The organism is Salmonella enterica subsp. diarizonae (assembly GCF_008692785.1).
GTDB lineage: Bacteria > Pseudomonadota > Gammaproteobacteria > Enterobacterales > Enterobacteriaceae > Salmonella > Salmonella diarizonae.
In genome coordinates, this window is record NZ_VXJV01000016.1 from 1 (window position 1) to 57,671 (window position 57,671).

The 57,671-nt window shown below is 52.1% G+C and carries 54 protein-coding genes (1 of these 54 running past the window's edge); 34 read left to right on the forward strand and 20 right to left on the reverse strand.

Annotated features, from left to right (window positions below; all coding sequences use genetic code 11):
- Positions 1-417 precede the first annotated feature (417 nt).
- Positions 418-1,122, forward strand: coding sequence for a FadR/GntR family transcriptional regulator (locus F4V72_RS22620; protein WP_114049238.1), 705 nt, complete (start codon positions 418-420; stop codon positions 1,120-1,122).
- An 11-nt stretch (positions 1,123-1,133) separates the two neighbouring features.
- The gene (gene mdtD / locus F4V72_RS22625; protein ID WP_136058586.1) at positions 1,134-2,561 is read left to right on the forward strand and encodes a multidrug transporter subunit MdtD; all 1,428 of its coding nucleotides are present in this window, start codon (positions 1,134-1,136) and stop codon (positions 2,559-2,561) included.
- Here the strand turns inward: mdtD and rbsR are convergent.
- From rbsR to kup, 7 genes are all read right to left on the reverse strand, one after another.
- Positions 2,527-3,525, reverse strand: coding sequence for a ribose operon transcriptional repressor RbsR (gene rbsR / locus F4V72_RS22630; protein WP_000224487.1), 999 nt, complete (start codon positions 3,523-3,525; stop codon positions 2,527-2,529). The genes mdtD and rbsR overlap by 35 nt on opposite strands.
- A 3-nt stretch (positions 3,526-3,528) precedes the next feature.
- Positions 3,529-4,458, reverse strand: coding sequence for a ribokinase (rbsK, locus tag F4V72_RS22635; protein WP_063389941.1), 930 nt, complete (start codon positions 4,456-4,458; stop codon positions 3,529-3,531).
- Positions 4,459-4,589: 131 nt separating this feature from the next.
- A complete protein-coding gene (gene rbsB, locus F4V72_RS22640) occupies positions 4,590-5,480 on the reverse strand; it encodes a ribose ABC transporter substrate-binding protein RbsB (RefSeq protein WP_001056260.1) in 891 nt (296 codons plus the stop codon).
- Positions 5,481-5,504: 24 nt separating this feature from the next.
- Positions 5,505-6,470, reverse strand: coding sequence for a ribose ABC transporter permease (gene rbsC, locus F4V72_RS22645; protein WP_023247177.1), 966 nt, complete (start codon positions 6,468-6,470; stop codon positions 5,505-5,507).
- 5 nt (positions 6,471-6,475) lie between these two features.
- Entirely contained in the window at positions 6,476-7,981 is a 1,506-nt protein-coding gene (gene rbsA / locus F4V72_RS22650) for a ribose ABC transporter ATP-binding protein RbsA (RefSeq protein ID WP_001664794.1), read from the reverse strand.
- A 7-nt stretch (positions 7,982-7,988) separates the two neighbouring features.
- Positions 7,989-8,408 carry a D-ribose pyranase gene (gene rbsD / locus F4V72_RS22655; RefSeq protein ID WP_053511065.1) on the reverse strand — a complete coding sequence of 140 codons (420 nt, stop codon included), beginning with the start codon at positions 8,406-8,408 and terminating at the stop codon, positions 7,989-7,991.
- A 216-nt stretch (positions 8,409-8,624) separates the two neighbouring features.
- The gene (kup, locus tag F4V72_RS22660; RefSeq protein ID WP_000102340.1) at positions 8,625-10,493 is read right to left on the reverse strand and encodes a low affinity potassium transporter Kup; all 1,869 of its coding nucleotides are present in this window, start codon (positions 10,491-10,493) and stop codon (positions 8,625-8,627) included.
- A 348-nt stretch (positions 10,494-10,841) separates the two neighbouring features.
- On the opposite strand from kup, the gene ravA reads away from it, so the two are divergent.
- Positions 10,842-12,338 (forward strand): ATPase RavA, encoded by a 1,497-nt coding sequence (gene ravA, locus F4V72_RS22665; protein WP_023247179.1) that lies wholly within the window; start codon positions 10,842-10,844, stop codon positions 12,336-12,338.
- Positions 12,332-13,783, forward strand: a complete 1,452-nt coding sequence (gene viaA / locus F4V72_RS22670) for an ATPase RavA stimulator ViaA (protein WP_023247180.1) — start codon at positions 12,332-12,334, stop codon at positions 13,781-13,783. The genes ravA and viaA overlap by 7 nt, the downstream gene beginning before the upstream one ends.
- A 4-nt stretch (positions 13,784-13,787) precedes the next feature.
- On the opposite strand, the gene asnA is transcribed toward viaA, so the two are convergent.
- Positions 13,788-14,780, reverse strand: a complete 993-nt coding sequence (asnA, locus tag F4V72_RS22675; RefSeq protein ID WP_121767594.1) for an aspartate--ammonia ligase — start codon at positions 14,778-14,780, stop codon at positions 13,788-13,790.
- A 150-nt stretch (positions 14,781-14,930) separates the two neighbouring features.
- On the opposite strand from asnA, the gene asnC reads away from it, so the two are divergent.
- The 20 genes from asnC to phoU all read left to right on the forward strand — a co-directional run bounded on the left by asnC (position 14,931) and on the right by phoU (position 35,090).
- On the forward strand, positions 14,931-15,389 hold the full coding sequence (asnC, locus tag F4V72_RS22680; RefSeq protein ID WP_053529120.1) for a transcriptional regulator AsnC: 459 nt from the start codon (positions 14,931-14,933) through the stop codon (positions 15,387-15,389).
- An 89-nt stretch (positions 15,390-15,478) separates the two neighbouring features.
- Positions 15,479-15,922: an FMN-binding protein MioC gene (mioC, locus tag F4V72_RS22685; protein WP_023247183.1), complete on the forward strand. Its 444-nt coding sequence runs from the start codon at positions 15,479-15,481 to the stop codon at positions 15,920-15,922.
- Between the two features lie 378 nt (positions 15,923-16,300).
- Complete coding sequence (gene mnmG / locus F4V72_RS22690; protein ID WP_053529119.1) at positions 16,301-18,190, forward strand: tRNA uridine-5-carboxymethylaminomethyl(34) synthesis enzyme MnmG; 1,890 nt, start codon at positions 16,301-16,303, stop codon at positions 18,188-18,190.
- Positions 18,191-18,288: 98 nt separating this feature from the next.
- Positions 18,289-18,912, forward strand: a complete 624-nt coding sequence (rsmG, locus tag F4V72_RS22695; RefSeq protein WP_023247185.1) for a 16S rRNA (guanine(527)-N(7))-methyltransferase RsmG — start codon at positions 18,289-18,291, stop codon at positions 18,910-18,912.
- 615 nt (positions 18,913-19,527) lie between these two features.
- Positions 19,528-19,908, forward strand: a complete 381-nt coding sequence (gene atpI, locus F4V72_RS22700; RefSeq protein ID WP_023247186.1) for a F0F1 ATP synthase subunit I — start codon at positions 19,528-19,530, stop codon at positions 19,906-19,908.
- 8 nt (positions 19,909-19,916) lie between these two features.
- The gene (atpB, locus tag F4V72_RS22705; protein ID WP_000135628.1) at positions 19,917-20,732 is read left to right on the forward strand and encodes a F0F1 ATP synthase subunit A; all 816 of its coding nucleotides are present in this window, start codon (positions 19,917-19,919) and stop codon (positions 20,730-20,732) included.
- Positions 20,733-20,778: 46 nt separating this feature from the next.
- Entirely contained in the window at positions 20,779-21,018 is a 240-nt protein-coding gene (gene atpE / locus F4V72_RS22710) for a F0F1 ATP synthase subunit C (RefSeq protein WP_000429386.1), read from the forward strand.
- 59 nt (positions 21,019-21,077) lie between these two features.
- Positions 21,078-21,548, forward strand: a complete 471-nt coding sequence (atpF, locus tag F4V72_RS22715; RefSeq protein WP_001052212.1) for a F0F1 ATP synthase subunit B — start codon at positions 21,078-21,080, stop codon at positions 21,546-21,548.
- A 14-nt stretch (positions 21,549-21,562) separates the two neighbouring features.
- Entirely contained in the window at positions 21,563-22,096 is a 534-nt protein-coding gene (gene atpH, locus F4V72_RS22720) for a F0F1 ATP synthase subunit delta (protein ID WP_001288957.1), read from the forward strand.
- A gap of 12 nt (positions 22,097-22,108) precedes the next feature.
- Positions 22,109-23,650 carry a F0F1 ATP synthase subunit alpha gene (gene atpA / locus F4V72_RS22725; RefSeq protein ID WP_001176751.1) on the forward strand — a complete coding sequence of 514 codons (1,542 nt, stop codon included), beginning with the start codon at positions 22,109-22,111 and terminating at the stop codon, positions 23,648-23,650.
- A gap of 50 nt (positions 23,651-23,700) precedes the next feature.
- The gene (gene atpG, locus F4V72_RS22730; protein WP_000896506.1) at positions 23,701-24,564 is read left to right on the forward strand and encodes a F0F1 ATP synthase subunit gamma; all 864 of its coding nucleotides are present in this window, start codon (positions 23,701-23,703) and stop codon (positions 24,562-24,564) included.
- A gap of 26 nt (positions 24,565-24,590) precedes the next feature.
- Positions 24,591-25,973 carry a F0F1 ATP synthase subunit beta gene (atpD, locus tag F4V72_RS22735; protein WP_000190499.1) on the forward strand — a complete coding sequence of 461 codons (1,383 nt, stop codon included), beginning with the start codon at positions 24,591-24,593 and terminating at the stop codon, positions 25,971-25,973.
- Between the two features lie 20 nt (positions 25,974-25,993).
- The gene (locus F4V72_RS22740; RefSeq protein ID WP_001251972.1) at positions 25,994-26,413 is read left to right on the forward strand and encodes a F0F1 ATP synthase subunit epsilon; all 420 of its coding nucleotides are present in this window, start codon (positions 25,994-25,996) and stop codon (positions 26,411-26,413) included.
- A 310-nt stretch (positions 26,414-26,723) separates the two neighbouring features.
- Positions 26,724-28,094 (forward strand): bifunctional UDP-N-acetylglucosamine diphosphorylase/glucosamine-1-phosphate N-acetyltransferase GlmU, encoded by a 1,371-nt coding sequence (glmU, locus tag F4V72_RS22745; protein ID WP_136058587.1) that lies wholly within the window; start codon positions 26,724-26,726, stop codon positions 28,092-28,094.
- Between the two features lie 239 nt (positions 28,095-28,333).
- Positions 28,334-30,163 (forward strand): glutamine--fructose-6-phosphate transaminase (isomerizing), encoded by a 1,830-nt coding sequence (gene glmS, locus F4V72_RS22750; protein ID WP_053511059.1) that lies wholly within the window; start codon positions 28,334-28,336, stop codon positions 30,161-30,163.
- A gap of 290 nt (positions 30,164-30,453) precedes the next feature.
- Positions 30,454-31,494, forward strand: coding sequence for a phosphate ABC transporter substrate-binding protein PstS (gene pstS / locus F4V72_RS22755; RefSeq protein WP_023247190.1), 1,041 nt, complete (start codon positions 30,454-30,456; stop codon positions 31,492-31,494).
- 126 nt (positions 31,495-31,620) lie between these two features.
- Positions 31,621-32,580 (forward strand): phosphate ABC transporter permease PstC, encoded by a 960-nt coding sequence (pstC, locus tag F4V72_RS22760; protein WP_000741630.1) that lies wholly within the window; start codon positions 31,621-31,623, stop codon positions 32,578-32,580.
- Entirely contained in the window at positions 32,580-33,470 is an 891-nt protein-coding gene (gene pstA, locus F4V72_RS22765; RefSeq protein WP_023247191.1) for a phosphate ABC transporter permease PstA, read from the forward strand. The genes pstC and pstA overlap by 1 nt, the downstream gene beginning before the upstream one ends.
- Before the next feature lie 106 nt (positions 33,471-33,576).
- Complete coding sequence (gene pstB, locus F4V72_RS22770) at positions 33,577-34,350, forward strand: phosphate ABC transporter ATP-binding protein PstB (protein WP_000063118.1); 774 nt, start codon at positions 33,577-33,579, stop codon at positions 34,348-34,350.
- A 14-nt stretch (positions 34,351-34,364) separates the two neighbouring features.
- A complete protein-coding gene (gene phoU, locus F4V72_RS22775) occupies positions 34,365-35,090 on the forward strand; it encodes a phosphate signaling complex protein PhoU (RefSeq protein WP_000377800.1) in 726 nt (241 codons plus the stop codon).
- Between the two features lie 131 nt (positions 35,091-35,221).
- On the opposite strand, the gene yieH is transcribed toward phoU, so the two are convergent.
- Positions 35,222-35,887 (reverse strand): 6-phosphogluconate phosphatase, encoded by a 666-nt coding sequence (gene yieH / locus F4V72_RS22780; protein ID WP_023247192.1) that lies wholly within the window; start codon positions 35,885-35,887, stop codon positions 35,222-35,224.
- A gap of 168 nt (positions 35,888-36,055) precedes the next feature.
- On the opposite strand from yieH, the gene adeP reads away from it, so the two are divergent.
- Positions 36,056-37,393: an adenine permease AdeP gene (gene adeP, locus F4V72_RS22785; RefSeq protein WP_053511052.1), complete on the forward strand. Its 1,338-nt coding sequence runs from the start codon at positions 36,056-36,058 to the stop codon at positions 37,391-37,393.
- An 82-nt stretch (positions 37,394-37,475) separates the two neighbouring features.
- Here the strand turns inward: adeP and F4V72_RS22790 are convergent, their stop codons facing one another.
- From F4V72_RS22790 to mnmE, 5 genes are all read right to left on the reverse strand, one after another.
- Complete coding sequence (locus F4V72_RS22790) at positions 37,476-38,060, reverse strand: NADPH-dependent FMN reductase (RefSeq protein ID WP_077918443.1); 585 nt, start codon at positions 38,058-38,060, stop codon at positions 37,476-37,478.
- A complete protein-coding gene (locus F4V72_RS22795; protein ID WP_136058588.1) occupies positions 38,060-38,815 on the reverse strand; it encodes a 4'-phosphopantetheinyl transferase family protein in 756 nt (251 codons plus the stop codon). The genes F4V72_RS22790 and F4V72_RS22795 overlap by 1 nt, the downstream gene beginning before the upstream one ends.
- 157 nt (positions 38,816-38,972) lie before the next feature.
- On the reverse strand, positions 38,973-39,932 hold the full coding sequence (yidZ, locus tag F4V72_RS22800; RefSeq protein ID WP_023247196.1) for an HTH-type transcriptional regulator YidZ: 960 nt from the start codon (positions 39,930-39,932) through the stop codon (positions 38,973-38,975).
- On the reverse strand, positions 39,901-41,088 hold the full coding sequence (locus tag F4V72_RS22805; RefSeq protein ID WP_136058589.1) for an MFS transporter: 1,188 nt from the start codon (positions 41,086-41,088) through the stop codon (positions 39,901-39,903). Before F4V72_RS22805 ends, yidZ begins: the two co-directional genes overlap by 32 nt.
- Positions 41,089-41,247: 159 nt before the next feature.
- The gene (gene mnmE, locus F4V72_RS22810) at positions 41,248-42,612 is read right to left on the reverse strand and encodes a tRNA uridine-5-carboxymethylaminomethyl(34) synthesis GTPase MnmE (RefSeq protein WP_053511050.1); all 1,365 of its coding nucleotides are present in this window, start codon (positions 42,610-42,612) and stop codon (positions 41,248-41,250) included.
- Positions 42,613-42,787: 175 nt separating this feature from the next.
- On the opposite strand from mnmE, the gene F4V72_RS22815 reads away from it, so the two are divergent.
- On the forward strand, positions 42,788-43,846 hold the full coding sequence (locus F4V72_RS22815; RefSeq protein WP_070803057.1) for a hypothetical protein: 1,059 nt from the start codon (positions 42,788-42,790) through the stop codon (positions 43,844-43,846).
- A gap of 295 nt (positions 43,847-44,141) precedes the next feature.
- On the opposite strand, the gene yidC is transcribed toward F4V72_RS22815, so the two are convergent.
- The 5 genes from yidC to F4V72_RS24890 all read right to left on the reverse strand — a co-directional run bounded on the left by yidC (position 44,142) and on the right by F4V72_RS24890 (position 46,849).
- On the reverse strand, positions 44,142-45,788 hold the full coding sequence (gene yidC, locus F4V72_RS22820; RefSeq protein ID WP_023247200.1) for a membrane protein insertase YidC: 1,647 nt from the start codon (positions 45,786-45,788) through the stop codon (positions 44,142-44,144).
- 2 nt (positions 45,789-45,790) lie between these two features.
- Positions 45,791-46,048, reverse strand: coding sequence for a membrane protein insertion efficiency factor YidD (yidD, locus tag F4V72_RS22825; protein ID WP_001307474.1), 258 nt, complete (start codon positions 46,046-46,048; stop codon positions 45,791-45,793).
- Positions 46,012-46,371, reverse strand: a complete 360-nt coding sequence (gene rnpA, locus F4V72_RS22830) for a ribonuclease P protein component (RefSeq protein ID WP_000239725.1) — start codon at positions 46,369-46,371, stop codon at positions 46,012-46,014. The genes yidD and rnpA overlap by 37 nt, the downstream gene beginning before the upstream one ends.
- A gap of 16 nt (positions 46,372-46,387) precedes the next feature.
- Positions 46,388-46,528: a 50S ribosomal protein L34 gene (gene rpmH, locus F4V72_RS22835; protein WP_000831330.1), complete on the reverse strand. Its 141-nt coding sequence runs from the start codon at positions 46,526-46,528 to the stop codon at positions 46,388-46,390.
- Positions 46,529-46,756: 228 nt separating this feature from the next.
- Positions 46,757-46,849, reverse strand: coding sequence for a hypothetical protein (locus tag F4V72_RS24890; RefSeq protein ID WP_418895921.1), 93 nt, complete (start codon positions 46,847-46,849; stop codon positions 46,757-46,759).
- A 340-nt stretch (positions 46,850-47,189) separates the two neighbouring features.
- Here F4V72_RS24890 and dnaA point away from each other — a divergent pair, with 340 nt between their 5' ends.
- The 4 genes from dnaA (at position 47,190) to gyrB (ending at position 53,409) form a co-directional block, all read left to right on the forward strand.
- Complete coding sequence (gene dnaA, locus F4V72_RS22840) at positions 47,190-48,590, forward strand: chromosomal replication initiator protein DnaA (protein WP_023247201.1); 1,401 nt, start codon at positions 47,190-47,192, stop codon at positions 48,588-48,590.
- Positions 48,591-48,594: 4 nt separating this feature from the next.
- Positions 48,595-49,695 carry a DNA polymerase III subunit beta gene (gene dnaN / locus F4V72_RS22845; RefSeq protein WP_053511042.1) on the forward strand — a complete coding sequence of 367 codons (1,101 nt, stop codon included), beginning with the start codon at positions 48,595-48,597 and terminating at the stop codon, positions 49,693-49,695.
- A 197-nt stretch (positions 49,696-49,892) separates the two neighbouring features.
- Positions 49,893-50,966 (forward strand): DNA replication/repair protein RecF, encoded by a 1,074-nt coding sequence (gene recF / locus F4V72_RS22850; protein ID WP_023247203.1) that lies wholly within the window; start codon positions 49,893-49,895, stop codon positions 50,964-50,966.
- A gap of 28 nt (positions 50,967-50,994) precedes the next feature.
- Positions 50,995-53,409, forward strand: a complete 2,415-nt coding sequence (gene gyrB / locus F4V72_RS22855) for a DNA topoisomerase (ATP-hydrolyzing) subunit B (protein WP_023247204.1) — start codon at positions 50,995-50,997, stop codon at positions 53,407-53,409.
- A gap of 355 nt (positions 53,410-53,764) precedes the next feature.
- Here gyrB and F4V72_RS22860 read toward each other — a convergent pair whose 3' ends face one another.
- Positions 53,765-54,457 carry a hypothetical protein gene (locus F4V72_RS22860; RefSeq protein ID WP_070803059.1) on the reverse strand — a complete coding sequence of 231 codons (693 nt, stop codon included), beginning with the start codon at positions 54,455-54,457 and terminating at the stop codon, positions 53,765-53,767.
- Positions 54,458-54,896: 439 nt separating this feature from the next.
- On the opposite strand from F4V72_RS22860, the gene yidA reads away from it, so the two are divergent.
- The 4 genes from yidA to F4V72_RS22880 form a co-directional block, all read left to right on the forward strand.
- The gene (gene yidA, locus F4V72_RS22865; RefSeq protein WP_070803061.1) at positions 54,897-55,742 is read left to right on the forward strand and encodes a sugar-phosphatase; all 846 of its coding nucleotides are present in this window, start codon (positions 54,897-54,899) and stop codon (positions 55,740-55,742) included.
- A gap of 260 nt (positions 55,743-56,002) precedes the next feature.
- Positions 56,003-56,692 (forward strand): D-galactonate utilization transcriptional regulator DgoR, encoded by a 690-nt coding sequence (gene dgoR / locus F4V72_RS22870; RefSeq protein ID WP_000174317.1) that lies wholly within the window; start codon positions 56,003-56,005, stop codon positions 56,690-56,692.
- Entirely contained in the window at positions 56,689-57,567 is an 879-nt protein-coding gene (locus tag F4V72_RS22875; protein ID WP_070803063.1) for a 2-dehydro-3-deoxygalactonokinase, read from the forward strand. The genes dgoR and F4V72_RS22875 overlap by 4 nt, the downstream gene beginning before the upstream one ends.
- Positions 57,551-57,671 carry the beginning of a 2-dehydro-3-deoxy-6-phosphogalactonate aldolase gene (locus F4V72_RS22880; protein WP_136057875.1) on the forward strand. 497 nt of this gene lie beyond the right edge of the window, so 121 of the gene's 618 nt are visible here — the first part of the coding sequence; its start codon is at positions 57,551-57,553; its stop codon lies beyond the right edge, outside the window. Before F4V72_RS22875 ends, F4V72_RS22880 begins: the two co-directional genes overlap by 17 nt.

Below are 57,671 nucleotides of genomic sequence, written 5' to 3' on the forward strand. Positions count from 1 at the left end.
GTATTCATTTTTCGTCCGGGGACGTTAAGAATCCGTATCTTCGAGTGCCCACACAGATTGTCTGATAAATTGTTAAAGAGCAGTGCCGCTGCGCTTTTCTCAGCGGCGCGGGGTGTGCATATTACGCCTTCCCGCTTCAGAGTCAAGCGTTTATTTTCGCTTTTCTCCGTGAGGTTCTGGTCTGAACCCCGCTGACCCGGCGGCCTGTGTGCCGTTGTTCCGTGTCAGTGGTGGCGCATTATAGGGAGTTATTTCTGCCTGACAAGAGGAAATTTAAAATAATTTTCTGAGTGTTTCTTTTTTCACCAACAGCAAGCTTAACGTGCCATAAAATAAGCAAATTGCCGTTATTGCAACCGCAATCACACTTCCTGGTGGCATACTAATAACCAAACGAAAGAGAAAGGAAGAACATTCATGCCTTTAAGCGCACAACAATTAGCCGCACAGAAAAATCTATCCTATGTTCTGGCTGAAAAGCTGGCGCAGCGGATATTAAAGGGTGACTACGCCCCTGGTACGATTCTTCCCGGCGAAATAGAACTGGGCGAGCAATACGGCGTAAGTCGAACGGCAGTTCGCGAAGCGGTGAAAACGTTGACGGCTAAAGGTATGGTGCTACCCCGTCCGCGCATTGGAACGCGGGTGATGCCGCAGGGAAACTGGAACTTTCTGGATCAAGAGTTGCTAACCTGGTGGATGACGGAAGAAAACTTCCATCAGGTAGTGGACCATTTCCTGGTAATGCGAATCAGTCTGGAACCGCAAGCCTGCCGACTGGCGGCGATTATCGGCACACCTGAGCAGAAAGCGCGGCTGAATACCTTAATGGAAGAGATGGTTGCGCTGAAAAAGTATTTTAAGCGTGAACGCTGGATTGAAGTAGATATGACGTGGCACGGGCATATCTACGAAATGAGCGCCAATCCCTTTTTGATCTCTTTTGCTACGCTATTTCATTCGGTTTACCGCACTTACTTTACCTCAATCACCTATAACGAGGTGGTAAAGCTGGATTTGCACCAGGCCATTGTTGATGCCATCGCTGATGGCGACGGCGAACGCGCTTTCCAGGCCTGTCAGGCGTTGTTAATAGCGCCCAATGAGAGACCAGATAATTAACAGGATATTGAATGACCAGCAAAAAAGCGCGCAGTATGGCTGGCCTGCCGTGGATCGCGGCGATGGCCTTCTTTATGCAGGCGCTAGACGCCACCATTTTGAATACCGCTTTACCGGCTATTGCGCATAGCCTTAACCGTTCACCACTCGCCATGCAGTCCGCTATTATCAGTTATACCCTGACAGTAGCTATGTTAATTCCGGTAAGCGGCTGGCTGGCTGACCGCTTCGGTACGCGTCGCGTCTTTATGGTTGCCGTAAGTCTGTTTACGTTAGGCTCGCTGGCCTGCGCGCTCTCCAGTTCACTATCTGAATTGGTTATTTTTCGCGTCGTACAAGGCGTCGGCGGAGCGATGATGATGCCAGTGGCGCGACTGGCGTTATTGCGAGCCTATCCGCGTAGTGAGCTGCTGCCCGTTCTTAACTTTGTCACTATGCCGGGGCTGGTAGGTCCGATTCTGGGGCCGGTATTAGGCGGCGTGCTGGTGACCTGGGCAAGCTGGCACTGGATCTTCCTGATTAATATTCCCATTGGCGTTATAGGCATTCTGTATGCTCGCAAATATATGCCCAACTTCACCACGCCGCGTCGCAAGTTTGACATGACCGGCTTCTTTCTCTTTGGGTTAAGTCTGGTATTGTTTTCCAGCGGAATGGAACTGTTTGGCGAGAAAATTGTGGCGACATGGATCGCATCCGCCATTATTTTTTGCAGTATCGTTCTGCTATTGGCCTATATCCGCCACGCCCGCCGTCATCCGACACCGTTAATATCACTATCGCTGTTTAAGACACGCACATTTTCCGTCGGTATTGCCGGCAACCTCGCTACGCGTCTGGGCACAGGCTGCGTACCTTTTTTGATGCCGTTAATGCTACAGGTTGGTTTTGGCTACCCGGCACTGATTGCCGGCTGCATGATGGCGCCAACAGCCTTGGGTTCTATTATCGCGAAATCGACCGTAACGCAGGTTTTACGACGTTTGGGATACAGGAAGACGCTGGTCGGCATTACGGTATTTATCGGCCTGATGATTGCCCAGTTTTCATTTCAATCTCCCGCCATGTCGATCTGGATGCTAGTACTGCCGCTATTCATTCTTGGAATGGCGATGTCCACTCAATTTACGGCAATGAATACGATTACTCTTGCGGATCTGACGGACGATAATGCCAGCAGCGGCAACAGCGTGCTGGCCGTCACGCAGCAATTGTCTATCAGCTTAGGCGTGGCGATCAGCGCGGCGGTGTTACGTATCTATGAAGGTTTTGCGGGCACCAGTACCGTAGAACAGTTCCACTATACCTTTATCACAATGGGAGCGATCACTATCGTGTCCGCGCTGATGTTCATGCTGCTAAGAGCCAAAGACGGCAACAATCTGATTAAAGAACGGCATAAATCTAAACCGACCCACGCACCGTCAAAACCGGAGTAAGCTGAAGTCGCTGTTGTTGCAAGGCGGGCTGCGCCATCCGATGAATCAACACATCAATAGCCAGCTCGCCCAATTCATCTTTCGGCTGATGGATAGTCGTCAGCGGCGGCGTCATATAGCGCGCCAGCTCAATATCATCATATCCAATTACTGCCATATCCTGCGGGATACGAAGCCCCGCCTGATATAGCGCCTGATAGGCGCCGACAGCCATCGCATCGTTTCCAGTAAAAACCGCTTGTGGTCGCTGTTGATGGGCAAGTAACGCTTGCATGGCGTCAAAGCCGCCGCCAAATTCAAAATCGCCAGTGATCTCATAGCCTTGCGGAATAGCCAGCCCTGCTCGTTTCATCGCCGCCCGATACCCTTCCAGCCGCAAACGCGCAGGCGTTTTGTCCAGCGGGCCGGTAATACAGGCAATTCGGGTAAATCCTTTATCGATAAGGTGTTGCGTCGCAAGATCGCCGCCTAACAACGAATTATCCTGAATAAGATCGCTATCGCCCTCACCATCAAACGGCGACCAGTCCATCATGACGGTAGGAATAGACGGATAACGTTCCATTATTTCACGAGAAGGCTGATGCGTTTCGGTACAAAGCAGCAGTAAACCGTCTACCCGTTTTTGCATCAGCGTCTCCAGGTTGCGGTTCATCCGTTGCTCGTCGCCTTCGGTATTGCACAGCACCAGACTATAGCCGCGCTCAAAACAGCTTCGCTCAACGCCGCGCACCAGTTCGGAATAAAAAGGGTTGGTACTGGCGGTAATCAGCATTCCAATCGTGCGGGTCTGGTTTAATTTGAGGCTTCGCGCCAGCGCGGAAGGCGCATAGTTAAGCGATTTAATCGCCGCTTCAACTTTTTCGGTAATCGTCTCACTCACAAAGCGATCTTTGTTAATAACGTGAGAGACTGTCGATGTAGAGACTCCCGCCAGGCGGGCAACATCTTTCATAGTAGCCAAGCGTTACCCCTGCTGATGTAAAAACGCTTCTATCTCTTCGCGCCACGGAACGGAAGGTTGCGCGCCTTTACGCGTGACGGCAATCGCCGCGGCGGCATGAGCAAAGCGAATCGCTTCCGGCAGCGGCGTCTCCTCCAGTATTGCGGTGATAAAGGCGCCGTTAAACGTATCTCCGGCGGCAATGGTATCGACAGCCTCAACGCTAAATCCAGGAACGCGGCGGCCCTCGCCGTTTACGCTGGCCCAGACGCCACGACTTCCTAAGGTAATTAATACGGTTCGAATGCCTTTATCATGCAAAACCTGCGCAGCTTTCGCGGCATCGTCGTCATTATCCACACGCACGCCCGTCAGCTTTTCAGCTTCCGTTTCATTTGGCGTGATGATATCCACCAGCGCCAGCAGTTCATCCGGTAACTCACGGGCAGGCGCCGGGTTAAGCGCAACAGTAGTATGATGTTGATGGGCGATTTTCGCCGCCGCCAGTACGCTTTCCAGCGGCGATTCCAGTTGCATCAGTAACGCATCCGCCTGCGCGATACGTTCACGTTGCGCATCAACCAACGCCGGCGATAACGCGGCATTCGCCCCGGCATGAATACCGATGACGTTCTCGCCTTCGCCATTAACGAAAATCAGCGCCACCCCGGTAGACTCGCCTTTAATGACGCTAACTGGCTCAATATCAATACGATCGCGGACTAATTGTTTACGAATACTGTCGCCAATATCGTCATCGCCCGTGCAGGCGATAAACGCAATATTTGCCCCGCTACGTCCCGCAGCAACCGCCTGATTCGCGCCTTTCCCGCCAAACGCGACCTGATAATGGCTACCGGTTACCGTTTCACCCGGGGTAGGGAAGGACTCAAGATTAAGGATATGATCGGCATTAATACTGCCAAGGACGATGAGATTACCTGCGGTTTTCATATTCGGGGTTCCAAGTCAAAGTGCGCCACCGGTTAGGGTGGCGCGTGCCCTGCTTTTCTTTTTTACGTTCACCTCAGCGGAGGCTCGCGTATTTATGTCGCCATCAGGCCATAGTTGACCCGTGTCGTTTATTACTGCTTGATGACCAGTTTCAGGTCAACCGGATATTTGGCCTGAACTTTTTCGCCTTTCAGCACCTTATCCGCCACTTCAACGCCTTTGGCGCCGATTTGATCCGGTAACTGAGCGATAGTCGCTGCCAGTTTGCCATCTTTTACAGCCTTTTCGCCATCCGGCGTACCGTCAAATCCAACCACCATCACATCTGCTTTACCGGCAGTTTGCAGTGCGCGCAATGCGCCCAGCGCCATTTCGTCGTTCTGGGCGAAGACAGCCTGAACATCCGGATGCGCGGTCAGCAGGTTCTGCATGACGTTCAGACCTTTAGTACGGTCGAAATCGGCTGGCTGGCTGGCCAGGACATTAAATTTGTGTGCGGCTACCGCTTGCTGGAAACCTTCGCCACGCTCACGCGCTGCGGATGTTCCGGCAATGCCTTGCAACTCAATCACTTTTGCGCCTTCACCAGCTTTTTTAGCGATATAGTCGCCAGCGATCTTGCCGCCCAGCACGTTATCAGACGCGATATGGCTGACGACATCGCCTTTGGTTGCCTGGCGGTCAAGCGTGATAACCGGAATCTTCGCCTGATTCGCCATCTTCACCGCGTTACCCACCGCATCGGAGTCAGTCGGGTTGATCAGCAGGATTTTGGTCCCGCGGACGGTTAAATCCTGCACGTTCGCCAGCTCTTTGGCAGGATTGTTCTGGGAGTCCAGCACCACCAGGTTATAACCCAGTTTATCTGCCTCTTTTTGCGCCCCGTCTTTTAACGAAACGAAGAAGGGATTATTGAGGGTAGAGATCACCAGCGCAATGGTGTCTTTCGCCATTGCATTCGCGCTCACGGTGGCGCTCAGCGCAACAGCAGATACCAGGGTAGCCAGTTTTTTCATGTTCATATTTAAGATGTCCTGTAGTCGTTGTTACTGCTTTTTGTTGTCTACCAGCACCGCCAGCAAAATCACCACCGCTTTGACGATCATCTGGTAATAGGAGGAAACACCTAACAAATTCAAACCATTATTAAGGAAACCGAGAATCAATGCGCCGATCAATGTCCCAACAATGCGTCCTTTACCGCCTGCAAGGCTGGTGCCGCCCAGCACCACGGCGGCAATAGCATCCAGCTCATAGCCGGTACCCGCCGTCGGCTGCGCGGAAGAGAGGCGCGCCACTTCAATGATGCCCGCCAGCGACGCTGTCAGGCCGCAAAGTGAATAGACGATAATTTTCACTTTGCTCACGCTAATGCCAGACAGCCGCGTCGCCGCTTCGTTACCGCCCAGCGCGTAGATATAGCGTCCCAGACGGGTGTGATGCAGCATATACCAGGCGGCGATAAAGACGATAGCCATGATCCAGACCGGCGTAGGAACGCCCAGCGGACGGCCGATACCGAACCAGCCAAACAGATCGGCGTTATCGGTAAAGCCGGTGTTGACCGGACTACCATTGGTGTAAACCATTGTCACGCCGCGCAGTAGCAGCATCATCACCAGCGTAGCGATAAATGCCTGTACGCGGCCTTTCGCGACGATAACGCCAGTGACGGCACCAATCGCAGCGCCCAGCGCCAGCGCGGCGGCAACCGCCACCAGCGCATTCACTTCAACGCCGACGATTGAAGCGGCAACTGCGCCGGTGAGCGCCAGCAGGGAACCGACGGACAGATCGATCCCTGATGTCAGAATCACCAACGTCATCCCCACCGCCATAATGGCGTTAACGGAGGTCTGTTGAAGAATGTTGAACAGATTATTAACGGTAAAAAAGTTGGGGCTCAACGTCGAAACAATCGCAATCAGCACCAACAGGGCAATGAGCGATTTCTGCTCCATCAACCATGCTTTAGTGAAATAACGGCGACCAGAAACAGCCTGAGTTGTCATCTTTTTTACTCCTGATTCACGCGATTAAGCTTGCCCACTGCGGCAGCCATTAACACTTCCTGGGTGGCCTGCTCGCGAGTAAATTCACCGCTGAGATGCCCTTCATGCATGACAATGATACGATCGCTCATGCCTAATACTTCTGGCATCTCAGATGAGACCAGAATGATGCTCAGGCCGTCGGCCTTAAACTGGTTGATAAGCTGGTAAATCTCTTTCTTCGCGCCGACGTCCACGCCGCGGGTCGGCTCGTCGAGAATGAGTACTTTCGGGCGCGTCATCAACCCGCGGGCAATCGCCACCTTTTGCTGATTACCGCCGGAAAGCAGGCCTATCGCCTGTTCCATTGACGGCGTTTTGACGTTGAACAGACGGATAAAATCCCCCACCGCCTGCTGCTCGTCTTTGTGCTTCAGGCTTCCGCCAGCGCGGCTGAAATAACCCAGCGCAGTCAGCGACATATTCTCTTTAACTGACATGCCCAGTACCAGCCCATCGCGCTTACGGTCTTCAGAGATATAAACGATGCCATTGGCCAGCCCGTCCTGCGGAGAATGCGTCACCACTTCGTGTCCATCGAGCGTCACGTAACCGCTGGTACGCGGCATCGCGCCGTACAATACTTTCATCAACTCGGTGCGCCCGGCTCCCATCAGGCCGGAAATACCAAGAATCTCGCCTTTTCGCAGCACAAAGGAGACATCATTCACGCCCGGCCCGCAAAGATTATCAACCTTCAGGCGAATCTCACCCGGCGCGTTATCCAGATGCGGGTACTGATCTTCCAGCTTACGTCCCACCATCATTTCGATAAGAGAATCTTCGGTCAACGTGGCCACTTCACGCTCGGCGATAAACTGCCCATCACGGAAGACCGTCACGTCATCGCAAATTTCGAAAATCTCTTTCATACGGTGAGATATATAGACAATACCGCGCCCCTGCGATTTTAATTCGCGGATCACGCGGAACAGAGATTCGGTTTCAGTGTCGGTCAGCGCATCGGTCGGTTCATCCATAATGATGACTTTGGATTCGAAGCTCAGCACTTTGGCGATTTCCACCATTTGCTGATCGCCGATAGAGAGTTCGCCCACCAGCTTATCGCTCTTAAAGCGCAGATTGAGTTTGGCTAAGAGTTGGTCGGCTTCGGCATACATCTTTTTCCAGTCGATTTTGCCAAAGCGATTTACAAACTCACGGCCCAGGAAGATGTTTTCCGCAATGGTCAACTGCGGGATCAGATTCAGTTCCTGATGAATAATGCCGATCCCGGCTTCCTGAGACGATTTAGGCCCATTAAAGGTGGTCTCTTTACCCAGCCATAACAACGATCCCGCATCTCGCGTATAGATGCCGGTTAATACTTTCATCATGGTGGATTTTCCGGCGCCATTTTCCCCCACCAGCGCCATAACGCGGCCAGGATAAACATTTAACGCGGCGCCAGAGAGAGCCTTCACGCCGGGGAACGCTTTATCGATCCCCTTGAGTTGCAGTAATGCGTCCATAGCGGCCTCAGAAAGTGACGCCAGCGCAAAGAATAACGTTCGCATACGGGGAACATTCCCCGCTGCGAATCACCGCCTGACTGTCTGCAGTCAATTTTTTGAATTGTTCGTGTGTCGTATAACTAATTTTTATGGTGTTTCCCTGGTGTTGTTGCAGTTGCTCAAGGTGAGTGAGCAACGTTTCGTGGAGCTGCGGATTCTGTTGTTTGATTTCCGTTGCAAGAATCGCCGCCTCAACCTGCATTTCCTGTGTCACGACATTCACCACCTGCATAAAAGAAGGTACGCCCTGGGTGAGTGCCATATCGATACGCGCGGCGCTATTCGGGATGGGTAAACCCGCATCACAGACCACCAGAGTATCAGTATGCCCCAGACGGGAAATGACCGACGAGATTTCAGAGTTGAGTACGGTGCCTTTCTTCATTTTTCTGCTCCACTAGCGAAACGTTTCGCTGGCCGCAGTGTAAACCCAGAAGTGTTCATTAAACCATCATGACGTAACAGAATTGTGATCGCCGTCGAAACGTTTCGCTACCGGGTATGACGTGAAGATAATCACCCAATGGCGATTATCTTGCGAGAGCCTACGGATTGGCCAGGCCGGGTAAGCCAACGCGGCCCCCGGCATGTTGATAAGGGATTAAATCTCGACCTGCGTTCCTAACTCAATCACGCGGTTAGGCGGGATCTCGAACTGATCCGGCGCACGCAGGGCGTTGCGTTGCAACAATAAATACAGTTTACCGCGCAAACGCAAATACCACGGGCGTTTGCCGACAATCAACGACTCGTGCGACATAAAGAATGACGTTTCCATCATCCGGCAGCTAAGTCCTTCCAGACCGCAGCGGTGGAACACCTCTTCTACGTTTGGCGTTTCGCGCCAGCCGTAGCTCGCCACCACGCGCCAGAATGTCGGAGACAACTGCTCAATCTGCACCCGGCGAACGTTATGCACATAAGGCGCATCTTCCGTACGCAACGTCAGTAAGATTACGCGCTCATGCAACACTTTGTTGTGCTTCAGGTTATGCAGTAAAGCAAAAGGGATCACATTGAGCGCGCGCGACATGTATACGGCAGTACCCGGCACCCGAACCGGCGGTGACTTCTCCAGTGAAGCAATCATCGCTTCCAGCGAATTACCGTGTTCATGCATACGACGCAACAGACGGAAACGCTCGCTCTTCCAGGTGGTCATGATTGTGAACATGATCAGGCCCAGGCTCAGCGGTAGCCAACCACCGGACAACAATTTGTCGAGGTTAGCCGAGAACAGCGGGATATCCACGCACAGGAACGCCACGAGGATCAGCGCGACAAAGTATTTGTTCCAGTGCCAGTTCTTACGCGCCACGGTCGTAGAAAGAATAGACGTCAGCACCATCGTACCAGTCACGGCGATACCATAGGCCGCCGCCAGGTTGCTGGAGTGCTCAAAGCTAACAATAACAACCACGACCGCAAAATAAAGCAACCAGTTAACGAAAGGGATATAGATCTGACCGGACTCCATCTCGGAGGTATGAATAATACGCATCGGCGACAAATAGCCAAGACGCACGGCCTGACGCGTCAGCGAAAAGACGCCGGAAATTACCGCCTGGGAGGCGATAACCGTCGCCAGCGCGGCCAGAATCAGCAGAGGAATTAACGCCCAGTCCGGCGCCAGCAGAAAAAAGGGGTTTTTAATCGCTTCCGGATGCTTTAATAGCAATGCGCCCTGACCAAAGTAGTTCAGCACTAACGACGGCAATACCACGGTAAACCACGCCAGGCGAATCGGGAACTTACCGAAGTGTCCCATATCGGCGTACAACGCCTCTACGCCGGTAATCGACAGCACCACCGCGCCCAATGCAATAAACGATACGGTTTTATATTCAAGGAAAAAACGTACCGCCCAGACAGGATTCAGCGCATGTAACACTTCGGGATTGGCAATAATACTGCGCAGGCCAAGTACCGCCAGGATTAAAAACCAGGTCAGCATGATCGGCGCGAAGAGTTTCCCTACCATTCCCGTACCGTGCTTCTGAATCATAAACAACAGAGTCAGCACAATAATGGAGAGCGGGACAATCCAGGTATCCAGCTGCGGCGCGACAATCTCCAGGCCTTCAATAGCCGACATCACCGAAATCGCCGGCGTAATCACCACTTCGCCATAGAAAAAGCTGCCGCCTATCAGTCCCATGATAACTAACATGGATGTGGTGCGCGCCGAGGTATTACGTCCGGCAAGCGACATCAGCGTCAAAATCCCGCCTTCACCCGCGTTATCGGCGCGCATCACGAAGGTGAGATATTTGATGGAAACCACAAAGATGAGTAGCCAGAAGATCAGCGACAGAAAACCAAACACGGCATCTCGTTCAACGCCAAAACCAAACTGACCGGACAAACATTCACGAAGCGTATAAAGCGGGCTGGTACCAATATCACCGTAGACAACCCCAATAGCTGCGAGGGTAATCGCAGGCAACGATTGCTTATTATCAGTGCTCATAGACTCATCTTTCGTTTATACACGTCACCCTCCACGCTACCTCCTTGTCGGCTGCATTCGCTTATCCCAGTCACACGTTTAATGTCAGTGCCAGGGGATTCACTCCTTTGCCGCCTTGATGTAGTTTGAATGAATGAGTGTATAGATATGAAATGTGTGCTTAGTCCCTTGGCCCACAAAAAAGCGCACAGTATGCACGATTAATCATAAAATCGTACCCCTAAATGAAGCCAGATTAACCTGGCTCAAAGAAAAATAAACAGCGCATCAGACGATTACAGCCCCGGTGGTGAAACGTCTATACTCGCAATTAGCATGATCCATTTGACGAAAGGACGCCTCTTTATTATGGCTCACCCACATTTATTAGCGGAAAGAATTTCCCGTCTGAGCAGCGCCCTTGAGAAGGGGCTGTATGAACGTAGTCACGCCATACGCCTTTGTCTACTGGCAGCGCTAAGCGGTGAGAGCGTCTTTTTGTTGGGCCCGCCCGGTATCGCCAAGAGTCTGATTGCCCGCCGTCTGAAGTTTGCTTTCCAGCGCGCCCGCGCTTTTGAATATCTGATGACTCGCTTTTCCACGCCGGAAGAGGTTTTTGGCCCGCTCTCTATTCAGGCGCTGAAAGATGAAGGTCGCTATGAACGCTTAACGACCGGCTATCTTCCCGAAGCCGAAATCGTTTTTCTTGATGAAATCTGGAAAGCAGGGCCCGCTATCCTTAACACATTGCTGACCGCCATTAACGAACGCCATTTCCGCAACGGCGCGTTTGAGGAAAAAATCCCGATGCGGCTGCTGGTGGCGGCCTCTAACGAACTGCCCGAAGCGGACAGCAGCCTGGAAGCGTTGTACGACCGAATGTTGATTCGCCTGTGGCTGGATAAAGTTCAGGATAAAGCCAATTTCCGCTCTATGCTGGTTAGTCAGCAGGATGAGAGCGATAACCCGGTTCCCGCCTCGTTACAGGTTAGCGATGAAGAATATCAACAGTGGCAAAAAGATATCGGCGCGATTTCACTCCCTGATCCGGTCTTTGAGCTGATATTTACTCTGCGCCAACAGTTGGATAAATTGCCAAATGCGCCTTATGTCTCCGACCGTCGCTGGAAGAAAGCCATCCGCCTGTTACAGGCCAGCGCCTTCTTTAGCGGACGCGACGCGGTTGCGCCGATTGACCTTATCCTGCTAAAAGATTGCTTGTGGTATGACGCGCAGAGTCTGAATCTCATGCAACAGCAACTGGAAATATTGATGACCGGACACGCCTGGCAGCAGCAGGCCATGTTGACTCGCCTCGGCGGTATCGTCCAGCGCCGCCTCCAGTTGCAACAACAACAAAGCGATAAAACCGCATTCACCGTCATTAAACAAGGTGGTATGTTCAGTCGTCGCCCATATTACACTTTACCGCCGGAGGCCAGCGCTTCAACTCTGACGTTACTGCTACAAAAACCGTTAAAACTGCATGATATGGAAGTGATCCATATTACATTTGACCGCAGCGCGTTGGAAATGTGGCTGACCAAAGGCGGCGAGATCCGCGGCAAACTGAACGGAATCGGCTTTGCCCAAACGCTGAATATGGAAGTCGATAACACCCAACATCTGGTGGTGCGCGACATCAGTCTACAAGGTACCCGTCTGGCGTTGCCAGGAGCGGCTGAAGACAGTATGCCTGCGGAGATCAAACAGCACCTGGAAGCGTTAGAAAACGACTGGCGCCAGCAGCATACCCGCTTCAGCGAGCAGCAACATTGCTTGTTTATTCACAGAGACTGGTTAGGGCGCATTGAAGCCAGCCTGCAAGATGTAGGAGAACAGATCCGCCAGGCGCAACAATGCTGACGCTGGATACGCTAAACGTCATGCTGGCCGTCAGCGAAGAGGGAATGGTCGAAGAGATGATCCTCGCGTTACTGGCCTCTCCGCAACTGGTCATTTTCTTTGAAAAGTTTCCGCGTTTAAAAAACGCCGTGACCGCCGATCTCCCGCGCTGGCGGGAGGCGCTACGCAGTCGGCTAAAAGACGCACGCGTTCCGCCGGAACTCACGGAAGAGGTTATGTGTTATCAGCAAAGCCAGCTTCTCTCTACACCACAGTTCATCGTGCGACTGCCGCAAATACTGGCGTTGCTTCATCGTCTACATTCACCATATGCCGCACAAGCGAAGCAGTTGACGGAGAGCAACAGTACCTTTACCCCTGCGCTACACACGCTTTTTTTGCAACGCTGGCGGTTAAGTCTGATCGTGCAGACCACCACGTTAAACCAGCAACTACTGGAAGAAGAGCGCGAGCAGTTGCTGAGTGACGTTCAGGAACGGATGACGCTGAGCGGGCAACTGGAACCGACGCTGGCGGAAAATGATAATGCCGCAGGCCGCCTGTGGGATATGAGCGCGGGCCAGCTTAAACGCGGTGATTATCAACTGATCGTAAAATACGGCGAATTTCTCGCCGCCCAGCCGGAACTAAAGCAACTGGCGGAACAACTGGGACGTTCGCGGGAAGCCAAATCGGTACCGAAAAAAGACGCGCCGATGGAAAGCTTTCGTACACTGGTACGCGAGCCCGCTACGGTGCCGGAGCAGGTTGACGGTATTCAGCAAGGCGATGATATCCTGCGCCTGTTGCCGCCAGAGCTGGCGACGCTCGGCATCACCGAGCTGGAATATGAATTCTACCGCCGGTTGGTGGAAAAACAGCTCCTCACCTATCGCCTGCATGGCGAAGCATGGCGTGAGAAAGTGACCGAACGGCCGGTAGTACACCAGGATGTCGACGAGCAGCCGCGCGGGCCGTTTATTGTCTGCGTCGATACTTCAGGCTCGATGGGAGGATTTAACGAGCAGTGCGCAAAAGCGTTCTGCCTGGCGTTGATGCGCGTTGCGCTGGCGGATAACCGCCGCTGTTTTATTATGCTGTTTTCCACTGACGTTGTGCGTTATGAACTCTCCGGCCCGGAAGGTATCGAGCAGGCCATCCGCTTTTTAAGCCAACGTTTTCGCGGCGGCACGGATATCGCTAGCTGTTTTCGCGTCATTATTGAACGGATGCAGGGACGGGAATGGTTTGATGCCGATGCGGTGGTCATTTCAGATTTTATCGCCCAACGCTTGCCGGATGACGTGGTGAGCAAAGTGGGAGAGTTGCAGCGCCGTCACCAGCACCGATTCCACGCGGTGGCGATGTCGGCACACGGCAAACCCGGCATCATGCGCATTTTTGATCATATCTGGCGCTTTGACACCGGGATGCGAAGCCGCCTGTTGCGACGCTGGCGGCGCTAACGGCTTATAAAATGGCAGGAATGCTTTCGCGAACCTGCGCGGGCCATACGCCGCACTGCACCTGACCAATATGCGGTAATTGCAGCAACAACATCGTCAGACGCGACTGTCCAATCCCACCGCCGATGGTCTGCGGCATTTCGCCGCGCAGCAGCGCCTGATGCCACTCCAGTTGCAGGCGATCTTCATCACCGGTTAACGCCAACTGGCGCATCAGCGTATCGGCATCTACGCGAATACCCATAGAGGAAAGCTCAAACGCATCTTCCAGCACCGGGTTCCACACCAGGATATCGCCGTTCAGACCAGCGTGACCCAGCTCAGATGCAGAGCTCCAGTCGTCATAGTCCGGCGCGCGAACATCATGACGTTGACCATCGCTAAGCGTGCCGCCGATCCCAACTAAAAATAGCGCGCCTAACGCTTTCGCGATCGCACGTTCACGACCTTTGGCATCGAGATCAGGATAGCGTGACAACAGATCCTGACTGTGAACAAAGTGGATCTGATCCGGCAGGAACGGCGCCAGACCAAACTGTTTATGCACTTCCATTTCCGTCGCCTTAATTCCCGCCCATATAGCCTCTACAGTGCTTTTCAGGGTGGAAAATTGGCGCTCGCCGTCGCCCATGACACGCTCCCAGTCCCACTGATCCACATAGACCGAATGAAGCGGAGAGAGTCGGTCTTCATCGGGGCGAAGGGCTTTCATGTGCGTGTAAAGCCCTTCGCCCGCGCTGAAGTCATGTTGCCCCAGGGTTTGACGTTTCCACTTCGCCAGTGAATGCACCACTTCGAACTGGGCGTCAGGCAATGCTTTCACTTTTACCTGCACCGCTTTTTCACAGCCGGACAAATTATCCTGCGTGCCATCCCCTACGCGGCTCAGGATCGGCGCCTGGACCTCAATCAGACCCAGACGCTCCTCCAACTGGCGAGAGAAATGTGATTTCACGAAGCTAATTTGACGTTGTTTGGCAATGTAAGCGGTTTTCATTTTTTTACTCCTGCGTCCTGTTGCCTATGATTAAGCAACAAAACGAGGCCACTATTCAATAATCAACAAACAAAAAGCCAACTTCAATTTTGATTCGTTAAAAATAACAGCTAAAATAAAGAGAATCATTAATCTTCATAAGAAAAAGCGATGGAAAATTATCAGATCGACAATCTGGACCGCGGCATCCTTGACGCCTTAATGGAAAATGCCCGTACCGCCTACGCCGAACTTGCCAAACAATTTGGCGTTAGCCCTGGAACCATTCATGTTCGCGTAGAGAAAATGAAGCAGGCCGGGATTATTACCGGCGCACGTATTGACGTCAGCCCTAAACAATTGGGCTACGATGTGGGCTGCTTTATTGGCATCATTCTAAAAAGCGCCAAAGACTATCCCTCCGCGCTGGCCCGGCTGAAAAGCCTGGATGAGGTGACGGAAGCGTATTACACCACCGGTCACTACAGCATCTTTATAAAAGTGATGTGTAAATCAATCGACGCACTCCAGCACGTACTTATCAACAAGATTCAAACAATTGATGAAATTCAGTCCACTGAGACACTGATCGTCTTGCAGAACCCGATCATGCGCACTATAAGGCCATGATCGGCTTTTTTAATCCCACATTTTTCCACAGGTAGATCCCAACTCGTTCACAGAGTACAATGCGGCCTCTTTACCTGAGCGAGCGATCAATGGCAGACATTACTCTTATCAGCGGCAGCACCCTGGGCGGCGCCGAATACGTCGCGGAACATCTGGCGGAAAAGCTGGAAGCTGCCGGTTTTTCAACCGAAACGGTACACGGTCCGCTATTAGAGGATCTGTCAGCTTCCGGGATCTGGCTGATAGTCAGTTCAACGCATGGCGCCGGAGACATTCCGGACAACCTGACCCCCTTCTATGAAGACCTTCAAACGCAAAAACCCGATCTTTCCGCGGTACGTTTTGGCGCAATTGGTATTGGCAGCCGAGAATATGACACGTTTTGCGGCGCGATTGAGAAAATAGAAACGGAACTGAAAGGCGCTGGCGCAAAACAGGTTGGAGAAACACTGAAGATCAACATCCTTGAACACGAAATTCCGGAAGATCCAGCGGAGATTTGGCTCGGATCCTGGATTAATTTACTCAAATAAGTGTAAAGATCGTGCGATCAACTGTGGATAACTCTGGTGGAAAGCTTGGATCAACCGGTAGTTATCCAAAGAATAACCATTGTTCACTTTTTGAGTTGTGTATAACTGCCTGTTTTGATCCCAGCTTATACGGGCCACGATCACCGATCATTCACAGCTAGTGATCCTTTCCAACGCATTGATCTTTATTACAGGTTCCGGGTTATCCACAGCCTGATGCGATCCTAATAAGAGATCACAATAGAACAGATCTCTAAATAAAAAGATCTTCTTTTTAATAGCCAGGATCCCGGGGCTTTCTCCATCAGCTAAAGTTGAGTAGAATCCACCGCCCGGGCTTCAATCCATTTTCACACCGCGTTATGCGAGGCAATTACCATGTTTTATCAGGATCCTTTTGACGTCATTATCATTGGCGGGGGTCATGCAGGCACTGAGGCCGCAATGGCCGCAGCGCGTATGGGTCAACAGACTCTGCTTTTGACACACAATATCGACACGCTGGGACAAATGAGCTGCAACCCGGCGATTGGCGGTATTGGGAAGGGACATCTGGTAAAAGAAGTGGATGCGCTCGGCGGTCTGATGGCGAAAGCGATCGATCGGGCAGGTATCCAGTTTAGGATACTAAACGCCAGCAAAGGCCCGGCCGTTCGCGCCACCCGCGCCCAGGCGGATCGAGTCTTGTATCGTCAGGCGATACGCACCGCGCTGGAGAACCAGCCGAACCTGATGATCTTCCAGCAAGCCGTTGAAGATCTGATTGTCGAGAATGATCGTGTCGTCGGCGCAGTGACCCAAATGGGCCTCAAATTCCGCGCCAAAGCCGTTGTACTGACGGTGGGCACGTTCCTGGATGGAAAAATCCATATTGGGCTGGATAACTACAGCGGCGGCCGTGCCGGCGATCCGCCGTCTATCCCGCTGTCTCACCGTCTGCGTGAGCTCCCGCTACGCGTTAGCCGCCTGAAGACCGGTACGCCGCCGCGTATTGATGCGCGCACTATCGATTTCAGCGTGTTGGCTCAACAGCATGGCGATAACCCGATGCCGGTTTTCTCGTTTATGGGGAATACTTCTCAGCATCCGCAACAGGTGCCGTGTTACATCACGCATACCAATGAGAAAACCCATGACGTGATCCGTAATAATCTCGATCGTAGCCCAATGTATGCCGGGGTGATCGAAGGGATCGGCCCGCGCTACTGTCCGTCGATCGAAGACAAAGTGATGCGTTTTGCCGATCGTAACCAGCATCAGATCTTCCTTGAGCCGGAAGGACTGACCTCTAACGAGATTTACCCTAACGGTATCTCCACCAGCCTGCCGTTTGACGTGCAGATGCAGATTGTCCGTTCCATGCAGGGCATGGAGAACGCGAAGATCGTTCGCCCTGGTTACGCGATTGAGTATGATTTCTTCGACCCGCGCGATCTGAAACCGACACTGGAAAGTAAATTTATTCACGGCCTGTTCTTTGCTGGTCAAATCAACGGTACTACCGGCTATGAAGAGGCTGCGGCGCAGGGCTTGCTCGCTGGTCTGAATGCCGCGCGTCTTTCCGCCGACAAAGAGGGCTGGGCGCCTGCGCGTTCTCAGGCTTATCTCGGCGTGCTGGTGGACGATCTGTGTACGCTGGGCACCAAAGAGCCGTATCGCATGTTTACCTCCCGCGCCGAATATCGCCTGATGCTGCGTGAGGACAACGCCGATCTGCGTCTGACCGAAATGGGCCGCGAGCTGGGTCTGGTGGATGATGAACGCTGGGCGCGATTCAACGAGAAGCTGGAAAATATCGAACGCGAACGTCAGCGGCTGAAATCGACATGGGTAACGCCGTCTGCGGAATCCGCTGATGAAGTGAATGCGCATTTGACCACGCCTCTCTCCCGTGAGGCCAGCGGCGAAGATCTGTTGCGTCGTCCGGAAATGACCTACGCGCAGCTCACTTCACTTGCTGCATTCGCGCCTGCGCTTGAAGATGAGCAAGCCGCTGAACAGGTGGAAATCCAGGTCAAATACGAAGGCTATATCGCTCGCCAGCAGGATGAGATTGAAAAACAACTACGTAACGAGAATACGTTGTTGCCTGCCACGCTGGATTATCGTCAGGTTTCCGGTCTGTCGAACGAAGTTATCGCCAAGCTGAACGATCATAAACCGGCGTCTATCGGCCAGGCATCGCGTATCTCCGGCGTCACGCCAGCGGCAATCTCCATTCTGCTGGTATGGCTGAAAAAACAAGGTATGCTGCGTCGCAGCGCTTAATAACCTTTTTGACGGGGCTCTGCGCTTTCCCGTCCTAAAATTGGTAGGCCGGATAAGGCAACGCCGCCGTCCGGCAAAGAAAACTACAGGTATCTACTGTGCTTAACAAACTTTCTCGCCTGCTGGATGAGGCTGGCATTTCGCTTACCGATCACCAGAAAACGCAGCTGGTCGCCTACGTTGATATGCTGCATAAATGGAATAAAGCCTATAATCTGACGTCCGTTCGCGATCCGGCTGAAATGGTTGTTCGCCACATCCTCGACAGCATTGTTGTTGCGCCATATCTCCAGGGACAGCGTTTTATCGATGTAGGAACGGGACCGGGACTGCCGGGCATTCCGCTGGCTATTGTTCTCCCTGACGCGCATTTCACCTTACTCGACAGCCTGGGCAAGCGGGTGCGTTTTCTGCGTCAGGTTCAGCATGAACTTAAACTGGAAAACATCACGCCGGTTCAAAGCCGCGTTGAAGCCTATCCCTCCGAGCCGCCGTTTGATGGCGTTATCAGCCGCGCTTTCGCATCGTTGAATGATATGGTGAGCTGGTGTCATCATCTGCCAGGAGAGAAAGGGCGTTTTTATGCCTTAAAAGGGCAATTGCCAGAGGATGAGATTGCCTCGCTACCTGATGATTTTAGCGTCGAATCTGTTGAAAAATTACGCGTTCCGCAACTGGAAGGGGAGCGGCACCTGGTGATTATTAAGTCAAACAAAGTTTAATTTTTATCAAAAAAAATAGAAAAAAAACGACGCAGCTTGTGTTAAAAATCGACAGGCGTAACGCATTTCAGCGTTGTTACATTTAACCCTGAATTTACGGTTTCTTTTCAACATTACAACGCTGCTGCTTTTGTTAAAATAGAGAGTAATCAACTTTGTAAATATAAGCCTGCTAAAAATCGAATCAAAAAACCACTTTTGCTTGTTAAATTTTTATTATAAATGTCAATGGGGCGTTTTAAGGGTGTAAGCCGGTATTTTTAAAACAGTGCCTGGTTTTACGCTTAAATATCAAAAAGATGAAAAGGCATGAATTGACACGTAAATGAATTGCGTAAGCGTGAATATGTTTAATATGTGATCTGGTGCACGCTTTATCGCCAGTGTTTTCGCGCTATTTGCAGTTTTGTACGATCGTTCACACTTTGGCTAAAAGTTAAAAATGCGGGCCAGAGAAAAATATTTAAACATTTATTCACCTTTTGGCTACTTATTGTTTGAAATCACGGGGGCGCACCGTATAATTTGACCGCTTTTTGATGCTTGACTCTAAGTCTTAAAGAACGTTTTATACGACACGCGGCCTACCTCGAAGGGAGCAGGAGTAAAAACGTGATGTCTGTGTCGCTCGAGAGTCGAAACGTTGCTCGTAAGCTTCTGTTCATTCAGTTTCTGGCGGTAATAGCAAGTGGCTTGCTGTTTTGCCTCAAAGACCCCTTCTGGGGCATCTCCGCATTGTGCGGGGGATTGGCAGTGGCACTGCCTAATATGTTGTTTATGATATTTGCCTGGCGTCACCAGGCGCATACACCTGCTAAGGGCCGCGTGTCCTGGACTTTCGCCTTCGGTGAAGCCTTTAAGGTGTTAGCGATGCTGGTTTTACTGGTGGTGGCGTTGGCGGTTTTAAAGGCGGTGTTTTTGCCGCTGATCGTTACGTGGGTTTTGGTGCTGGTGGTTCAGATACTGGCGCCGGCTGTAATTAACAACAAAGGGTAAAAGGCATCATGGCTTCAGAAAATATGACGCCGCAGGATTACATAGGACACCACCTGAATAACCTTCAGCTGGACCTGCGTACATTCTCGCTGGTGGATCCGCAGAACCCCCCAGCCACCTTCTGGACGCTCAATATTGACTCCATGTTCTTCTCGGTGGTGCTGGGTCTGTTGTTCCTGGTGATGTTCCGTAGCGTTGCTAAAAAAGCGACCAGCGGCGTGCCAGGCAAGTTTCAGACCGCGATTGAGCTGATAGTCGGCTTTGTGCATGGCAGCGTCAAAGACATGTACCATGGCAAAAGCAAGCTGATTGCGCCGCTGGCCCTGACGATTTTCGTTTGGGTATTCCTGATGAACCTGATGGACTTACTGCCTATCGACCTGCTGCCGTATATCGCTGAGCATTGGCTGGGTCTGCCGGCAACGCGCGTGGTGCCGTCTGCTGACGTTAACATCACCCTGTCGATGGCGCTGGGCGTATTCATCCTTATTCTGTACTACAGCATCAAAATGAAAGGCATCGGCGGCTTCGCAAAAGAGTTGACGCTGCAGCCGTTCAATCACTGGGCGTTCATTCCTGTCAACTTAATCCTTGAAGGGGTAAGTCTGCTGTCCAAACCGGTTTCTCTCGGTCTGCGACTGTTCGGCAACATGTATGCCGGTGAGCTGATTTTCATTCTGATTGCTGGTCTGTTGCCGTGGTGGTCACAGTGGATTCTGAATGTGCCGTGGGCCATTTTCCACATCCTGATTATTACGCTGCAAGCCTTCATTTTCATGGTTCTGACGATTGTCTATCTGTCGATGGCGTCCGAAGAGCATTAATTTACCAACACTACTACGTTTTAACTGAAACAAACTGGAGACTGTCATGGAAAACCTGAATATGGATCTGCTGTACATGGCTGCCGCTGTGATGATGGGTCTGGCGGCAATCGGTGCTGCGATCGGTATCGGCATCCTCGGGGGTAAATTCCTGGAAGGCGCAGCGCGTCAACCTGATCTGATTCCTCTGCTGCGTACTCAGTTCTTTATCGTTATGGGTCTGGTGGATGCTATCCCGATGATCGCTGTAGGTCTGGGTCTGTACGTGATGTTCGCTGTCGCGTAGTAAGCGTTGCTTGAATTAAGAGCAATATCAGAAGGTTAACTAGATAGAGGCATTGTGCTGTGAATCTTAACGCAACAATCCTCGGCCAGGCCATCGCGTTTATTCTCTTTGTCTGGTTTTGCATGAAGTACGTATGGCCGCCGTTAATGGCTGCCATCGAGAAACGTCAGAAAGAAATTGCTGACGGTCTTGCTTCTGCTGAACGAGCACATAAGGATCTTGACCTTGCAAAGGCCAGCGCGACCGACCAGCTGAAAAAAGCGAAAGCGGAAGCTCAGGTAATCATCGAGCAGGCAAACAAACGCCGCGCTCAGATCCTGGACGAAGCCAAAACTGAAGCAGAGCAGGAACGTACTAAAATCGTGGCGCAGGCGCAGGCTGAAATTGAAGCCGAGCGTAAACGCGCCCGTGAAGAGCTGCGTAAGCAAGTTGCTATCCTGGCTGTTGCTGGCGCCGAGAAGATCATCGAACGTTCCGTGGATGAAGCTGCTAACAGCGACATCGTGGATAAACTTGTCGCTGAACTGTAAGGAGGGAGGGGCTGATGTCTGAATTTGTTACGGTAGCTCGCCCCTACGCCAAAGCAGCTTTTGACTTTGCCGTTGAACACCAAAGTGTAGAGCGCTGGCAGGATATGCTGGCGTTTGCCGCCGAGGTAACCAAGAACGAACAAATGGCAGAGCTTCTCTCTGGCGCGCTGGCGCCGGAAACGCTCGCTGAGTCGTTTATCGCAGTCTGCGGTGAGCAGTTAGACGAAAATGGTCAGAACCTGATTCGGGTGATGGCTGAAAATAATCGTCTGAACGCGCTCCCGGATGTTCTGGAGCAGTTTATTCACCTGCGTGCCGCCAGTGAAGCTACCTCCGAGGTAGAAGTTACGTCGGCAACCGCATTGAGTGAAGAGCAGCTTTCGAAAATCAGCGCCGCGATGGAAAAACGTCTGTCACGCAAAGTGAAGCTGAATTGCAAAATCGATAAGTCTGTAATGGCAGGCGTTATCATCCGGGCGGGTGATATGGTCATTGATGGCAGCGTACGCGGCCGTCTTGAGCGCCTTGCAGACGTCTTGCAGTCTTAAGGGGACTGGAGCATGCAACTGAATTCCACCGAAATCAGCGAACTGATCAAGCAGCGCATTGCTCAGTTCAATGTTGTGAGTGAAGCTCACAACGAAGGTACTATTGTTTCTGTAAGTGACGGGGTTATCCGCATTCACGGCCTCGCCGATTGTATGCAGGGTGAAATGATCTCCCTGCCGGGGAACCGTTACGCTATCGCACTGAACCTGGAGCGCGACTCTGTGGGTGCGGTAGTCATGGGTCCGTACGCTGACCTTGCCGAAGGCATGAAAGTTAAATGTACGGGTCGTATCCTGGAAGTTCCTGTTGGCCGCGGCCTGCTGGGACGTGTGGTAAACACCCTGGGTGCGCCAATCGACGGTAAAGGTCCGGTTGATAATGACGGCTTCTCTGCCGTTGAAGCTATCGCGCCGGGCGTTATCGATCGCCAGTCTGTCGATCAGCCGGTGCAGACCGGTTATAAAGCCGTTGACTCCATGATTCCAATCGGTCGTGGTCAGCGTGAACTGATCATCGGTGACCGTCAGACCGGTAAAACCGCGCTGGCTATCGACGCCATCATCAACCAGCGCGACTCCGGCATCAAATGTATCTATGTCGCTATCGGCCAGAAAGCGTCCACCATCTCTAACGTGGTGCGTAAACTGGAAGAACACGGCGCGCTGGCTAATACCATTGTTGTGGTGGCGACTGCGTCCGAATCCGCTGCACTGCAATATCTGGCACCGTATGCCGGTTGCGCAATGGGTGAATACTTCCGTGACCGTGGCGAAGATGCGCTGATCATTTACGATGACCTGTCTAAACAGGCTGTTGCTTATCGTCAGATTTCCCTGCTGCTCCGTCGTCCGCCTGGACGTGAAGCATTCCCGGGAGACGTATTCTACCTCCACTCTCGTCTGCTGGAGCGTGCTGCGCGTGTTAACGCCGACTACGTCGAAGCCTTCACCAAAGGTGAAGTAAAAGGGAAAACCGGCTCACTGACCGCGTTGCCGATTATCGAAACGCAGGCAGGTGACGTTTCCGCGTTCGTTCCGACCAACGTAATTTCGATTACCGATGGTCAGATCTTCCTGGAATCTAACCTGTTTAACGCCGGTATTCGTCCAGCGGTTAACCCGGGTATCTCCGTATCCCGTGTAGGTGGCGCAGCCCAGACCAAGATCATGAAAAAACTGTCCGGTGGTATTCGTACCGCGCTGGCGCAGTATCGTGAACTGGCGGCGTTCTCTCAGTTTGCATCCGACCTTGACGATGCCACCCGTAAACAGCTTGACCACGGTCAGAAAGTGACCGAACTGCTGAAACAGAAACAGTATGCGCCGATGTCCGTCGCGCAGCAGTCTCTGGTTCTGTTCGCAGCAGAACGTGGTTATCTGGCGGATGTCGAACTGGCGAAAATCGGTAGCTTCGAAGCCGCATTGCTGGCTTACGTCGACCGTGATCACGCTCCGCTGATGCAAGAGATCAACCAGTCCGGTGGCTATAACGATGAAATCGAAGGCAAGCTGAAAGGCATCCTCGATTCCTTCAAAGCAACCCAGTCCTGGTAACGTCTGGCGGCTTGCCTTAGGGCAGGCCGCAAGGCATTGAGGAGAAGCTCATGGCCGGCGCAAAAGAGATACGTAGTAAGATCGCAAGCGTCCAGAACACGCAAAAGATCACTAAAGCGATGGAGATGGTCGCCGCTTCCAAAATGCGTAAATCGCAGGATCGCATGGCGGCCAGCCGTCCTTATGCAGAGACCATGCGCAAAGTGATTGGTCACCTTGCGAACGGTAATCTGGAATATAAGCACCCCTACCTGGAAGAGCGCGACGTTAAACGCGTGGGCTATCTGGTAGTGTCGACCGACCGTGGTTTGTGCGGCGGCTTGAACATTAACCTGTTCAAAAAGCTGCTGGCGGATATGAAGGCATGGTCCGATAAAGGCGTTCAGTGCGAACTCGCAATGATCGGCTCTAAGGGCGTGTCATTTTTTAATTCCGTAGGCGGCAACGTTGTCGCTCAGGTGACAGGTATGGGGGATAACCCTTCTCTGTCCGAACTGATCGGTCCGGTTAAAGTGATGTTGCAGGCCTACGACGAAGGCCGTCTGGACAAGCTTTACATTGTCAGCAACAAATTTATTAACACCATGTCTCAGGTGCCGACGATCACTCAACTGCTGCCGCTGCCGGCGTCAGAAGATGATGATCTGAAGCGTAAAGCCTGGGATTACCTGTATGAGCCAGATCCGAAAGCGCTGCTGGATACTCTCCTGCGTCGTTATGTGGAATCTCAGGTTTATCAGGGCGTGGTAGAAAACCTGGCCAGCGAGCAGGCCGCACGAATGGTGGCGATGAAAGCCGCAACCGATAATGGCGGCAGCCTGATTAAAGAGCTGCAGTTGGTATACAACAAAGCTCGTCAGGCCAGCATTACTCAGGAACTCACCGAGATCGTCTCGGGGGCCGCCGCGGTTTAACCAGGTTATTTCGTAGAGGATTTAAGATGGCTACTGGAAAGATTGTCCAGGTAATCGGCGCCGTGGTCGACGTCGAGTTCCCTCAGGATGCCGTACCACGCGTGTACGATGCTCTTGAGGTGCAGAATGGTAATGAGAAGCTGGTGCTGGAAGTTCAGCAGCAGCTTGGCGGCGGTATCGTGCGTACCATCGCGATGGGGTCTTCTGACGGTCTGCGTCGCGGTCTTGATGTAAAAGATCTCGAACACCCGATCGAAGTCCCGGTAGGTAAAGCAACGCTGGGTCGTATCATGAACGTCCTGGGTGAACCGGTCGATATGAAAGGCGAGATCGGCGAAGAAGAGCGTTGGGCGATTCACCGCGCGGCGCCGTCCTACGAAGAGTTGTCAAACTCTCAGGAACTGCTGGAAACCGGTATCAAAGTTATCGACCTGATGTGTCCGTTCGCGAAGGGCGGTAAAGTCGGTCTGTTCGGTGGCGCGGGTGTAGGTAAAACCGTAAACATGATGGAGCTTATCCGTAACATCGCGATCGAGCACTCCGGTTACTCTGTGTTTGCGGGCGTAGGTGAACGTACTCGTGAGGGTAACGACTTCTACCACGAAATGACCGACTCTAACGTTATCGATAAAGTATCCCTGGTGTATGGCCAGATGAACGAGCCACCGGGAAACCGTCTGCGCGTTGCATTGACCGGCCTGACCATGGCGGAAAAATTCCGTGATGAAGGTCGTGACGTTCTGCTGTTCGTCGACAACATCTACCGTTATACCCTCGCCGGTACGGAAGTATCCGCACTGCTGGGTCGTATGCCTTCCGCGGTAGGTTATCAGCCGACTCTGGCTGAAGAAATGGGCGTTCTGCAGGAACGTATCACCTCCACCAAAACCGGTTCTATCACCTCCGTACAGGCGGTATACGTACCAGCGGATGACTTGACTGACCCATCTCCAGCCACCACCTTTGCTCACTTAGATGCAACCGTGGTACTGAGCCGTCAGATCGCATCCCTGGGTATCTACCCGGCCGTTGACCCGCTGGATTCCACCAGCCGTCAGTTGGACCCGCTGGTAGTAGGCCAGGAACACTACGACACCGCGCGTGGCGTTCAGTCCATCCTGCAGCGTTATCAGGAACTGAAAGACATCATCGCCATCCTGGGTATGGATGAACTGTCTGAAGAAGATAAACTGGTGGTAGCGCGTGCTCGTAAGATTCAGCGCTTCCTGTCCCAGCCGTTCTTCGTGGCGGAAGTATTTACCGGTTCTCCGGGCAAATACGTCTCCCTGAAAGACACCATCCGTGGCTTTAAAGGCATCATGGAAGGCGAATACGATCACCTGCCGGAGCAGGCGTTCTACATGGTCGGTTCCATCGACGAAGCCGTGGAAAAAGCCAAAAAACTTTAACGCCTTAATCGGAGGGTGATATGGCAATGACTTACCACCTGGATGTCGTCAGCGCGGAGCAACAAATGTTCTCCGGTCTGGTCGAGAAAATCCAGGTTACGGGTAGCGAAGGCGAACTGGGAATTTACCCGGGTCACGCGCCGCTGCTCACCGCCATTAAGCCTGGTATGATTCGCATCGTTAAGCAGCACGGTCATGAAGAGTTTATCTATCTGTCCGGCGGCATTCTGGAAGTGCAGCCTGGCACCGTGACCGTTCTGGCGGATACTGCGATTCGCGGTCAGGATCTCGACGAAGCGCGAGCCCTGGAAGCGAAGCGTAAAGCCGAAGAGCACATTAAGAGCTCGCACGGTGACGTGGATTACGCTCAGGCGTCTGCGGAACTGGCCAAAGCGATCGCTAAACTACGCGTTATCGAGTTGACCAAAAAAGCGATGTAACACCGGCTTGAAAGCATAAAACCAGTCTGATCTCAGGCTGGTTTTTTTTTACCTGTGATTTATGACCTATGCCGAATCTTACTTCATGGCTCAAAAAAATAGCAAAAACATCACCCTAACGCTTTAATCAAGGCATAGCGCGACTTTTCACAAGACAAACACCGCGTCAATGGTCGAAAATGTCGCCATCGCCGTCGGAGGAACCCCGCGATCGAGCGTTTTATCCTCCTTCCATTTTACGATGAAAAAAATGTAGTATTTTCAAAGTGAAACAGTATAAATTCGTTCTCAAATTACAGTCAGGACGCGTATGTTAAATAGTGCTATGAGCGTAGTGATCCTTGCCGCAGGTAAAGGCACGCGCATGTATTCCGATATTCCTAAAGTGCTGCACACACTTGCGGGTAAAGCAATGGTGCAGCATGTCATTGATGCTGCTAATGAATTAGGCGCCTCACAGGTACATCTGGTCTACGGCCATGGTGGCGACCTGCTTAAACAGACGCTGAAAAACGATAACCTGAACTGGGTGCTTCAGGCGGAACAGTTGGGAACAGGTCACGCAATGCAGCAGGCCGCGCCCTTCTTTAGCGACGATGAAGATATTTTAATGCTTTACGGCGACGTGCCGCTGATTTCGGTTGAAACCTTACAGCGCCTGCGCGATGCCAAACCGCAGGGCGGTATTGGGTTATTAACCGTGAAGCTGGACGATCCGAGCGGCTATGGTCGTATTACGCGTGAAAACGGTAAAGTGACTGGCATCGTTGAACATAAAGACGCCACTGATGAACAGCGTCAGATCCAGGAAATTAACACCGGTATTCTGATTGCCAACGGCGCGGACATGAAACGCTGGTTGTCTAAGCTGACTAACAATAATGCGCAGGGTGAATATTACATCACTGATATCATTGCGCTGGCTTATCAGGAAGGACGGGAAATCGCCGCGGTACATCCGGCCCGCATCAGTGAAACGGACGGTGTGAATAACCGTCTGCAGCTTTCTCGTCTGGAACGTATTTACCAGGCCGAGCAGGCAGAGAAACTGCTGCTGGCAGGAGTGATGCTGCGTGACCCGGCACGTTTTGATCTGCGCGGTAATCTGGTTCACGGACGTGATGTGGAAATTGATACTAATGTTATCATCGAAGGTAACGTGACGCTCGGTCATCGGGTGAAGATTGGCGCGGGCTGCATTATCAAAAACAGCGTGATTGGCGATGACTGTGAAATCAGCCCCTATAGCGTGGTGGAAGATGCGCGCTTAGATCCGGCCTGTACCATCGGCCCGTTTGCCCGCCTGCGTCCCGGCGCGGAGCTGTTAGCGGGCGCTCACGTCGGCAATTTCGTTGAGATGAAAAAAGCGCGCCTCGGTAAGGGTTCTAAAGCCGGCCATCTGACCTACCTGGGCGATGCGGATATCGGCGACAACGTGAATATCGGCGCGGGGACCATCACCTGTAATTATGATGGCGCGAACAAATTCAAAACGGTTATTGGCGACGATGTGTTTGTTGGCTCCGATACCCAACTGGTGGCGCCGGTTACTGTCGGTAAAGGGGCCACCATCGCCGCAGGGACTACCGTCACCCGTAACGTAGCCGACAATGAACTGGTATTAAGCCGCGTGCCGCAGGTTCATAAGCAAGGCTGGCACCGTCCGGTGAAGAAAAAGTAAATCACGATCATGGCGGGAGCGCTTCGCTTGCCCGCCCGACATTCAACCTGTTTTTGTAGGCCGGATAAGCGTCAGCGCCATCCGGCAGACCGGAGATGAGAGGATAAAATAATCCTCCGCTCAATGAGCAGTACTTATAAAAATAACCCCACTCTCTACAAGGCTCGGGGCGCCCGCCACGACGGGCATACAGGTTAGCGACAACGCATGGCGAAATGCCATAATCAGGAAATTAAACTATGTGTGGAATTGTTGGCGCTATCGCGCAGCGTGATGTAGCTGAAATCCTTCTCGAAGGTTTACGTCGTCTGGAATACCGTGGTTACGACTCGGCCGGCCTGGCCGTGGTGGATGCGCAAGGGCACATGACCCGTCTACGTCGTCTCGGTAAGGTACAAATGCTGTCTCAGGCCGCGGAAGAACATCCGTTGCACGGCGGGACGGGGATTGCTCACACGCGTTGGGCAACGCACGGTGAACCTTCAGAAGCAAACGCGCATCCGCATGTTTCTGAACACATCGTGGTGGTGCATAACGGCATCATCGAAAACCATGAACCGCTGCGTGAAGCGTTAAAAGCGCGCGGTTACACCTTTGCTTCCGAGACCGACACGGAAGTAATTGCTCACTTAGTGCACTGGGAGCTGAAACAAGGCGGTACTCTGCGAGACGCGGTTCTACGTGCGATCCCACAACTGCGTGGCGCATATGGCACGGTGATCATGGATACCCGCCATCCGGATACGTTGCTGGCTGCCCGTTCGGGTAGCCCGCTGGTTATCGGTCTGGGCATGGGCGAAAACTTTATCGCTTCCGATCAGTTGGCCCTACTGCCGGTGACCCGCCGCTTTATCTTCCTGGAAGAGGGCGATATCGCAGAAGTGACCCGTCGCTCGGTCGCTATTTTCGATAAAACCGGTGCGGAAGTGAAACGTCAGGATATTGAATCTAATCTGCAGTATGACGCCGGTGATAAAGGCATTTACCGCCACTATATGCAGAAAGAGATCTACGAACAGCCGAACGCGATTAAAAATACGCTGACCGGGCGTATCAGCCACGGTGAGGTGGATTTAAGCGAGCTGGGGCCGAAAGCCAACGAATTGTTGTCTCAGGTTGAACATATCCAGATTATCGCCTGCGGTACGTCGTACAACTCCGGGATGGTCTCTCGCTACTGGTTTGAAGCGCTGGCCGGAATTCCGTGTGACGTGGAAATTGCCTCGGAATTTCGCTATCGCAAATCTGCGGTGCGCCGTAACAGCCTGATGATCACGCTCTCCCAGTCTGGCGAAACGGCAGACACCCTAGCGGGCCTGCGTTTATCCAAAGAATTGGGCTACCTCGGATCGCTCGCCATTTGTAACGTACCGGGCTCTTCTCTGGTGCGTGAATCCGATCTGGCGATGATGACTAACGCCGGGACGGAAATCGGCGTTGCTTCTACGAAGGCGTTCACCACCCAACTGACCGTTTTGCTAATGCTGGTGGCGAAACTGGCGCGTCTGAAAGGCCTGGATGCGTCCATTGAGCATGACATCGTTCATGGCCTACAGGCGCTGCCGAGCCGTATTGAGCAGATGCTCTCGCAGGACAAACGCATCGAAGCGCTTGCAGAAGATTTCTCCGACAAGCATCACGCGCTGTTCCTCGGTCGTGGCGATCAATATCCGATTGCGCTTGAAGGCGCGCTGAAGCTGAAAGAAATCTCTTACATTCATGCTGAAGCTTACGCGGCAGGCGAGCTGAAACACGGCCCGCTGGCGCTGATTGACGCCGATATGCCGGTTATTGTGGTGGCGCCGAACAACGAACTGCTGGAGAAACTGAAATCCAACATCGAAGAAGTTCGCGCTCGCGGCGGTCAGCTTTATGTCTTCGCCGATCAGGATGCGGGTTTCGTCAGCAGCGACAACATGCACATCATTGAGATGCCGCATGTGGAAGAGGTCATTGCGCCCATCTTCTACACTGTTCCGCTGCAACTGCTGGCGTATCACGTGGCGCTGATTAAAGGCACCGATGTTGACCAGCCGCGTAACCTGGCGAAATCAGTAACGGTGGAATAACCCCCTCCATGCCCCGCAGCAGCGGGGCATTTCTCTTATTATTTTATGATGACAAACTGTCATCTTTCCTGCCTGTTCTCCGTGTCATAAAAAGAAAATTTTTTTGCAATATGACGATAGTGATAATAAATAACATATTGTTTTTTAATATGTTTATAAAATCGTGATGTCGATATTGTTGATTGTCATAAAACTGTCATATTACGTACATTTAACTGTCACCTGTTTGTCCTATTTTGCTCATCGTAGCAACTCAAACAATGATTTACCGAAACCGTGCAGGAGACATTATGAAAGTTATGCGTACCACTGTCGCAACTGTTGTCGCCGCGACCTTATCGATGAGCGCGTTCTCTGCCTTTGCAGCAGCAAGCCTGACAGGTGCCGGTGCAACGTTTCCTGCGCCGGTATATGCCAAATGGGCGGATACCTACCAGAAAGAAACCGGTAACAAAGTCAATTACCAGGGAATAGGCTCTTCCGGCGGCGTGAAACAAATTACCGCAAATACCGTTGATTTTGGCGCGTCCGATGCGCCGCTGTCTGATGAAAAACTGAATCAGGAAGGCCTGTTCCAGTTTCCGACCGTCATTGGCGGCGTGGTGCTGGCGGTGAATATTCCAGGGCTCAAATCCGGCGAACTGGTGCTGGACGGTAAAACGCTGGGCGACATCTACCTCGGTAAAATCAAAAAGTGGGATGATGAAGCCATCACCAAACTGAACCCGGGCGTGAAGCTGCCCTCACAGAATATCGCCGTGGTGCGTCGCGCTGACGGTTCCGGCACTTCCTTCGTTTTCACCAGTTACCTGGCGAAAGTCAACGACGAGTGGAAATCGAAAGTGGGCGCGGGTTCTACCGTGAACTGGCCAACCGGCCTGGGGGGTAAAGGTAACGACGGCATCGCAGCGTTTGTACAGCGTCTGCCAGGCGCTATCGGCTACGTTGAGTATGCGTATGCCAAGCAGAACAATCTGGCCTACACCAAACTGATTTCTGCTGATGGCAAACCGGTAAGCCCGACGGAAGAGAGCTTCTCTAATGCGGCGAAAGGCGCAGACTGGAGCAAAACCTTCGCACAGGATCTGACCAACCAGAAAGGTGACGATGTGTGGCCAATCACCTCCACCACGTTTATCCTGGTCCACAAAGTGCAGAAGAAACCTGAGCAGGGTTCTGAAGTGTTGAAGTTCTTCGACTGGGCATACAAAAATGGCGCTAAGCAGGCGAATGATCTGGATTACGCCAGCCTGCCGGATAACGTCGTTGAGCAGATTCGTACCGCCTGGAAGACAAGCATAAAAGACAGCAGCGGTAAGGCATTGTATTAATTTAGTATTCTGACGAAAATGGCGGGTGACGCTTACGTTTACCCGTCCTACGGTTCTGACTGTAGGCCGGATAAGCGCAGCGCCATCCGGCAACTTCGTAAACGCGTTTAACTTAAAGAGTGATTTATGGCTGCAACCAAGCCTGCTTTTAACCCGCCGGGTAAAAAAGGCGACATGATTTTCAGCGCGCTGGTAAAACTGGCTGCGCTGATTGTGCTATTGATGTTGGGCGGTATTATCGTCTCATTGATCATCTCCTCCTGGCCAAGTATTCAGAAATTTGGTTTCTCATTCCTTTGGACTAAGGAGTGGGACGCGCCAAACGATATCTACGGCGCGCTGGTGCCCATTTACGGCACGCTGGTGACCTCCTTTATCGCATTGCTGATTGCCGTTCCGGTCAGTTTCGGCATTGCCCTGTTTTTAACCGAGCTGGCGCCAGGCTGGCTGAAGCGTCCGCTGGGCATTGCCATTGAACTGCTGGCGGCTATCCCCAGTATTGTGTACGGCATGTGGGGGCTGTTTATCTTCGCGCCGCTGTTTGCGACGTACTTCCAGGAGCCGGTCGGCAATATTCTTTCCAACATTCCTTTTGTCGGCGCGTTGTTCTCCGGTCCGGCGTTTGGTATCGGCATTCTGGCGGCAGGCGTCATCCTCGCCATCATGATAATCCCCTATATTGCGGCGGTTATGCGCGACGTCTTCGAGCAAACGCCGGTAATGATGAAAGAGTCAGCCTATGGTATCGGCTGTACTACCTGGGAAGTTATCTGGCGCATCGTGCTGCCGTTCACCAAAAATGGCGTCATTGGCGGCATTATGCTGGGACTGGGACGTGCGCTGGGTGAGACGATGGCGGTCACTTTTATCATCGGCAACACTTATCAGCTCGACAGCGCGTCACTGTATATGCCGGGCAACAGCATCACTTCCGCCCTGGCCAACGAATTCGCCGAAGCGGAATCGGGCCTGCACGTGGCAGCGTTGATGGAACTGGGGCTGATCCTGTTTGTGATCACCTTTATCGTTCTGGCGGCGTCTAAGTTCATGATTATGCGTCTTGCGAAGAACGAGGGAGCACGTTAATGGCTACGCTTGATATGCAGAACACCGCGCAGCTCGCGGAATCCCGTCGCAAGATGCAGGCGCGTCGCCGCATGAAGAACCGTATCGCATTAACGCTCTCAATGGCGACGATGGCATTTGGCCTGTTCTGGCTGATCTGGATTTTGATGTCTACCATCACGCGCGGCATTGATGGTATGTCGCTGGCGCTGTTTACCGAAATGACGCCGCCGCCGAACACGGCGGGCGGCGGGCTGGCGAACGCCCTGGCGGGGAGTGGATTGTTGATTCTCTGGGCTACCGTATTGGGTACGCCGCTGGGGATTATGGCCGGGATCTATCTGGCGGAATATGGCCGCAAATCCTGGCTGGCGGAAATCATTCGCTTTATTAACGACATTCTGCTTTCCGCGCCGTCAATTGTTGTGGGGCTGTTTGTTTACACCATCGTGGTGGCGCAGATGCAGCACTTCTCCGGTTGGGCGGGTGTGATTGCGCTGGCGCTGTTGCAGGTGCCGATCGTTATCCGTACTACCGAGAACATGTTGAAGCTGGTACCGGACAGCCTGCGTGAAGCAGCCTATGCGTTGGGAACGCCGAAATGGAAAATGATCTCTGCCATTACGCTGAAAGCGTCCATATCCGGGATTATTACCGGTGTGCTGCTGGCGGTTGCCCGTATTGCCGGGGAAACTGCGCCATTGTTGTTTACCGCGCTCTCCAACCAGTTCTGGAGCACCGACATGATGCAGCCGATCGCCAACCTGCCGGTAACCATCTTTAAATTCGCGATGAGCCCGTTTGCTGAATGGCAACAATTGGCCTGGGCGGGCGTGCTGATTATTACCCTGTGCGTGCTGCTACTAAATATTCTGGCGCGTGTTGTTTTCGCGAAGAAAAAACACGGTTAAAGACATTGCCGGATGGCGGCATAAACGCCTTATCCGGCCTACGGGTTGCATACATTTGTAGGCCTTAAAGCTACGCGCTATCAGGCATGATGAGGAAAAGAGTGAAATGAGTATGGTTGAAACTGCCCCGAGTAAGATTCAGGTTCGTGATTTGAACTTCTACTACGGCAAATTCCATGCCCTGAAGAACATTAATCTGGATATCGCGAAGAATCAGGTAACGGCATTTATCGGGCCATCCGGCTGCGGTAAATCGACGCTGCTGCGCACCTTCAATAAAATGTATTCGCTTTATCCGGAGCAGCGCGCCGAAGGTGAAATTCTGCTGGATGGCGACAATATTCTCACCAACACCCAGGATATCGCGCTGCTTCGCGCGAAAGTGGGGATGGTATTCCAGAAGCCGACGCCGTTCCCGATGTCCATCTATGACAACATCGCCTTTGGCGTGCGTCTGTTTGAGAAGCTGTCTCGCGCCGATATGGACGAGCGCGTGCAGTGGGCGTTGACCAAAGCCGCATTATGGAACGAAACCAAAGATAAATTGCACCAGAGCGGGTACTCTCTCTCCGGTGGTCAGCAGCAGCGTCTGTGCATTGCGCGCGGTATCGCCATTCGTCCGGAAGTGTTGCTGCTGGATGAGCCATGTTCAGCTCTGGACCCTATCTCCACCGGGCGTATTGAAGAGCTGATCACCGAGCTAAAACAGGATTACACCGTGGTGATCGTGACCCACAACATGCAGCAAGCGGCACGTTGTTCCGATCATACGGCGTTTATGTACCTGGGCGAGTTGATTGAGTTCAGCAATACGGACGATCTGTTCACCAAGCCCGCGAAGAAACAAACAGAAGACTATATCACCGGTCGTTACGGTTAATTCAGGAGTGCGTAATGGACAGTCTGAACCTTAATAAACATATTTCCGGCCAGTTCAACGCTGAACTGGAAAGCATCCGCACTCAGGTAATGACCATGGGCGGCATGGTGGAACAGCAGCTTTCTGACGCTATCACCGCCATGCACAACCAGGACAGCGAGCTGGCGAAACGCGTGGTAGAAGGCGACCATCAGGTCAATATGATGGAAGTTGCCATCGACGAAGCCTGCGTGCGTATTATCGCCAAGCGCCAGCCGACGGCGAGCGATCTGCGTCTGGTAATGGCGATTATCAAAACTATCGCCGAACTGGAGCGTATTGGCGACGTGGCGGATAAAATCTGCCGTACCGCGCTGGAAAAATTCTCCCAACAGCATCAGCCGCTGTTGGTGAGTCTGGAATCGCTGGGCCGCCATACCGTACAGATGCTACACGACGTACTGGACGCATTCGCGCGGATGGATCTTGACGAAGCGGTGCGCATCTATCGTGAAGATAAGAAGGTTGACCAGGAGTATGAAGGAATCGTGCGTCAGCTCATGACCTACATGATGGAAGATTCGCGCACGATTCCCAGCGTGCTGACCGCGTTGTTCTGCGCCCGTTCTATCGAGCGTATTGGCGACCGCTGCCAGAATATTTGCGAATATATCTTCTACTTCGTGAAGGGACAGGATTTCCGTCACGTCGGCGGCGACGAACTGGATAAGCTGCTGGCGGGTAAAGATCCAAAAGAATAAGGTTTGTGGTGGGGGGGGGGCAACGATCCAAAAGCGCCACAAAACGTAGGCCCGGTAAGCTTGCGCCACCGGGTAATTCGCCGGATGAAGCTAACGCTTATCCGGCCTACGAGCCATCCGGCTTTGTTTTTTCAGCGCGTAATCTCCCACCCGCGCGCTTTCCACAATCCCGGCAACTGCGCCAAATCGGTAAACGTCGTCACGTTAGGGTGATCGATCGGCTTGTTATGCGGATCGGCGCAGAAATAAAACACTTCCATTCCTGCCGCGATTCCTGACTGTGCGCCTGCGCTGGAATCATCCACCAGAATACACTTCTCAACATTGACCTTCATGGCGTTCGCCGCATGGAGCATTAGCGCCGGATCGGGCTTCCAGCGTTGAATATCGTAACCGCTAAACAGCAAATCGGGAAAATGATGCAACATGCCCAGTTTACCCAGCGAATGCTGCATCTTACTGACTGGCCCGTTAGATACCACGCACATGGGCGTCTTAATACTCTCCAGCAGGATATTCGCGCCCGCAATGGCTTCCAGATCTGCATCGAACAGACGAGCAACCTCGGCGCGATACACGGGTTCCAGCTCCGCCTTTGCCAGCGCAACGCCATGCTCTTTACTGATGGTATCGATAATTTCGTAGAGCTTTACGCCTTTAAAGCGTCTGAATACTTCCGCGAGCTCAAGCGTAATACCGAACTGCCGGAACATAGCGACATAGGCGCGCGAACAAATCACTTCACTGTCGACCAGCGTGCCGTCGCAGTCAAAAAACACCGCTTCGATTTGGGACATGTCATTTCCATTTTAATAAGTTTAACGTTTACGTAATGTTGAATTGAGAGACGCAATCGTTGCCGTACTAACAAATTGAGTGAAAAAAATTACCACACAACTGCGCCAGGTGTCGTATTTTGGTATAGGATAACGGCGAATTTTCCCTCCTTTCTCCGGAAATTGATAATGAGTCAACAACACACCACCCAGGCTTCTGGTCAGGGTATGCTGGAACGCGTGTTTAAACTACGCGAACATGGCACGACGGCACGAACCGAAGTGATCGCCGGTTTTACCACTTTCCTGACGATGGTTTATATCGTTTTTGTTAACCCGCAAATTCTGGGCGTAGCTGGCATGGACACCAGCGCCGTCTTTGTGACCACCTGTCTGATTGCGGCCTTTGGCAGTATTCTGATGGGCCTGTTCGCTAACCTGCCGGTGGCGCTCGCGCCAGCGATGGGGTTGAACGCTTTCTTCGCCTTTGTCGTTGTCCAGGCGATGGGACTGCCGTGGCAAGTTGGGATGGGCGCGATTTTCTGGGGCGCAATCGGACTGCTGCTGCTGACCATTTTCCGCGTGCGTTACTGGATGATCGCCAACATTCCTGTCAGCCTGCGCGTGGGTATCACTAGTGGTATCGGTCTGTTCATCGGTATGATGGGCCTGAAAAACGCCGGCGTGATCGTCGCCAATCCGGAAACTCTGGTCAGCATCGGCAACCTGACTTCCCACAGCGTATTGTTGGGCATTCTGGGCTTCTTTATCATCGCTATTCTGGCGTCCCGCAACATTCATGCGGCAGTGCTGGTCTCTATTATAGTCACCACGCTGCTGGGCTGGATGTTGGGAGATGTGCATTACAACGGCATCGTTTCCGCGCCGCCAAGCGTCTCTACGGTAATTGGTCATGTCGATCTGGCCGGCTCGCTGAATCTGGGGCTGGCAGGCGTCATCTTCTCTTTTATGCTGGTGAACCTGTTTGACTCTTCCGGTACGCTGATTGGCGTGACGGATAAAGCCGGTCTGGCGGATGAGAAAGGTAAATTTCCGCGCATGAAGCAGGCGCTGTTTGTCGATAGCGTCTCTTCTGTCACCGGGGCGTTTATCGGTACTTCCTCTGTTACCGCGTATATTGAATCCTCTTCTGGCGTCTCTGTGGGCGGACGTACCGGCCTCACTGCCGTGGTAGTCGGTTTGCTATTCTTGCTGGTCATTTTCCTGTCGCCGCTGGCGGGGATGGTGCCAGGTTATGCCGCGGCCGGCGCGCTGATTTACGTGGGCGTGTTAATGACATCCAGCCTGGCGCGTGTGAAGTGGCAGGATTTAACGGAGTCCGTTCCGGCCTTTATTACCGCCGTGATGATGCCGTTTAGCTTCTCCATTACCGAAGGTATCGCGCTGGGATTTATCTCGTACTGCGTGATGAAAATTGGTACCGGCCGCCTGCGCGATCTCAGCCCATGCGTGGTGATTGTCGCGCTGTTATTCGTGTTGAAGATTGTCTTTATCGACGCGCATTAATCCATGTATTGCCGGATAGCGGTATGAATACCTTATCCGGCCTGGCGTAAGCCCGGTAAGCGTCGCTGCCGGGCATTGCGGATTACGCTTTTACGCGCTGGATATAGTCGCCAAACGCGGTCAGTTGGCCCGTTAAATGGTCCAGTGTGCTTTGGTCGATTACTTCTCTGGCTTGCGGGTCGACTTTATTCTGAATCACGCCGCCCATAAATTCCGGTTTATTCATCACCATCGCGTCGAGGAACACCAGAATCTGGCGCAGATGATACTGACAGCGCGCGCCGCCAATCGCCCCCATTGAACTGGTCTGGATAAGGACCGGCTTACCCGCCAGCGGCTGTTCAGGCAGACGGGATAGCCAGTCGATGGCATTCTTCAGGCCGCCTGGAACTGAATAGTTATATTCCGGCGTCACAATGATGACGCCGTCGGCGTTGCGAATCTGCTCTGCCAGTGCCTCTACGCTGGCCGGAAATCCTTCTTCTTGCTGGATATCGGCGTCATACAGCGGAATATCTCCGATCGAAGGCAGCGGCGATACCGTCATTCCTGCCGGCGCGACTTTAGGCAGCGTACGCGCCACCATTCCGTTAAAGGAACCTTTGCGCAAACTTCCCAGCAATGTAACCACATTCAGTGTTTCAGACATACGTGCCCCTTTTTTCATTACGAACGATTAAGCGTATACGATTTGACGGCGGGGAGTTGGGCGAATCGCATCAGGCGACCGGGTGGCTCATTGGCGCGCGTCTGGATATCGGGCAGGCTTTTCCAACCCAGTTTTCCATCGAACTCCCACACCTTCAACTTTTCTATCGCTGGCGTAACGGCCACGGACCACACCAGCACATCTTCCGCATCACACACGGCTTCAAGCTGCGTGACATGCGCGCACTTGAGGCGTCCGGCAACGGGTAAAAGTTGCAGCTCCCGCGAATCGCCATTCATGACATCGCCGGTGAGTTTTAACACGCTCTGACGCAATGTAATAAGTTGCGCTCGTGCTTCGTTGGGATCGTTTTGATTGGCTACCCATAAATTTTCATTACGGGAGAAAGGGTGGCGTTCGAGCGAATGCGGGCTGTGAAAGCCGCGTGAGGTGCGCTGCAACTCCATATCCAGCCCACACTCTCCTTCGGTGGTCAACGCCACGCCAACCATATTTCCGGCATAGGAGATAGAAAAGCCTGGCAGATTTTTATCACGAAACGCGGGTTTACCTTTCGCCTGAATAATGATTTCCGGTAGCTCGCCAATCCCGTACAGCATAAACATCAGTTCGGCGAGAAGGCCTCTGGAGGCGAGAAAACGCGTTCGTCGGTGAGCAGGTAGGTTTCTGGCTTCAATATGACAAGGCGAAGAGAGACGAATTGAAACCAACTGTCCCTCCGTAAGTATCCCTCTGGCAAAGTGAGTCGCCATTTTTCGCTCCGTGATTAATGGGCCGTGATAATGACGAGAGTAACATTAACGTAAATTATGGATAGGTTTTACGCGCTAAAAATTCAATTTCAGAAGGTTCTTTAATCAGACGGTTACATTTCTGATAAGAGGAAGGTTAATTTATCAACATAGGTGGTTAGATAAGGCGACGGCAGAGCGCGTTGATAGCCTGTCGTAGCCAAACAATCTTAGGATTATGACTGTTACGTTTGTGCCATAACAGGGTAAACGGTACCATGAGTTTTTCCCGCCGTTGCGCATCAAAAGGCAGGGGGCGCGCCACTAACGGTAGCTGGTGGAGTTGATTGTAGTGCTGACAATAGCGCGGCGCGGTTGCTATCAGGGTGTGATCCGGCTGGGCGGCCATAAAGAGCGACTGCTCGAACCCCGGCAGGCTCAACGCGATATGGCGTTTGCGCCCCATTTCTTGCAGGACATCATCCAGCGCCCAGGTATCGCTTTGCTCCCAGCAAATACTGATATGCGGGTAGCGCAGAAAAGTGTCCAGATCCCACGCTTCGCGCAACGCCGGATGATCCTCCCGCAGCCAGACCCACGGCAAATCGCTAAACAGCACCTCAAAATCGATCGCGAGCGGCAACAGACTGAGCAATTCTCGCGAGCGGGGATGGCTTTCGCGTCCGGTAAATCCGATATCGACTTCCCCACGCGTAATCGCCTCCAGCGAGTCATAATCCCAGTTGCGAACCTTAATAGTAGCCTGTGGATAGCGTTGATAAATCTGCTGCGACAGCGAATTAAACATAATCATCATCAGCGGCGACTCTGCCGCCAACTCAAATTTTAAACCGCGCGGCGTTTGATGATGCGGCTTATCAAGCAGTTGATTACCCATCTGCATCCAGTCCGCCAGACTTTGCTCCATACTGACCATCAGCGGTGTCGGCGTCAGACCCAGCGGCGTATTGACGAACAGCGGATCGTCAAACCATGCCCGGAGTTTCGCCAACGATTTACTGACCGCAGAGGGCGTTACGTTCATCCGTTTTGCGGTTTTAGTGACGCTGCGCTCCTGCATCAGTAACTGTAGACATAACAGCAGATTAAGATCGAGACTGGTAAGGGATTTCTTCATGCTCGGATACGGACCTATTAGGTGCGACGGAGAGTATCAGCAGAATACTCACTATGCTACAGCCAATCAGAATCCCGATCAGCATATTCAGCGCGCTGATACCGACTATTGCCGCCAGCCAAATCCACAGTGATGAACCGCAAACCTGCGCGATACCCAACGTGGAACTGGCCATACCGGCGCGCAGCGAAAACGGCCCCAGCGCCTGGCTTATCGCGACGCCAAAACCGACCGAGAATCCGGCGCAGATAAGCGTCAGGCCAAAGAGCGTGACGGTATTGGTATGAGCAAGGCTTAACGTCACGCCAGCCGTCAAAAACAGCCCCTGTGAGACGAGCATTAAGGTTCGCGGCTTAAATAACCCTAGCGCAAAAGGGGTAGAAAAAGAGACAACCATGCTGACGCCTGCCGTGAGCGCCATTGTAACGGCATAGTCGCCACGGCTAAATCCCATCACCTCCATCAGCAGCACCGGAGAGGCATTGACGAAGGTCAGGATCACTGACACGCTAAGGGAAGTGATCGCCAGTCGACTCAGAAAAAAACGGTTAATCAGCGACTCGGCGGCGTGCGACGATCGTGATAAATCGCGTGGAGCCAGCCTTGCCGGGCGCGTCTCGCGTAGGATAAACAGTGATAACAGGCCCACAATAATGCCCATCGCGGACATCGTATAGAACAGACTTTGCCAGGGGAAACGAAGCATAATCAAATGCCCCATCACCGGGGCGAGTACCGGCACAATGCAGGTAATCCCATTCAATAACGACAGCACTTTCGCCCGGCGACGCTCGTCGAGCGTGTCGCGCAGAATGGCGAACGCCACCACGTAGCAGCCGCCTGCTCCCACCCCCTGAAGAAAACGCCCACTCAGAAACAGCGAACCTTCCGACGCCCGTGAACAAAGCAGTGAGGCCATCATAAAGACGATCGCGCCGACGATAGCGACCGGCTTGCGACCTGACTGGTCGGCTATCTTCCCGGCAAACAGCATAGCCGTCGCCATTCCGGCCAGGTAAACGGAGAAGGCGATATGCAACTGCGCCTCGCTAGCGTTCAGATCGGCGGCTATACGCGGTAAACCGACCAGATACATATCAATACCGGCAGGATAGAGTAAAACCAGGGCAAAACTACACAGTAGAAAACGTTTCATAGCGGCCTCACGAAAAGTGTGGCGCTAAGGATACGGGGCGGCGTTGCGCGAGACGAGTTGCCATTTGGACAACAGCAATTTCCTGTGAGGCAATGAGATATCACCCCGGCAGTTACGTAGGCCGGATAAGGCGTCAGCCGCCATCCGGCACGATCAATGTTATTTACCAATACAAAAGCTGGAGAAAATTCGTCCCAGCAGATCGTCGGAGGTAAACTCGCCAGTAATCTCGCTTAAGCTTTGCTGCGCCAGGCGTAACTCTTCCGCCAGCAGTTCTCCCGCCCATGCGCCTAATAGCTGCGCTTTGCCCTGTTCAAGATGTTCAGCGGCTTCCGCCAGCGCCTGTAGGTGACGGCGGCGGGCCAGAAAGCCGCCTTCCATATTGGTATCAAACCCCATACTCTGCTTGAGATGATTGCGTAACACGTCGACGCCTTCGCCAGTACGTGCCGAGAGGCGAACAAGTGTGTAAGTATTTACTTCGCTAATACCCAGCGTCTCGCCGGTGATATCCGCCTTGTTACGGACCACAGTAATCGGTAGATTTTTGGGCAGACGGGCGATAAAGTCCGGCCAGATGTCGGCAGGGTCAACGGCGTCCGTCGTGGTGCCATCCACCATAAACAGCACGCGATCGGCCTGTTCAATCTCCTGCCAGGCGCGTTCGATACCGATACGCTCTACTTCGTCGCTGGCATCGCGTAGACCGGCGGTATCGATGATATGCAGTGGCATTCCATCGATATGGATATGCTCGCGCAGCACGTCACGCGTGGTACCTGCGATATCGGTAACAATCGCCGCTTCACGGCCCGCCAGCGCATTTAGCAGGCTTGATTTTCCGGCATTCGGGCGTCCGGCAATCACCACCTTCATCCCTTCGCGCAGCAGGCTGCCCTGGCGCGCTTCGGCGCGCACGGCGTCAAGATCGGCGATGACGCCATTGAGCTGCGTTTCGATTTTGCCGTCAGAAAGAAAGTCGATCTCCTCATCCGGAAAATCGATAGCCGCTTCGACGTAGATTCGCAGGTGAGTAAGTGCTTCCACAAGGTGGTTAACGCGGGCGGAAAATGCTCCCTGTAACGAGTTCAGCGCCGAACGCGCCGCCTGTTCGGAACTGGCATCGATCAGGTCGGCAATGGCTTCCGCCTGGGCTAAATCGAGCTTATCGTTAAGGAACGCTCTCTCTGAGAACTCGCCTGGTCGGGCAATTCGCACGCCTGGAATCGTCAGAATGCGTTTTAACAGCAGATCGAGGATCACCGGACCGCCATGCCCTTGCAGCTCCAGCACATCTTCGCCGGTAAAGGAGTTCGGGCCGGGGAACCACAGCGCGATGCCCTGATCCAGCGTGGCGCCGTCGGCATCTTTGAATGGCAGGTAATCGGCATAGCGTGGTTTGGGCAGTTTGCCCAGTACCGCCTGAGCGACCTCTTTAGCATTCAAACCGGAAATACGCAGGATACCGACGCCACCGCGTCCCGGTGGGGTAGCCTGGGCGACAATAGTGTCGTTATGGCTCATGATATGTCTCGTAAAATACGAATAAAAAGGCGGTCGTCAGCCGTTCCTTTTTTACCAGACTATGTCTGTTTCCGGGAACCGACAGGCCTACAAATAAGGTAAAAAGCTTATCACCATCAGGCGGAATAGCAAATATAATAATATTTGTTTTTTTATGAACTCACAGGACGGACATATGGGGATTTCTGTTGGTCATTCATATTTTACTGCTACTATCAGCAGCGAAACAATAAATAAAATGTTCTCTTCCGATGAGCTCCCACATATGACTATATGGGAGTGCATAAAAGATTTTTTCTTTGATACAGGGCAAAGAGAAGCTTTAAATTGTTTACATAAATTATGTAACCCCACACCAGATTTAAAGGATACAGACATTACATCTTGTTTCTTTAGGTTAAAAGAGCTAGCTTCACCAGGATATCAGGAAAGATTTATTCATGATTTTGCTGAAGAGTCTTCTACGGGGAGTTTGTATCTTAAAGATAACTATGGGGATGTTTTTCTGTATATAGAAATGAGTGAAGGATTGTGTAATTATACCATACTTGGGAAAACATTTATTTTTAACACCAGCCAAATGCCGCATTCTCAACAGGAATGCGAAACAAGCACACCAAATTTATCCATAATCTTTCAAGAAAGTGAATCTCAATCAAGCTCTGATAGTATATTATGGTTAAAAGATGGTTGTTATTTAGCATCGTATGGAATAGGTGAATTTAACTTAGATTTCAATGAGTTTTACCAGAGCGTGTTGAACTTCATTACCTCAGTACAAAAAGGTGATAATTTCAGGTTGTGGCAAAATGAAGAAAAAGAAACCTATATCTCGGCAATGGTGAATAAAGCAATAGATATTCATTCTGGCGAGAAACAGGTGAAATTATCAAAACAAGTAAAAGAGGGGGTTTTTGAACATGTAAAAAATAACTTAGGTGTGTGTGACCTACGGTTAAATAGTTCCTGTGCACAAAGTTCAATAAAGCATTGTGTGTTAACATTGTTAAATAAAGATAAAGTCTGGGGCAGTTTTATTAATCAAACATCTACTGACGGCGAGGTCAAAAAAACAATAACCACCGATATGGTTAGCATCGTTTCGAATCAAATTTTCGGAAAGATGTTTGGGGACGAAATGAAATTGCCTGAGAAATGGAGTAGCATAGTGTGTTCTTTAGTAAGGGATTCAATAAAATTGATGAGCGAGCCATCTGATTTTATCATGCAATAGATGTATGCGGGTTTTAACACCGTGCTCTAACAACAAGGCATTAAGTCTTTTTAATAGCCAGGAATCAACCGAGCAATTAACTATACTTATTTTGGCTCATTTAAATTTCGCGTATGGGTGAAAATATTAGCGCGTCAGAATAATATTTGTTCTGCCAGGCTGAAATGAAGAAGATGGCCATATTACGAGTGGTAAAAAAACCGCAACGCTACGCATTGCGGTTTTTTTCAGGGCTTGACTGACCATCCGTTAGATTAGCCGGACGTCGGCATAAACGCCTTATCCGGCCTTACGGTCAGGAGTTTTTCTTCTCGCGGCTATGCAGGCCACGTTTTTCCAGACCACGGTAAATTAGCTGCTGCTGAATGATGGTTACCAGGTTGCTGACGATATAGTAGAGCACCAGACCTGACGGGAACCACAGGAAGAACACCGTAAAGATGACCGGCATAAAGGTCATGATCTTCTGCTGCATCGGGTCGGTCACGGTGGTCGGCGACATCTTCTGAATGAAGAACATCGTTACGCCCATCAGGATCGGCAGAATGTAGTACGGGTCCTGTGCAGACAGGTCATGAATCCACAGTGCGAACGGCGCATGACGCAATTCAATGGAACCCATCAGCATGTAGTACAACGCCAGGAAGATAGGCATCTGGATGATCAGCGGGAAGCAGCCGCCCAGCGGGTTAACCTTCTCCGCTTTGTACAGGGCCATCATCTCCTGGCTTTGGCGCTGTTTATCATCGCCAAGACGTTCGCGCATCGCCTGAATTTTTGGCTGCAGCATACGCATCTTCGCCATTGACGTGTACTGCGCTTTGGTCAGTGGATACATGATACCGCGAACGATAAAAGTAATGATAATAATGGAGAAGCCCCAGTTACCCACGAAGCTGTGGATCCACTTCAGCAACTTGAACAGTGGCTGAGAGATGAACCACAACCAGCCGTAGTCCACGGTCAAATCCAGGTGCGGTGCAACAGCCGCCATTTTATCCTGAATTTCCGGGCCGACCCACAGGGTGCTGGTCATCGCGCCAGTCTGACCTGGCTGTACCAGTACCGGCTGCGCTTTATAGCCGATAGCGACAATACCGTTGCCCAGATTGGCGGTGTAGAAATTGTTGGTGCCGTCGTTACGCGGAATCCATGCGGTAGCGAAATACTGCTGCAACATTGCCACCCAACCGCCTTTGGAGCTGACGTTGAGGTTTTCGTTATCGGCAATGGTGTCGAATTTGTATTTCTCATACTTCTCATCTGGCGTGGAGTACGCTGCGCCGCGGAAGGTATGCAGCGCAAAGTTGCTGCTGCCGGTGTCGCGATGAGGCGGTAGGTTGACGGATTGTTTTAACTGACCAAAGGTGGAGACTTCCAGCGGTTTTTCGCCGGTGTTCTGCACGCTATAGTTCACATTAACCGCATAATCGCCACGCTTAAAGACAAACGTTTTGGTAAACGTGTTGCCTGCGGCGTCAGTATAAGTCATCGGAACCTGCAGTTCGTTCTGACCGTCGGCCAGTACAAACGCATCTTTCTCGACGTTATACAGCGGACGCGGGCCGTTAGCCGGGTTATCCGGGCCGTCGCGCCCTGTCAGGCCGCTTTGCGCCTGATAGATAAACTGCGGGGTGGTTTCCAGCAGTTGGAACGGTTCGCTGGAACCCAGTTCTTTCGGGTAAGCCGGGAGCAAGGCCTGCTCGACATCACCACCACGGGTGTTGATAGTCAAATCAAGCACATCGGTTTTCACCGTAATCAGTTTCCCCTGGCCACTGGCTGGTACGCCCTGGTCGGCGGCGCTACCCGCTGCGGTGGTCGTTGTCTGCGTGGTCTGTTGAGTCTGAGGTTGCGGATTTTTATCCTGCTCCCAGGCTTGCCAGATCATGAAAGACACGAACAGCAAAGCGATGACTAAAAGATTGCGTTGCGAATCCATCGTTAGTGTTCTCTGGTATCAAATGGTCCGGGCGGGACGGGATCGTCACCACCAGGGTGTAAAGGGTGGCATTTTAATACGCGTTTCACCGTCAACCAACTGCCTTTTATCACTCCAAACCTGCGCAATGCCTCAATTCCGTAGCTTGAGCACGTTGGCGTGAAACGACAATGCGGCCCAAGCAGCGGACTGATCAGGCGTTGATAGACCCGAATAAGGGCTATCAGGACCCGCGAGCCAGGCGACAGTGGCGGCGCCATAATTTTTCCAACGCTTCCGAGAGAGCACGGTTATCGAGGTCGGCAACCCCTTTTTTCGCCACCACCACGAAATCCATTGCAGGAAGTTCATGCTGGCGCAGACGGAAGCTTTCACGCGTCAGACGTTTAATCCGGTTGCGTTCATGCGCGCGTCGAACGTTTTTCTTGGCGACGGTAAGACCGATGCGGGGATGCCCCAGCGAATTCAGGCGGCCGAGGATGGTGATTTGCGGCGTGCCAGCCCGTTGAGGTTGCTGGAAGACGAATGTGAAATGAGCGGGAGTTAACAAACGTAACTCCCTGGGAAATGCGAGCTTAACCACTCAGGGGTTAGCTTTATTACTTGGAAACGGTCAGACGAGCGCGGCCTTTAGCACGACGACGTGCCAGAACCTGACGACCATTTTTAGTAGCCATACGAGCACGGAAGCCGTGAGAACGGTTGCGCTTCAGTACAGACGGTTGAAAAGTGCGTTTCATGGCGATTTCTACCTAAACTTGAATAAATTCACTGACTTTTGCGTATGCCCGAACAAACTTTGAACGACTTACGCCACAGTGTGGGTGATTAAAGAGGCCGGATTGTAATAATTGTACACTCCGGAGTCAATTCTCTTTCCTTATTTTCCCGCGATTTTCCACGCCTTTTTGTGCGGAAAATAAGCAACGTTGACGCCAGATGACGGGCATTACGCGACGGAGGGAGAATTATACGGGCTGCCAGGTAAAGCGCAAGGATCGCCCTGGATCTTTATGCGATCTTTTAGGTGTCTGGTCACTTTTACATATTAATTTTTTCAATATGCGCGCGAAAGCGTACAGGAGTTCCCCAGGATCGATTACACTTATCCATTCTTGGAAAGTCCTGTGGATAAATCGGGAAGAATCTGTGAGAAACAGAAGATCTCTTGCTCAGTTTAGGCTATGATCCGCGGTCCTGATCGTTTCAAACGATCCTGGTCAGGCATGAACACGAAATCTTTCAGGGCGCGTGAAGTCGCGATCGTTTGAAAGATCCCGTGAAAACCGCAGACAGCGGTTCGTGCGTCACCCTTCATGCAGGGTCTTATCGACGTGCGCCAACAATCATTAATGTATCAGCCTTTGTCATTTATCGACTTTTGTTCGAGTGGAGTCCGCCGTGTCACTTTCGCTTTGGCAGCAGTGTCTTGCCCGATTGCAGGATGAGTTACCAGCCACAGAATTCAGCATGTGGATACGCCCGTTGCAGGCGGAACTGAGCGATAACACGCTGGCTTTGTATGCGCCAAACCGTTTTGTGCTCGATTGGGTAAGAGATAAGTATCTCAACAATATCAATGGATTACTCAACACATTCTGCGGCGCGGATGCCCCACAACTGCGTTTTGAGGTGGGAACAAAGCCCGTTACGCAAACGCTAAAAACGCCTGTGCATAACGTTGTCGCGCCTGCGCAGACAACAATGGCGCAGCCGCAGCGCATAGCGCCTGCGGCCCGTTCGGGCTGGGATAACGTGCCAGCGCCCGCGGAGCCGACCTACCGATCCAACGTTAACGTTAAACATACGTTTGATAACTTCGTCGAAGGTAAATCCAACCAACTGGCGCGCGCGGCGGCACGTCAGGTGGCGGATAATCCTGGCGGCGCTTATAACCCGTTATTCCTCTATGGCGGCACCGGTCTGGGTAAAACTCACCTGCTGCACGCGGTGGGTAACGGCATTATGGCGCGCAAACCCAACGCGAAAGTCGTGTATATGCACTCCGAGCGCTTTGTGCAGGACATGGTAAAAGCCCTGCAAAACAACGCCATCGAAGAGTTTAAACGCTATTACCGCTCCGTTGACGCATTGCTGATCGACGATATTCAATTCTTCGCCAATAAAGAACGATCGCAGGAAGAGTTTTTCCACACGTTTAACGCTCTGCTGGAAGGCAATCAGCAGATCATTTTGACGTCGGATCGCTATCCGAAGGAGATCAACGGCGTCGAGGATCGTCTCAAGTCCCGCTTTGGTTGGGGGCTGACAGTGGCGATCGAACCGCCAGAACTGGAAACCCGCGTGGCGATCCTGATGAAAAAAGCGGACGAAAATGATATTCGTCTGCCGGGCGAGGTGGCGTTCTTTATCGCCAAACGTCTACGCTCTAACGTGCGTGAACTGGAAGGGGCGCTGAACCGGGTGATCGCCAATGCCAACTTTACCGGCCGGGCGATTACCATCGACTTTGTGCGCGAAGCGTTGCGCGATTTGCTGGCGTTACAGGAAAAACTGGTCACCATCGACAATATTCAGAAGACGGTGGCGGAGTATTACAAAATCAAAATTGCAGATCTGCTTTCTAAGCGCCGATCTCGCTCGGTAGCACGTCCGCGCCAGATGGCTATGGCGCTGGCAAAAGAGCTCACCAACCACAGTCTGCCGGAAATCGGCGATGCGTTTGGCGGGCGCGACCACACTACCGTACTTCATGCCTGTCGCAAAATTGAGCAACTGCGTGAAGAAAGCCACGATATCAAAGAAGATTTTTCGAATTTAATCAGAACATTGTCGTCGTGATCCTATGAAATTTACCGTTGAACGTGAACATTTATTAAAACCGCTTCAGCAGGTCAGCGGCCCGCTGGGCGGTCGTCCTACACTGCCGATTCTCGGTAACCTGCTCCTCCAGGTAGCGGACGGTACGCTTTCTCTGACCGGCACCGATCTTGAAATGGAGATGGTCGCGCGCGTTACGCTTTCTCAGTCGCATGAGCCAGGCGCCACTACCGTGCCGGCGCGGAAATTCTTTGATATCTGCCGTGGCCTGCCGGAGGGCGCGGAGATTGCCGTTCAGTTGGAAGGCGATCGGATGCTGGTGCGTTCTGGCCGTAGCCGCTTCTCGCTATCTACACTGCCTGCCGCCGACTTCCCGAATCTTGACGACTGGCAAAGCGAAGTTGAATTTACGCTGCCGCAGGCCACGATGAAGCGCCTGATTGAAGCGACCCAGTTTTCCATGGCCCATCAGGATGTGCGCTACTATTTAAACGGTATGCTGTTTGAAACGGAAGGTAGCGAATTGCGCACTGTCGCGACTGACGGCCACCGTCTGGCGGTGTGCTCAATGCCGCTGGAAGCGTCTTTACCCAGCCACTCGGTGATTGTGCCGCGTAAAGGCGTGATTGAACTGATGCGTATGCTCGACGGCGGCGAAAACCCGCTGCGCGTGCAGATCGGCAGTAATAATATCCGCGCGCACGTTGGTGATTTTATCTTTACCTCGAAGCTGGTAGATGGTCGCTTCCCGGATTACCGTCGCGTTCTGCCGAAGAATCCGGATAAACATCTGGAAGCGGGCTGCGATATTCTCAAGCAGGCGTTTGCCCGCGCGGCGATCCTCTCTAACGAGAAATTCCGCGGCGTGCGTCTGTATGTCAGTGAGAATCAGCTCAAAATCACCGCCAATAACCCGGAACAGGAAGAGGCAGAAGAGATTCTGGATGTGAGCTACGGCGGGACGGAGATGGAAATCGGTTTTAACGTCAGTTACGTGCTGGACGTGCTCAATGCGCTGAAGTGCGAAACCGTGCGCATTATGCTGACGGATTCCGTATCCAGCGTACAGATTGAAGATGCGGCGTCACAGTCGGCTGCCTATGTTGTTATGCCAATGCGCTTGTAAAGAATATCGGGCTATCTTACTTGTTATTCTGGCTCCGGGCAGTGCTCGCACAAAATACGAAGTATTTTGGACGTCTTATGGACGGCCCGAAGGGCGAGCGCAGCGAGCAATCCTCACGTACTCCAGTACGCTCCGGTTGCTGTGCGCTGGCCGTAACCAGACTAACTGCGCCGATAACGCCCTGGTTATGAGTTGATATGTCGCTATCCAGACTGCTAATCAAAGATTTCCGCAACATAGAAAATGCGGATCTCGCTTTATCCCCCGGCTTTAACTTCCTGGTTGGCGCGAACGGCAGCGGCAAAACCAGCGTGCTGGAAGCGATTTATACGCTTGGCCACGGTCGGGCGTTTCGCAGTTTGCAGCCTGGCCGCGTGATTCGTCATGAGCAGGAAGCGTTTGTTCTTCACGGGCGCTTGCAGGGCGAGGAGCGTGAGACATCGATTGGGTTAACCAAAGATAAGCAGGGCGACAGCAAAGTCCGTATTGACGGTACTGACGGTCACAAGGTCGCTGAGCTGGCGCATTTAATGCCGATGCAGTTGATTACGCCGGAGGGGTTTACTTTACTCAATGGCGGCCCCAAATACAGAAGAGCGTTCCTTGACTGGGGATGCTTTCACAACGAAGCCGGATTCTTCACCGCCTGGAGCAACCTGAAACGATTGCTGAAGCAGCGTAATGCCGCACTGCGCCAGGTAAGCCGTTATGAGCAACTACGCCCGTGGGATAAAGAGTTGATCCCGCTGGCGGAACAAATTAGCTCCTGGCGGGCGGAGTACAGTAGCGCTATTGCACAGGACATGGCGGATACCTGTCAGCAGTTTTTACCTGAATTTTCCTTGACGTTCTCTTTCCAGCGCGGCTGGGAGAAAGAGACAGACTATGCGGACGTGCTGGAGCGAAGCTTTGAACGCGACCGTATGTTGACCTACACCGCGCACGGGCCGCATAAAGCGGACTTTCGCATTCGCGCTGACGGCGCGCCGGTGGAAGATACCCTGTCGCGCGGGCAGCTAAAGTTGTTGATGTGCGCCTTACGTTTGGCGCAGGGCGAGTTCCTTACCCGCGAAAGCGGACGGCGCTGCCTGTACCTGATAGATGATTTTGCCTCTGAACTTGACGATGCGCGTCGCGGGCTGCTGGCCAGCCGCTTAAAAGCGACGCAATCGCAAGTCTTTGTCAGCGCAATCAGCGCTGAACACGTTCTGGACATGTCGGACAAAAATTCGAAGATGTTCAGCGTAGAAAAAGGTAAAATAACGGATTAACCCAAGATTAAATGAGCGAGAAACGTTGATGTCGAATTCTTATGACTCCTCCAGTATCAAAGTCCTGAAAGGGCTGGATGCGGTGCGTAAGCGCCCGGGTATGTATATCGGCGACACGGATGACGGCACCGGTCTGCACCACATGGTATTCGAGGTGGTAGATAACGCTATCGACGAAGCGCTCGCAGGTCACTGTAAAGATATCGTCGTGACTATTCACGCCGATAACTCCGTATCTGTAACGGATGATGGCCGTGGCATTCCGACCGGGATTCACCCGGAAGAAGGTGTCTCAGCGGCGGAAGTGATCATGACCGTTCTGCACGCGGGCGGTAAATTTGACGATAACTCCTATAAAGTCTCCGGCGGTCTGCACGGCGTGGGTGTCTCGGTAGTCAACGCCCTGTCGCAAAAACTGGAACTGGTTATCCAGCGAGATGGCAAAACTCACCGTCAGATCTACGAGCACGGCGTGCCGCAGGCACCGCTGGCCGTCACTGGCGATACCGATAAAACCGGTACGATGGTCCGTTTCTGGCCGAGCCACGAAACGTTCACCAATGTCACTGAGTTTGAATATGAGATTCTGGCGAAACGCCTGCGTGAACTGTCATTCCTGAACTCTGGCGTCTCCATCCGCCTGCGCGACAAGCGCGACGGCAAAGAAGATCATTTCCACTACGAAGGCGGCATCAAGGCGTTTGTTGAATATCTGAACAAGAATAAAACGCCGATCCACCCGAATATCTTCTACTTCTCCACCGAAAAAGACGGTATCGGCGTCGAAGTGGCGCTACAGTGGAACGACGGTTTTCAGGAAAACATCTACTGCTTTACCAACAACATTCCGCAGCGCGATGGCGGTACCCACCTGGCAGGCTTCCGTGCGGCGATGACCCGTACCCTGAACGCCTACATGGACAAAGAAGGCTACAGCAAAAAAGCCAAAGTTAGCGCCACCGGCGACGATGCTCGTGAAGGCCTGATTGCGGTCGTTTCCGTGAAGGTGCCGGACCCGAAATTCTCCTCGCAGACCAAAGACAAGCTGGTCTCTTCCGAGGTGAAATCGGCAGTGGAACAGCAGATGAACGAACTGCTGAGTGAATACCTGCTGGAAAACCCGTCCGACGCCAAAATCGTGGTTGGCAAAATTATCGACGCCGCCCGTGCGCGTGAAGCGGCGCGTCGCGCCCGTGAAATGACCCGTCGTAAAGGCGCGCTGGACTTAGCCGGTCTGCCGGGCAAGCTGGCGGATTGTCAGGAACGCGATCCGGCGCTGTCTGAACTGTACCTGGTGGAAGGGGACTCCGCGGGCGGCTCTGCGAAGCAGGGGCGTAACCGCAAGAACCAGGCGATTCTGCCGCTGAAAGGTAAAATCCTCAACGTCGAGAAAGCGCGCTTCGACAAGATGCTCTCTTCCCAGGAAGTGGCGACGCTGATTACCGCGTTGGGTTGCGGTATCGGTCGCGACGAGTACAACCCGGACAAGTTGCGTTATCACAGCATCATCATCATGACCGATGCGGACGTCGACGGCTCGCACATCCGTACGCTGCTGTTGACCTTCTTCTATCGTCAGATGCCGGAAATCGTCGAGCGCGGCCATGTCTACATTGCCCAGCCGCCGCTGTACAAAGTGAAGAAAGGCAAGCAGGAACAGTACATTAAAGACGATGAAGCGATGGATCAGTATCAGATTTCCATCGCGCTTGACGGTGCGACTCTGCACGCGAACGCCAGCGCGCCGGCGCTGTCCGGCGAAGCGTTAGAAAAACTGGTGTCTGAATATAACGCCACGCAGAAAATGATTGGGCGTATGGAGCGCCGCTTCCCGAAAGCACTGCTCAAAGAGCTGGTGTATCAGCCAACTCTGACCGAAGCCGATCTTTCTGATGAGCAGACCGTAACGCGTTGGGTGAATGCGCTGATTACCGAGCTGAATGAGAAAGAGCAGCACGGTAGCCAGTGGAAGTTCGATGTTCATACTAATACGGAACAGAATCTGTTCGAGCCGATCGTTCGCGTGCGTACGCACGGCGTGGATACCGATTATCCGTTGGATCACGAGTTTGTGACTGGCGCGGAGTATCGTCGTATCTGCACGCTGGGCGAGAAGTTGCGCGGTCTGATTGAAGAGGACGCGTTTATCGAACGCGGCGAGCGTCGTCAGCCGGTAACCAGCTTCGAGCAGGCGCTGGAGTGGCTGGTGAAAGAATCACGTCGCGGTCTGGCTATCCAGCGTTATAAAGGTCTGGGTGAAATGAACCCGGATCAGTTGTGGGAAACCACAATGGACCCGGAAAGCCGCCGTATGCTGCGCGTGACCGTCAAAGATGCGATTGCTGCCGACCAGTTGTTCACCACGCTGATGGGCGACGCCGTTGAACCGCGTCGTGCCTTTATCGAAGAGAACGCCCTGAAAGCGGCGAATATCGATATTTAATATTCCCGCGTAATCTCTCCCTTATATAAGGGAGAGATTTAGTCTGTAGGTTGAGGGGAGCGGAGCGAATCCCAACATTTAACAGCGCCTGGAAGGTTTGTCAGCAGTCTGAGATTTAGTAGCGCATTGGGGGTAGTGAGTGCAATACAATGACATATCCAATATAAAGAATTATAGCCACTACAAGTAACGTTATAATTAATATTTTTAATAATTTGTTCATCATATATCCTTGATGTATTTTCCATTGTTTAGCATTAAAGATACTTTGTTGGTTGGATAGAGTATTTACTCCGCCATCCGACAAGATAAGGCTGACATAGAATGCCTGAATACATTCAGGCATTCTTTATTATTAGTAGCGCATCGCCGGTAAAGAATTCATGATAATAATATAGCCAATTGCCTGGAAGGGCGCAGTGACAACATCGCCAATAATAGAGAATGGCATTAATAAAACCTTAGCCGAGAAATGCTTCTTATCACGTGTGAAATTTATTTCATGGGAAGATTTCAGTAATACTTCATTTTCATTATCGGCATCTTTGGGTTGGATTTTTCCTGCTAACGTAAAATAAAAAGGACTGCCAGGGTCGTTTTCATGTACATAAAATGCCTCTCTGACTTTTGATTTTTCTTCTTCCGTCAAAGACTTATAACTGTAGCTAATATCTGAAGGGCGGACGCAATGAAACTCATTTTGTTTGTTCCCTTTTTTACTATCGGTAGAACAGTAAAGCTGTTTGGAAAATTCGATAATTCTTTTATCGATATGAGGATTATTCAGTAAAGTGACGAAATTTCTGGTTGTTGTGTTGATATTATCATCTTTTATATCAAGTTGATAATTATTGTCTTCACCAACAAATGTCCACGTTTTCTCTCCGCTTGTGGTCGTTGATGGTTTGATACTTTTTATTTCATCTGTTTTCCAGACTTCTGTCGTGGGTGCGCTTTCCGTTTTTATAGTATCGAGTAAAGATGACGTCATACAGCCGCTTAAAAAATAACTCATGGCAATGACTGATATTATTTTAATTATTTTCATGAATGTATTCCTTACATGTCATATTCGTTATTATTACCACGCCGCTAATTTTATTGCTATTTTTTCTATCTGCGCTTTCTTACCGGTGTGCCGTTTAATCGAAAGCTGTGTTATTTTTATTTTTTTCAGAGAGCACTAACGGTAATTGTCATCAAATTATTCATTCCTCAAATGGTTTAACGGGACACTCAGTCTCTTTTTCTTCTATAGACGGTGAGTTTCCCAATAACCTCCTTTATTTTTCTGTATGTTATTGCCTGATAAATCGGTCAATGCACAATAGAAGCAACCATTGTAAAGACCGTTAAACTCCTCATCAGGTCGCACAAAAGAGGAATCCTTTTTCCAGAGTTTATCCCCCTTTATCCCTGACTCTTTTACTGTTTTTTGAGCGGAATCGCGTTAGCATGAGTCAGGACTCATTTAATGCGGGGATTTCATGGCTATTAAACTTATTGCTATCGACATGGATGGCACCCTTCTGCTGCCCGATCACACCATTTCTCCGGCGGTTAAAAACGCGATTGCCGCTGCGCGTGAAAAAGGGGTAAGCGTGGTGCTGACCACAGGCCGTCCTTATGCGGGTGTGCACAGTTACCTGAAAGAACTTCACATGGAACAGCCCGGCGATTATTGCATTACCTATAACGGGGCGCTGGTGCAGAAAGCAGGTGACGGCAGTACGGTTGCGCAAACGGCGCTCAGCTATGATGACTACCGTTACCTGGAAAAACTGTCCCGTGAGGTGGGTTCTCACTTCCACGCATTAGACCGAAATACGCTTTATACCGCTAACCGCGATATCAGCTACTACACGGTGCATGAGTCGTATGTGGCGACCATTCCGCTGGTATTTTGTGAAGCGGAGAAGATGGACCCGAACACCCAGTTCCTGAAAGTTATGATGATCGATGAGCCTGCCGTTCTCGACCGGGCGATTGCGCGTATACCGGCAGAGGTGAAGGAAAAGTATACCGTGCTGAAAAGTGCGCCGTACTTCCTTGAAATCCTCGATAAACGGGTTAATAAAGGCACCGGCGTAAAATCACTGGCCGAGGCGCTGAGTATTAAGCCAGAGGAGGTGATGGCGATTGGCGATCAGGAAAACGACATTGCGATGATCGAATACGCCGGTATGGGCGTGGCAATGGACAACGCCATTCCGTCAGTCAAAGAGGTGGCTAACTTTGTGACTAAATCGAACCTTGAAGATGGTGTTGCCTGGGCGATTGAAAAATTTGTGCTGAACCCCGATCACTCATCCGGCCATTTTCCCGCCCGATAAGGCATAGTCGCCATCGGGCAAATACGCGCTTAACGACCCGCACTTGCTGCGGGTTTTTTTATATCTTTCGTTTACGTCTTATAACGTCTCCATAACCAATTGTCTTTTTTGTGATCTAAATTGTAGTACAACATAATTGTGTTGTACTACATTAATGGCATGATAACGACGGTTGATATCACGCTAGTACTACAAAATTGCGGCGTAATTCAGCTATCGCGGTAAAGTAAGAGAGTTCACATCGAGCACAAGGACTCTCTATGACTCTCAATAAAACCGATCGCATCGTTATCACGCTGGGCAAACAGATTGTCAGCGGTAAATACGTACCCGGTTCGGCGCTGCCAGCGGAAGCGGATCTGTGCGAGGAGTTTGAAACGTCGCGCAACATCATTCGCGAAGTGTTTCGTTCGCTTATGGCGAAGCGGCTAATTGAAATGAAGCGCTATCGCGGCGCGTTTATCGCACCGCGTAACCAGTGGAATTATCTCGATACCGACGTGCTGCAATGGGTGCTGGAAAACGACTACGACCCGAGGCTTATCAGCGCGATGAGCGAAATACGAAACCTGGTGGAGCCAGCAATAGCACGCTGGGCGGCGGAACGGGCAACATCAAGCGATCTGGCTGAAATTGAGTCGGCGCTAAACGACATGATTGCCAACAACCAGGACCGGGAAGCGTTTAACGAGGCGGATATTCGCTATCACGAGGCAGTGTTGCAGTCGGTGCATAACCCGGTGCTGCAACAGTTAAATGTAGCGATCAGCTCGCTACAGCGAGCGGTATTTGAACGGACCTGGATGGGCGATGCGGCCAACATGCCGAAAACGCTCCAGGAACATAAGGCGCTATTCGATGCGATACGGCATCAGGATGGCGATGCGGCAGAGCAGGCGGCATTAACCATGATCGCCAGCTCGACACGAAGGTTAAAGGAAATCACATGACAGCTCGCTACATCGCAATTGACTGGGGATCGACCAATCTGCGCGCCTGGCTTTACCAGGGCGACAAATGCCTGGAGAGCAGGCAATCAGAAGCAGGCGTTACACGCCTGAACGGTAAATCTCCTGACGCGGTGTTAGCAGAAGTCACAACACACTGGCGCGACAGCGCCACCCCCGTGGTAATGGCGGGCATGATCGGCAGTAACGTAGGCTGGCAAAATGCGCCTTATCTGCCGGTTCCCGCCCTGTTCTCCGCTATTGGCGAACAGTTAACCGCCGTTGGCGACAACATCTGGATCATTCCCGGATTGTGTGTCTCACGCGAGGATAACCACAACGTGATGCGCGGCGAAGAGACGCAACTGCTTGGCGCCCGCGAACTTTCTCCTTCTTCTGTCTATGTCATGCCCGGCACGCATTGCAAATGGGTACAGACTGATACGCAACAAATTCATGATTTTCGTACTGTGATGACAGGCGAACTCCATCACTTGTTGCTGCGTCACTCGCTGGTCGGGGCTGGTTTGCCGGAACAGGAAGCTTCTGGCGACGTCTATGCGGCGGGGCTGGAGCGCGGTCTTAATTCTCCTGCCGTCCTGCCTTCTCTTTTTGAGGTTCGCGCCTCGCACGTGTTGGGACATCTTGCGCGTGAGCAGGTCAGCGACTTCCTCTCCGGCCTGTTGATTGGCGCGGAAGTCGCCAGCATGAGCGAATCCTTCGCGGCGCAACAGGCTATCACTCTCGTCGCTGGACCCGCGCTGATCTCACGTTACCAACAGGCGTTTCGTGCTATTGGGCGTGATGTTTCAATCGTAGATGGCGATATGGCATTTCAGGCTGGAATAAGGAGCATCGCTCATGCAGTGGCAAACTAATCTCCCTCTCATTGCAATCTTACGCGGTATAACGCCCGATGATGTCCTGGCGCACGTTGGCGCGGTGGTGGATGCGGGATTTAACGCTATAGAAATTCCGCTTA

Bases quoted from the DNA above. Each gene is read 5' to 3' on its own strand.
- F4V72_RS22740 (WP_001251972.1), top strand. From the start codon at position 25,994: ATGGCAATGACTTACCACCTGGATGTCGTCAGCGCGGAGCAACAAATG.
- mdtD (WP_136058586.1), top strand. From the start codon at position 1,134: ATGACCAGCAAAAAAGCGCGCAGTATGGCTGGCCTGCCGTGGATCGCG.
- F4V72_RS22620 (WP_114049238.1), top strand. From the start codon at position 418: ATGCCTTTAAGCGCACAACAATTAGCCGCACAGAAAAATCTATCCTAT.
- rbsA (WP_001664794.1), bottom strand. From the start codon at position 7,981: ATGGACGCATTACTGCAACTCAAGGGGATCGATAAAGCGTTCCCCGGC.
- F4V72_RS22860 (WP_070803059.1), bottom strand. From the start codon at position 54,457: ATGAAAATAATTAAAATAATATCAGTCATTGCCATGAGTTATTTTTTA.
- F4V72_RS22795 (WP_136058588.1), bottom strand. From the start codon at position 38,815: ATGGCGACTCACTTTGCCAGAGGGATACTTACGGAGGGACAGTTGGTT.
- atpA (WP_001176751.1), top strand. From the start codon at position 22,109: ATGCAACTGAATTCCACCGAAATCAGCGAACTGATCAAGCAGCGCATT.
- atpG (WP_000896506.1), top strand. From the start codon at position 23,701: ATGGCCGGCGCAAAAGAGATACGTAGTAAGATCGCAAGCGTCCAGAAC.
- atpH (WP_001288957.1), top strand. From the start codon at position 21,563: ATGTCTGAATTTGTTACGGTAGCTCGCCCCTACGCCAAAGCAGCTTTT.
- glmU (WP_136058587.1), top strand. From the start codon at position 26,724: ATGTTAAATAGTGCTATGAGCGTAGTGATCCTTGCCGCAGGTAAAGGC.
- yidC (WP_023247200.1), bottom strand. From the start codon at position 45,788: ATGGATTCGCAACGCAATCTTTTAGTCATCGCTTTGCTGTTCGTGTCT.
- dnaN (WP_053511042.1), top strand. From the start codon at position 48,595: ATGAAATTTACCGTTGAACGTGAACATTTATTAAAACCGCTTCAGCAG.
- phoU (WP_000377800.1), top strand. From the start codon at position 34,365: ATGGACAGTCTGAACCTTAATAAACATATTTCCGGCCAGTTCAACGCT.
- atpD (WP_000190499.1), top strand. From the start codon at position 24,591: ATGGCTACTGGAAAGATTGTCCAGGTAATCGGCGCCGTGGTCGACGTC.
- gyrB (WP_023247204.1), top strand. From the start codon at position 50,995: ATGTCGAATTCTTATGACTCCTCCAGTATCAAAGTCCTGAAAGGGCTG.
- F4V72_RS22790 (WP_077918443.1), bottom strand. From the start codon at position 38,060: ATGAAAAAAGGGGCACGTATGTCTGAAACACTGAATGTGGTTACATTG.
- yieH (WP_023247192.1), bottom strand. From the start codon at position 35,887: ATGTCCCAAATCGAAGCGGTGTTTTTTGACTGCGACGGCACGCTGGTC.
- pstS (WP_023247190.1), top strand. From the start codon at position 30,454: ATGAAAGTTATGCGTACCACTGTCGCAACTGTTGTCGCCGCGACCTTA.
- F4V72_RS22805 (WP_136058589.1), bottom strand. From the start codon at position 41,088: ATGAAACGTTTTCTACTGTGTAGTTTTGCCCTGGTTTTACTCTATCCT.
- pstC (WP_000741630.1), top strand. From the start codon at position 31,621: ATGGCTGCAACCAAGCCTGCTTTTAACCCGCCGGGTAAAAAAGGCGAC.
- atpI (WP_023247186.1), top strand. From the start codon at position 19,528: ATGTCTGTGTCGCTCGAGAGTCGAAACGTTGCTCGTAAGCTTCTGTTC.
- pstA (WP_023247191.1), top strand. From the start codon at position 32,580: ATGGCTACGCTTGATATGCAGAACACCGCGCAGCTCGCGGAATCCCGT.
- recF (WP_023247203.1), top strand. From the start codon at position 49,893: ATGTCGCTATCCAGACTGCTAATCAAAGATTTCCGCAACATAGAAAAT.
- yidA (WP_070803061.1), top strand. From the start codon at position 54,897: ATGGCTATTAAACTTATTGCTATCGACATGGATGGCACCCTTCTGCTG.
- mnmG (WP_053529119.1), top strand. From the start codon at position 16,301: ATGTTTTATCAGGATCCTTTTGACGTCATTATCATTGGCGGGGGTCAT.
- mnmE (WP_053511050.1), bottom strand. From the start codon at position 42,612: ATGAGCCATAACGACACTATTGTCGCCCAGGCTACCCCACCGGGACGC.
- atpB (WP_000135628.1), top strand. From the start codon at position 19,917: ATGGCTTCAGAAAATATGACGCCGCAGGATTACATAGGACACCACCTG.
- kup (WP_000102340.1), bottom strand. From the start codon at position 10,493: ATGAGCACTGATAATAAGCAATCGTTGCCTGCGATTACCCTCGCAGCT.
- atpE (WP_000429386.1), top strand. From the start codon at position 20,779: ATGGAAAACCTGAATATGGATCTGCTGTACATGGCTGCCGCTGTGATG.
- yidZ (WP_023247196.1), bottom strand. From the start codon at position 39,932: ATGAAGAAATCCCTTACCAGTCTCGATCTTAATCTGCTGTTATGTCTA.
- F4V72_RS22875 (WP_070803063.1), top strand. From the start codon at position 56,689: ATGACAGCTCGCTACATCGCAATTGACTGGGGATCGACCAATCTGCGC.
- rbsC (WP_023247177.1), bottom strand. From the start codon at position 6,470: ATGACAACTCAGGCTGTTTCTGGTCGCCGTTATTTCACTAAAGCATGG.
- rpmH (WP_000831330.1), bottom strand. From the start codon at position 46,528: ATGAAACGCACTTTTCAACCGTCTGTACTGAAGCGCAACCGTTCTCAC.
- ravA (WP_023247179.1), top strand. From the start codon at position 10,842: ATGGCTCACCCACATTTATTAGCGGAAAGAATTTCCCGTCTGAGCAGC.
- viaA (WP_023247180.1), top strand. From the start codon at position 12,332: ATGCTGACGCTGGATACGCTAAACGTCATGCTGGCCGTCAGCGAAGAG.
- yidD (WP_001307474.1), bottom strand. From the start codon at position 46,048: ATGGCGCCGCCACTGTCGCCTGGCTCGCGGGTCCTGATAGCCCTTATT.
- pstB (WP_000063118.1), top strand. From the start codon at position 33,577: ATGAGTATGGTTGAAACTGCCCCGAGTAAGATTCAGGTTCGTGATTTG.
- mioC (WP_023247183.1), top strand. From the start codon at position 15,479: ATGGCAGACATTACTCTTATCAGCGGCAGCACCCTGGGCGGCGCCGAA.
- rbsK (WP_063389941.1), bottom strand. From the start codon at position 4,458: ATGAAAACCGCAGGTAATCTCATCGTCCTTGGCAGTATTAATGCCGAT.
- rbsD (WP_053511065.1), bottom strand. From the start codon at position 8,408: ATGAAGAAAGGCACCGTACTCAACTCTGAAATCTCGTCGGTCATTTCC.
- rbsB (WP_001056260.1), bottom strand. From the start codon at position 5,480: ATGAACATGAAAAAACTGGCTACCCTGGTATCTGCTGTTGCGCTGAGC.
- dgoR (WP_000174317.1), top strand. From the start codon at position 56,003: ATGACTCTCAATAAAACCGATCGCATCGTTATCACGCTGGGCAAACAG.
- adeP (WP_053511052.1), top strand. From the start codon at position 36,056: ATGAGTCAACAACACACCACCCAGGCTTCTGGTCAGGGTATGCTGGAA.
- F4V72_RS22815 (WP_070803057.1), top strand. From the start codon at position 42,788: ATGGGGATTTCTGTTGGTCATTCATATTTTACTGCTACTATCAGCAGC.
- asnA (WP_121767594.1), bottom strand. From the start codon at position 14,780: ATGAAAACCGCTTACATTGCCAAACAACGTCAAATTAGCTTCGTGAAA.
- glmS (WP_053511059.1), top strand. From the start codon at position 28,334: ATGTGTGGAATTGTTGGCGCTATCGCGCAGCGTGATGTAGCTGAAATC.
- asnC (WP_053529120.1), top strand. From the start codon at position 14,931: ATGGAAAATTATCAGATCGACAATCTGGACCGCGGCATCCTTGACGCC.